Origin of the sequence: Rahnella ecdela (genome assembly GCF_019049625.1) — a bacterium.
GTDB lineage: Bacteria > Pseudomonadota > Gammaproteobacteria > Enterobacterales > Enterobacteriaceae > Rahnella > Rahnella ecdela.
This window is the reverse complement of record NZ_JAFMOY010000118.1, coordinates 57672-105908: the sequence shown is the minus strand read 5'-3', so window position 1 is coordinate 105908 and position 48237 is coordinate 57672. Positions and strand designations below refer to the sequence as shown.

The 48237-nt window shown below is 53.8% G+C and carries 34 protein-coding genes (1 of these 34 cut by a window edge); 21 read left to right on the top strand and 13 right to left on the bottom strand.

Annotated features, from left to right (window positions below; genetic code table 11):
- The coding region (locus J1784_RS07870; RefSeq protein ID WP_217148720.1) for an RNA-guided endonuclease TnpB family protein at positions 1–988 on the top strand (988 nt) is incomplete at its 5' end.
- 82 nt (positions 989–1070) lie between these two features.
- Here the strand turns inward: J1784_RS07870 and J1784_RS07865 are convergent.
- Positions 1071–1775, bottom strand: a complete 705-nt coding sequence (locus J1784_RS07865; protein WP_217148719.1) for an SDR family oxidoreductase — start codon at positions 1773–1775, stop codon at positions 1071–1073.
- 553 nt (positions 1776–2328) lie between these two features.
- Between J1784_RS07865 and J1784_RS07860 the strand changes: the two genes are divergently transcribed.
- The 4 genes from J1784_RS07860 (at position 2329) to J1784_RS07845 (ending at position 7266) form a co-directional block, all read left to right on the top strand.
- Positions 2329–2910, top strand: coding sequence for a fimbrial protein (locus J1784_RS07860; RefSeq protein ID WP_217148718.1), 582 nt, complete (start codon positions 2329–2331; stop codon positions 2908–2910).
- A gap of 192 nt (positions 2911–3102) precedes the next feature.
- Positions 3103–5505, top strand: coding sequence for a fimbria/pilus outer membrane usher protein (locus J1784_RS07855; protein WP_338019901.1), 2403 nt, complete (start codon positions 3103–3105; stop codon positions 5503–5505).
- Between the two features lie 79 nt (positions 5506–5584).
- Positions 5585–6295 (top strand): fimbrial biogenesis chaperone, encoded by a 711-nt coding sequence (locus tag J1784_RS07850; protein ID WP_238485447.1) that lies wholly within the window; start codon positions 5585–5587, stop codon positions 6293–6295.
- Entirely contained in the window at positions 6295–7266 is a 972-nt protein-coding gene (locus J1784_RS07845; protein WP_217148717.1) for a fimbrial protein, read from the top strand. Before J1784_RS07850 ends, J1784_RS07845 begins: the two co-directional genes overlap by 1 nt.
- Here the strand turns inward: J1784_RS07845 and J1784_RS07840 are convergent.
- The gene (locus tag J1784_RS07840) at positions 7260–8168 is read right to left on the bottom strand and encodes an HlyD/EmrA/EmrK family protein (RefSeq protein WP_217148716.1); all 909 of its coding nucleotides are present in this window, start codon (positions 8166–8168) and stop codon (positions 7260–7262) included. The genes J1784_RS07845 and J1784_RS07840 overlap by 7 nt on opposite strands.
- A gap of 460 nt (positions 8169–8628) precedes the next feature.
- On the opposite strand from J1784_RS07840, the gene evgA reads away from it, so the two are divergent.
- The 11 genes from evgA to J1784_RS07785 all read left to right on the top strand — a co-directional run bounded on the left by evgA (position 8629) and on the right by J1784_RS07785 (position 22138).
- A complete protein-coding gene (gene evgA / locus J1784_RS07835) occupies positions 8629–9261 on the top strand; it encodes an acid-sensing system DNA-binding response regulator EvgA (protein WP_113877684.1) in 633 nt (210 codons plus the stop codon).
- A gap of 4 nt (positions 9262–9265) precedes the next feature.
- Positions 9266–12877 carry a response regulator gene (locus J1784_RS07830; protein WP_217148715.1) on the top strand — a complete coding sequence of 1204 codons (3612 nt, stop codon included), beginning with the start codon at positions 9266–9268 and terminating at the stop codon, positions 12875–12877.
- A gap of 283 nt (positions 12878–13160) precedes the next feature.
- Complete coding sequence (locus tag J1784_RS07825) at positions 13161–13673, top strand: fimbrial protein (protein ID WP_217148714.1); 513 nt, start codon at positions 13161–13163, stop codon at positions 13671–13673.
- A 117-nt stretch (positions 13674–13790) separates the two neighbouring features.
- A complete protein-coding gene (locus J1784_RS07820) occupies positions 13791–14507 on the top strand; it encodes a fimbrial biogenesis chaperone (protein WP_217148713.1) in 717 nt (238 codons plus the stop codon).
- Positions 14491–15033, top strand: a complete 543-nt coding sequence (locus J1784_RS26480) for a fimbrial protein (protein WP_238485442.1) — start codon at positions 14491–14493, stop codon at positions 15031–15033. Before J1784_RS07820 ends, J1784_RS26480 begins: the two co-directional genes overlap by 17 nt.
- A gap of 21 nt (positions 15034–15054) precedes the next feature.
- Entirely contained in the window at positions 15055–15621 is a 567-nt protein-coding gene (locus J1784_RS07810) for a fimbrial protein (protein WP_217148712.1), read from the top strand.
- Between the two features lie 10 nt (positions 15622–15631).
- Entirely contained in the window at positions 15632–16378 is a 747-nt protein-coding gene (locus J1784_RS07805; RefSeq protein ID WP_217148711.1) for a fimbrial biogenesis chaperone, read from the top strand.
- Complete coding sequence (locus tag J1784_RS07800; RefSeq protein ID WP_120509478.1) at positions 16375–17130, top strand: fimbrial biogenesis chaperone; 756 nt, start codon at positions 16375–16377, stop codon at positions 17128–17130. The genes J1784_RS07805 and J1784_RS07800 overlap by 4 nt, the downstream gene beginning before the upstream one ends.
- A 91-nt stretch (positions 17131–17221) precedes the next feature.
- Entirely contained in the window at positions 17222–19780 is a 2559-nt protein-coding gene (locus tag J1784_RS07795; RefSeq protein ID WP_217148710.1) for a fimbria/pilus outer membrane usher protein, read from the top strand.
- Positions 19781–19835: 55 nt separating this feature from the next.
- Positions 19836–20966 (top strand): hypothetical protein, encoded by a 1131-nt coding sequence (locus tag J1784_RS07790; protein WP_217148709.1) that lies wholly within the window; start codon positions 19836–19838, stop codon positions 20964–20966.
- A gap of 113 nt (positions 20967–21079) precedes the next feature.
- Positions 21080–22138: a hypothetical protein gene (locus J1784_RS07785; RefSeq protein ID WP_217148708.1), complete on the top strand. Its 1059-nt coding sequence runs from the start codon at positions 21080–21082 to the stop codon at positions 22136–22138.
- A 101-nt stretch (positions 22139–22239) separates the two neighbouring features.
- On the opposite strand, the gene J1784_RS07780 is transcribed toward J1784_RS07785, so the two are convergent.
- Positions 22240–23085, bottom strand: coding sequence for an EAL domain-containing protein (locus J1784_RS07780; protein WP_217148707.1), 846 nt, complete (start codon positions 23083–23085; stop codon positions 22240–22242).
- A gap of 547 nt (positions 23086–23632) precedes the next feature.
- On the opposite strand from J1784_RS07780, the gene J1784_RS07775 reads away from it, so the two are divergent.
- Complete coding sequence (locus J1784_RS07775) at positions 23633–24130, top strand: helix-turn-helix domain-containing protein (RefSeq protein ID WP_217148706.1); 498 nt, start codon at positions 23633–23635, stop codon at positions 24128–24130.
- Between the two features lie 97 nt (positions 24131–24227).
- Entirely contained in the window at positions 24228–25325 is a 1098-nt protein-coding gene (locus J1784_RS07770) for a pectate lyase family protein (protein WP_217148705.1), read from the top strand.
- 58 nt (positions 25326–25383) lie between these two features.
- On the opposite strand, the gene J1784_RS07765 is transcribed toward J1784_RS07770, so the two are convergent.
- Positions 25384–33918: a glycoside hydrolase family 94 protein gene (locus J1784_RS07765; RefSeq protein ID WP_420803959.1), complete on the bottom strand. Its 8535-nt coding sequence runs from the start codon at positions 33916–33918 to the stop codon at positions 25384–25386.
- A 332-nt stretch (positions 33919–34250) separates the two neighbouring features.
- Between J1784_RS07765 and lldD the strand changes: the two genes are divergently transcribed.
- Entirely contained in the window at positions 34251–35399 is a 1149-nt protein-coding gene (gene lldD, locus J1784_RS07760) for an FMN-dependent L-lactate dehydrogenase LldD (RefSeq protein ID WP_120509470.1), read from the top strand.
- A 44-nt stretch (positions 35400–35443) separates the two neighbouring features.
- On the opposite strand, the gene J1784_RS07755 is transcribed toward lldD, so the two are convergent.
- The 9 genes from J1784_RS07755 to fhuE form a co-directional block, all read right to left on the bottom strand.
- Positions 35444–36574 carry a GGDEF domain-containing protein gene (locus tag J1784_RS07755; protein ID WP_217148704.1) on the bottom strand — a complete coding sequence of 377 codons (1131 nt, stop codon included), beginning with the start codon at positions 36572–36574 and terminating at the stop codon, positions 35444–35446.
- A gap of 84 nt (positions 36575–36658) precedes the next feature.
- Positions 36659–38842 carry a pyrroloquinoline quinone biosynthesis protein PqqF gene (pqqF, locus tag J1784_RS07750; RefSeq protein WP_217148703.1) on the bottom strand — a complete coding sequence of 728 codons (2184 nt, stop codon included), beginning with the start codon at positions 38840–38842 and terminating at the stop codon, positions 36659–36661.
- Positions 38843–38849: 7 nt separating this feature from the next.
- Entirely contained in the window at positions 38850–39983 is a 1134-nt protein-coding gene (pqqE, locus tag J1784_RS07745) for a pyrroloquinoline quinone biosynthesis protein PqqE (protein WP_420803958.1), read from the bottom strand.
- On the bottom strand, positions 39970–40227 hold the full coding sequence (gene pqqD / locus J1784_RS07740; protein WP_238485445.1) for a pyrroloquinoline quinone biosynthesis peptide chaperone PqqD: 258 nt from the start codon (positions 40225–40227) through the stop codon (positions 39970–39972). Before pqqD ends, pqqE begins: the two co-directional genes overlap by 14 nt.
- A 26-nt stretch (positions 40228–40253) precedes the next feature.
- On the bottom strand, positions 40254–41021 hold the full coding sequence (gene pqqC, locus J1784_RS07735; protein ID WP_217148700.1) for a pyrroloquinoline-quinone synthase PqqC: 768 nt from the start codon (positions 41019–41021) through the stop codon (positions 40254–40256).
- Between the two features lie 12 nt (positions 41022–41033).
- Positions 41034–41945, bottom strand: a complete 912-nt coding sequence (gene pqqB, locus J1784_RS07730; protein ID WP_120509464.1) for a pyrroloquinoline quinone biosynthesis protein PqqB — start codon at positions 41943–41945, stop codon at positions 41034–41036.
- Between the two features lie 58 nt (positions 41946–42003).
- Positions 42004–42075 (bottom strand): pyrroloquinoline quinone precursor peptide PqqA, encoded by a 72-nt coding sequence (gene pqqA / locus J1784_RS07725; RefSeq protein WP_013578120.1) that lies wholly within the window; start codon positions 42073–42075, stop codon positions 42004–42006.
- Between the two features lie 170 nt (positions 42076–42245).
- On the bottom strand, positions 42246–43283 hold the full coding sequence (locus J1784_RS07720) for a dipeptidase (RefSeq protein ID WP_217148699.1): 1038 nt from the start codon (positions 43281–43283) through the stop codon (positions 42246–42248).
- A 234-nt stretch (positions 43284–43517) separates the two neighbouring features.
- Positions 43518–45740 carry a ferric-rhodotorulic acid/ferric-coprogen receptor FhuE gene (gene fhuE / locus J1784_RS07715; RefSeq protein ID WP_217148698.1) on the bottom strand — a complete coding sequence of 741 codons (2223 nt, stop codon included), beginning with the start codon at positions 45738–45740 and terminating at the stop codon, positions 43518–43520.
- 511 nt (positions 45741–46251) lie between these two features.
- Between fhuE and J1784_RS07710 the strand changes: the two genes are divergently transcribed.
- Positions 46252–47919, top strand: coding sequence for a methyl-accepting chemotaxis protein (locus tag J1784_RS07710; protein ID WP_217148697.1), 1668 nt, complete (start codon positions 46252–46254; stop codon positions 47917–47919).
- Between the two features lie 125 nt (positions 47920–48044).
- A protein-coding gene (gene blaRAHN / locus J1784_RS07705; protein WP_217148696.1) for an RAHN family extended-spectrum class A beta-lactamase crosses the window boundary here: on the top strand, positions 48045–48237 show its 5' portion. Its footprint extends 695 nt past the window's final position; 193 of the gene's 888 nt are visible here — the first part of the coding sequence; its start codon is at positions 48045–48047; its stop codon lies off the right edge, out of view.

The window sequence follows — 48237 nt, the reverse complement described above, 5'->3', positions numbered from 1 at the left end:
GGCTGTGGGCAAAAAGTCGCGCCGCTATAGTTGGCTGAAAGAATATGACTCACTGGCATTGCAGCAGGCCGTAATTAACCTCGATACAGCGTTTGGGAATTTTTTCAAGAAACGTGCTCACTTCCCCTCTTTCAAGAGTAAACAAGGCAAGCAATCGAGCTACCACCCGAACGGTAAGGTGTTAACTGACGCTATCCAACTCCCTAAAATGAAACCCGTCAGGGCAAACATTCACAGGGAGATAGTCGGAAAGGTTTCCAGTATTACGATCAGTCGCAATGCGACGGGCAAATACTTTGCCTCAATTCTGTGCGACGACGGACAGGAAGCGCCAGAAAAGCCGAGCCTTATTACCTGTGTAACCGGCTACGATATGGGGTTATCGCACTACCTGATCCCCTCAAGCGGCGATAAAGTAAATAACCCCCGGCATCTGATAAACGCGAGTCGTAACCTGCGGCGCAAACAGAAGGCACTATCCCGGAAAAAACGGGGTAGCGCTAACCGTAGTAAGGCGCGTTTACTGCTGGCCGCAGTACATGAGCGGGTAGCCAATGCCCGCGCTGATTTTCAGCACAAACTCTCTCGTGCAATTGTTGACGAAAACCAAGCGGTAATTGTAGAGACGCTAAAATCAGCAAATATGATGAAGAACCCCTGTCTCGCTCGTGCTATTGGTGACGCAGCCTGGGAGGGTTTCATTATGAAAGTGGAATATAAAGCCGCAGCCGAAGGTGTTCATCTGGTCAAGCTAAATCAATGGTTTGCCAGTTCGAAAACCTGTCATTGTTGCGGTCACAAAATGGCTGATATGCCGCTACATAAACGCATATGGCAATGCCCAACCTGTAATACTGAACATGACCGAGACATAAACGCGGCGATGAACATACAGAATAAAGGCATAACAGAACTTATGGCGGCGGGACTCGTCGTTACTGCCCATCGAGGCCAGTGTAAGTCCGTCATAAAGGCGGTTGCAGCCTAAGAAGTGGGAAGCCTCGCCGTTTACGGCGGGGAGCAGTCACCCGTCGCTTCCTTTTCACATCTGCAATACTATTTATCCTGATTCAGCGCTTCGCCTTATCCCGCCTCGGTCTGACCGCAATATCTGTAATTTGCGTGTCGTCACTGGCGTCGATCACCAGACGTACTGCCGCAGCCACTGATTTCGGCGTGCTGTATTCGCGCGGGTCGATGGCTTCAAAGTTGCCCTGACTTTCGCGAGTTTTGCGATTCATCGGCGTATCTGTCGGGCCGGGCGCGACGGTGGAAACACGCACGCCGTGTTCGCTTTCTTCCTGCCGCAGCGCGTGGGCGAGGGCGCTGAGGGCAAATTTTGACGCGCAATACACCGTGTTTCCGCCATCGGCTTTGGTACCGGATCCTGAACCGATAAACACCACCTGACCTTCCTGTTTTCTCAGCGCCGGTAATGCCAGTCTCGTGAATTCAGCGGGGGCAAACACGTTAATGGAAAACTGCTGCTGCCAGTCCTCTGGCGTTGCATTTTCAAGACGTAACGGTTTGGAAATGGCCGCCGAATGCACCAGCACATCAATCGCCGGTATTTCACCGACAAACCGCGCAATGGTGTCAAAATCATGCAGGTTAATTTCAACAGCATCGACATTTTCAATCAGCCGCAGCGCAATCAGGCTGTCTTTATTACGCCCGAGCGCATAAACGCGATGGTCGCGCGCCAGATTGTGGACAACCGCCAGTCCGATACCGCTGGTACCGCCGGTGACCACTGCAACAGGGAGTGAACTCATGATGTTTTCCTTAGGTTTTTTCATCAAGTTATCAGCTTTGCGCAGGGCGAACGACTGCGTTTATTGGATTAGCTTTTGCACGGAGTGGAATAGTCATGCTGTTTTTTGGAATAATAAAAAAAGGGATTAATTCTTTATTTATCCCGCCGCTTACATCCTGACTAAATCGGTAAATAAACTGTGGGAAGAGGCCCTAATGCGAGTTGAGAATACTGGCGGAGAATATATGCGCGAAGAAAATTCCTAAAAAATCGGAATAGGCACCCAATTGTTATTAATTTCCCCAATATTTTGTCTTACCAAAAGCTGCATTCTTATCATGCTCAGATTATCTTGTGCTGATTGCTGTCATTTTTATGTGAATTTTCATGATTTTTTTCATGTTTAACGGCTTGCTATAGAGCAAAAATCTTAACAAATGGGTTATTCAACTTAATATAGCGCAGCCTGAGTAGTTGTTAGTATATTGATCTGGCGGGAGCAAGGGTTGCTCTCAGAGTCAGGGCGAAAATATCGCTTAATAACGACGCCATCAATATCTCAAGGACTTACAATGTTTAACACTAAAAATAAAACGCTGGTTATTGCTTTATCTGCCCTTATTTCAGCTTCTGCTTTCGCAGCTGATGATCCGACGCCACCGGCGGGTGCCGATAATGGTTCCGGACGTATTCATTTCACCGGAACCGTGATTAATGCACCTTGCTCTGTCGCGGCAGGGGATGAAGACATTAATGTGAATATGGGACAGGTAGCGAATAAAGTGCTGGAAAGCGGCAGCAAATATTCGCAAAACGTGAACTACACGATTCACCTGCAAGACTGCGACCTGGCGGCCCAAACCGTGGGTACTGTGGGTTATCCTGCAGTTTCTAAAGTCGCGGTGTCTTTTACCGGCACACCTGACAGCAGTGCAACTGAACTGCTGGCGAATACCGGCAGTGCCAAGGGTGCGGGCATCCGCCTGATTGACGCTAACGGCGATTTGCTGAAAGTCGGTGATACCTCTAAAGATATTGATCTGGTGACGGGTAATAATAATCTGGTCTTTGCTGCGCGTGTGGAAGCCAATACTCAGCCTGTTGCCACCGGTACTCTTGTTTCTCAGGCAACTTACGCCCTGAATTATAAATAAACGTCCGCTATCACTTGGGGGGAGTATTTCCCCCTTTTTATCTTTGCCAGTACCGGGGTTTTCGATTTATTACCATAAACAAGTGATTTTATTATGGCAGTTGCGATGGAAAGGATTTTCACAGGGAAACGGGCAGTTACCGGCGTTGTTTTATTTTTATCAGGATGTTGTATTTCAGTCAGAATTTTCGCAGTGGAATTTAACGTTAACTTTATTGATTCCGCCGACCGTAATAATGTCGATTTATCGCGTTTTCAGGTGGCTGATTATATCGCACCCGGCGAATACCTGCTGGATGTGGTACTCAATGGCCGCACGCTCGGCGATCAAAGCCTGATTAAGTATTATGCCTCACAAGATAATAAAAACAGCCGCCTTTGTCTGCCGCCCGCGCTGGTGGATAAATTCGATCTGACGAAGGATGCCCGCCAAAAGCTGACGCTCTGGCATCACGGCGAATGTACCTCATTAGACCGGCAACCAGAAGTCACCGCCCGCTATGACCAGGAAAAACAAACGCTGAACATTAGCATTCCGCAGGCGTGGCTGTTTTTTCACGACCAGAACTGGGTGCCGCCTTCACAGTGGGATAACGGCGTGAACGGCGCGTTGCTCGATTACAACCTGCTTGGCAGCAAATACATGCCGCATTCTGGCGACAGCACCACCAGTTTCAGCAGCTACGGCACCACCGGTTTTAACCTCGGGCCGTGGCGTGCCCGTGCGGATTATCAGTATTCATCGTCGCGTACCTCCGGCACACCGGCCAGCGATCAATTCACCTGGACGCAGAGCTATTTGTATCGCGCTTTACCGTCGATGGGGGCACGACTGACGGGCGGACAAACTTATCTGAGTTCTGACATTTTCGATTCTTTCCGCTTTCTTGGCGCTTCACTGAACAGTGACCAGCGCATGTTACCGCCTTCGTTACGCGGTTATGCGCCACAGGTCACCGGCATCGCCAAAACCAACGCGAAAGTGAGCATCAGCCAGAACGGTCGAGTGATTTATCAGACCAATGTGTCGCCGGGGCCGTTCGTGGTTCAGGATTTAACCGAAGCGGTTCAGGGCGCGCTGGACGTGAAAATAGAGGAAGAAAACGGCAGCGTCACGACCTATCAGGTGACCACCGCGACTATTCCGTTTCTGACCCGCAAAGGCCAGGTGCGCTTCAAAACGGCGATGGGTAAACCGACCACCGGCAGCAGTCATCACGTTTTGCAGCCCGGTTTTTACAGTGGCGAAATGTCGTGGGGCGCGCTGAATGATTTCTCGGTATATGGCGGCCTGATTGCCACAACCGGCAACTATCAGGCGCAGGCGGTCGGTGTCGGACAAAACCTGCAAAAGCTCGGCGCGGTGTCTTTTGATGTCACACGATCTTCGGCGACCGTGCCGGTGGCGGGTGAGCAAACCGGCCTGAGTTACCGCGCCAACTATTCCAAACGTTTCGACTCCACCGGTAGCCAGATAACCTTTGCCGGATACCGTTTCTCGGAAAAAACCTTCATGTCTTTCAGCCAGTATCTCGACAAGATGAACGGCGAGGGTTATTCGCGCGACGATAAACAAACCTACACCGTTACCGCTAACCAGTATCTGCCGTGGCCGGCTATCACCTTGTATCTGTCAGCGACGCACAAAATCTACTGGAACGAGAGTGCCAGTAACAACTACAGCGCGTCGGTGAGCAAGATTTTCGACATCGGGCGCTTTACCGGCATTTCCGCGACGTTCTCCGCCAGCAAACTGAATTACCGCAGAACCGATGAAAACCAGATGTTTTTGTCGCTGAGTCTGCCGCTGTCTTCCGGGCAGCAAATCAGTTACGACGCGCAGCAGGACTCGCAAAACGGTTTCTCGCAAACGGCGTCCTATTACAATAGTCAGGATCCAAATAACAGCTGGCGCGTGGGCGTGGGGGGAAGCAGTCCGGATCTGCAAAAAGGCCAGGGTGTGTTCCGCACGAACTACCAGCACATGTCACCTTACGGGCAGTTCGGGGCTAACGGCAGCGTGAAAAATAACGATTACCGCTCGGTGAATGCTAACTGGTACGGCTCGATGACCGCCACCGCGGCGGGTGCGGCGCTGCATCAGAGCAGCGCGGGCAACGAGCCGCGCATGATGTTATCAACGGGCGTAAAGGGGATCCCGGTCAGCGACGGCGCATCAGTCACCAACGATTACGGGATCGCGGTGGTCAACGGTGTGTCGAGCTACCAGACCTCTGATATTCGCGTGGATGTGAATAATTTGCCGGACGACATAGAAGTTTACGGCTCGGTGGTCAGTAAAACGCTGACCGAAGGGGCGATTGGTTTTCGCAAAATGCGCGCGATCAAAGGCGAACGTCTGATGGCGGTGATCCGTCTGAAAGACGGCAGTCATCCGCCGCTCGGTGCGGCCGTCACCGACAACAGCTCAGGTTTTGAAGCGGGACTTGTCGGCGACGGCGGACTGGCGTATCTGGCCGGAGTGTCCGGCGAAAAATCTCTGACCGTGCACTGGGGCGAAGGGCAGCAATGTCAGATTCAGGTGCCGTCAGACCCCGGCGCCCGCGCCGGACAAATTTTGCTACCGTGCAGCTAATGAAAACTGAAAACCAATCATACAAATTTTACGAGGAAAGGAAGTCCTGATGCACAAACTCATTTCATACTGCGCACTCATGCTGATGGCTGGCGCGGCGTATCCGGTTTATGCCGCCATCAATCTTGACCGGACGCGCGTCATTTTTAACGGCAGCGATAAATCCGTCAGCGTGTTGCTGGAAAACCAGAGCAAACAACTGCCCTATCTGGCGCAGGTCTGGCTGGAAGACACGCAGGGCGAAAAGATCACTTCGCCGCTGGTGGCCTTGCCGCCGATGCAGCGCATCGAAGCCGGACAGAAAAGTCAGATCCGCATCCTGCAATTGCCGCAAGCCGCCACTCTGCCGAAAGACCGTGAATCGCTGTTTTACTTTAACGTGCGCGAAGTGCCTCCAAAGAGTGACATGTCAAACGTCATCCAGGTGGCGATCCAGAGCCGTGTGAAGCTGTTTTACCGCCCTGTGGCATTACAAGATCAGCTAAAGGAAAACTGGCAGGAGCAGCTTGAAGTTTTCGGTCTCAGTGACGGACTAAAACTGACCAATCCCACGCCGTTTTACATCACCGTCGGCTATCTGGGTAAAGATAATAAAGGCAATTTTGCGGGTTTTGATAGCGTAATGCTGGCACCGTTTACCTCTGAAAATCTCACCGGCAGCCGGTATGTGAGTCATCAGTACAGCCTCGGTTATATGGATGATTACGGAGGTTTGCAGGTGAACGAATATTCCTGCCAGACCGCGCATTGTCAGCTTGTGCCAAAAAATCCTCAGGCGAAGAGGTTGTGATGGTTGAACTGATTCGGTTTTTAAGCGGACGAATGACAGTCCTTTTTATCATGCTGTTATTTTCCCGCAGCGCGCTGGCGCTGGACTGCGTGGAGAAGGGTACCGGAATTGTCGACAAACTGCCGATCCCGGTCGGGCAACTCGCTATTCCGGCGAATGTGCCACCGGGCACCAAAGTCTGGGAATCCAACGACATCACCGTGACCGCGTATTGTGACAACGTGCTGGGCAGTAGCATTGACGTGGTGCATTTCTATTTTAATCCCAAATCACAGTCGATTGGTGAAGGGTTGAGGCTGGGCGTCAGTTATAACGGGCAGGAGCTGGAGCAGGATCAGCAGCGCGCAAGTACCAACAGCCCACCGATTCAGCGGGGTGGAAGTGTGACGCTGGACGTCACATTCCGTCTGTATATCAAGGTTACCGGCACTCCGCCTTCCGCCGGATATTATCTGGGCGCGGATCAGTTCACGGTATTTCAGCTCGACGGCAGCGGCAGTGTCAACAACACGCCGGGGGCAAAAAACCTCAAATACAATCTGTCGGGTTTACAAGGGGTGCGTTTTCTGGCCTGCGGTTCAGATCTGAAAGTGTATCCGGAATCGCAGATTTTAAATTTTGGCGAAATTCAGAGCACAATGCTTTCCCGCTCGGCGGGCGTCTCGCTGCCGTTTGCTATCCGGGCTGTGAAGCAAGGCTGTCTGGATAACTTCTCGCTACAGGCGGAATTTTCAACCGCCAGTCCGCTGCTGGATAACACGGCGATTGATCTCGCTAACGGTGCGAAACTGATGTTATTTAACGAGCAGCAACAGGCTATTGCGTTCAACCGCTACGATGACTTTGCTCAGCTGAATAATGTGAATGAAGTGACCAAAAACTTTACGGCAAGAGTGAGCGCCATTCCCGGAAGAGAGCTATCGCTCGGGCAGTTTGAAGCGTCGGTGATCGTAAAAATTAACTATTACTGACGGCTTTCCAGCAACGTCACCTGTGAGGATAAGCCTGGATGCAATGGATACTGGCTCAGTTGCAGGGGATTAATTGAGATACGCACCGGAATTCGCTGCACATCATAAATCCAGTTCGTCGCGCCGTTTTTGGCTGACAGTGCGGCCAGCGCGGTATCTGTGTCCAGATTGATCCCTTCAATCTGGCCGTCTAATACGACTTTTCTGCCATTAAACTCAGTCACGATGGACGCCTTCTTGCCGATAAGCAGGTCAGAAAGTTGCGTCGCTTTAAAACTGGCGGTCACCCACATCTGATCGTCGGGCACGATGGTCATCAGCATTTGTCCGGCGCTGACGCCCACGCCCGCATGCACATTGTGCCGGGCGACATAACCGGTCACCGGACTGCGCACTTCGGTACGCATCAGTGCCAGACTGGCTTGCTGAAATTCTTCGGTGGCCTGCGAAACCATCTGTTGCTGAGCCGTATCAGAAGCGTCAAGTAATTGCTGATCCTTCCGGTAGGCAGCAATCGCTTCATCCAGCGCTCTCTGGCTGCTGCTGACGGCTCTGAGGGTCTGTTGCAAATCCTGTTTTGAAATTGTCACCGCGCCTTTTGACTGGATCCGGCGATGATACCCGCTCAGCGCCTGCTGGTACGCCATCTGGGCTTTCAGGATGCGGGTATTATTCTTTTCATCGGTGGCATAACGGACCTGCGTTTTTTTGACTGATTCTGACAGTGTATTCTCAGCCTGCATATAAAGGTGCCGGGCTTCAGTGTCGTCCAAACGTACCAGCAAATCCCCTTTTTGCACCCGGCCGGTGACGGGCGCGAAAACCTGAGCCACCCGGCCACTGATTTGTGCGGCAAGCGTTATTTCATTGCCGGTGATATAAGCATCGCGGGTGCTGGGCATAGCAGAAAAATTAAAATGCCCCCCGGTGGTGAAAATAAAGCACGAGATAAAAATAAATATTCTGATAAGTAATCGTGTTTTATTTCTTGTCTGAAGGGGCAGCGAAATGCGATGTGTTTTTGCATCGTGCCGTAGTTTCATGAAAAATCTTAATTCGCCTTTCCGTGGGAAATAGAAATCCTCACGCGTTCCGAGCACTTAACAAGCCGTGAGGTCATGTCAGTCAGCAGGGGCGTGTAAATATGATCCGTGTTTAAAATATCGAATAAGACTAATCTCCGCTGTCTGATAAATACAGCGGACACGTCGGAAAATTTTGCAGGTGATATCCTACACGTGAAGTCCTTGGGGAATTTTTAGAATTGATCAGTACTATTTTTCTTAACGCCAATGGCAATGGTATTAGGGAGGCTGTAGACTTAATATGAACTCCGTTTCCGGCAAAGAAGAATGCTATAGCATGAGTAAAACGAATAAATTAAACGCTGTCATTGTGGACGATCATCCCCTGGCGCGTATGGCGATTAAAAATTTGCTGGAAAGCGAAGGCATTACCGTGGTCGCAGAAGCCGGAGATGGCGCGCAGGCGCTGCTGCTGGTGGAAGAACACTATCCGGATCTGGTGATCGTGGACGTGGATATTCCGGTGATGAGCGGTATCGAAGTAGTGGAGAAACTCAGGAAACAAGCCTTTAGCCGTATTATTATTGTGGTTTCTGCCAAGAACGATCTGTTTTATGGCAAGCGTAGTGCCGATGCCGGGGCGAATGCTTTTATCAGTAAGAAAGAGGGCATGACCAATATTATTGCCGCCGTTAATGCTTCACTGAATGGTTACAGTTACTTCCCGTTATCATTACATGCTTTTATGGGCAGTTTGTCCTCCGAGCAGGAAATGTTGCAATCGCTTTCCAGTCAGGAAATCAAAGTGATGCGCTATATTCTCGGTGGTGCGGATAATATGAAAATCGCCTCAGAAATGTTTATCAGTAATAAAACAGTCAGTACCTATAAAAGCCGCTTGATGGAAAAGCTGAATTGTAAATCGCTGATGGATTTGTTCTCTTTTGCGCAGCGCAATAAAATTGGGTAAAAGCATGATAATCAGGGTAATAGCGTTGTGGTTTGCCATTTTGTCGGTGATATATCCGGCTCAGGCCGCAACGCCCGAACCTGCAACGCTGACGCTGTCCAGCGATTATGACGTTTTTACCCCGGCACTTCCGTTAAACCATTACGATTTATTATGGCTTGCTGCCAAGCGTACGCTGAACATTGGCGTTTATGGCACAGAAATCCCGCCGCTGAGCCTGAATTCCTCCACCGGCCGTTACCGGGGAATGAACGCGGATTACCTGCGGTTGCTGGAAAATTCTTTGCAGGTCAGTGTCGTCATTAAACATTATAACGACGAAGCGCAGGCGCTGGCCGCGCTGAAAGACGGCAATATCGACACCATTCTGACTTCACCCTCCGGCAACGTTGATCTGACCGCGCCGTTCGTTGTCTCGCTCCCGCTGGTTCGTGCGTTTCCGACGTTAGTCACCCGGCAGGCCGATGTGATGAACCCGCTGTCCGATGATAAGGACGAAGTGCGGGTAGCTATCCGGCGAGGATATCCTTCCGAACAATTTATCAGAATTGCGTTCCCGAAGGCTCAAATCACCGCGTATGACGATAACTATCTGGCGCTGGCTTCTGTCGCCAATAAACAAAATGACTACTTCTTTGGTAATAACCTGACGTCGAGTTTTATTCTGGCTCGCGATTTTTATCAGTCGCTGCAAATGGTGAAATTCTGGCGTGAGCCGCAAACCGGCAATCACTTTATTGTTCTGGATAATCAGTCGCAACTGCGCGGCATTCTCGACACCTTTATCAGTTCCCTGAGCGAACAGACGCATAAACAGGTGGCGCAGTCGTGGGTGGATACCGGCAACGTGTCGTTTCTGAATAAAGCGATGAAATTCACGCCTCGCGAAGAACGCTGGATTGCCAAACATCCGGTGCTGAATGTGCTGATCAACCCGTATTACGCGCCGCTCAGCATGATGGACGACAATCAGGAAATCCGGGGGCTGCTCGGAGATATTCTCAATCTGATCCAACTCCAGACCGGGTTAACGTTCAAGCCGGTCATCGCCAATTCCAACAGCGACATGGTCAATATCATGCGCAAAGGTGGCTGGGATCTGGTGCCGACCGCCACTTACAGCGTCGAGCGCGAAGAAGATATGTTATTCACCCACCCGTTTATCGCCACGCCTTTTGTGCTTGTGACACGGGCCTCCAGCGATCAGCCGGATATTCTGATGCCCGGCGATAAAGTGGCGATCCCCGCTTATCATCCGCTGAGTGAAAAGCTTAAAAAGAAATATCCCGGCGTGACCTGGGTGATTGCCGAAAACACCAGCACGGCGCTGAGTAAACTGATGCTCGGGGATGTGGACGCGGTGGTTTCCACCCAGCTCGCCTCACGGTTTATCATCGACCATTATTATCCGGAAAAGATGACCTACACCCGCATCCCCGACGAGCCTTCGGCGCAGATTGCCTTTGCTATCCCGCGCGGTTCACTGGAGTTGCAGAGTATTTTGAACAAGGCGTTGGATGATATTCCGCCGAAAGAAATTCTCAATGTTGCAGGCAAATGGGTGAAAGCGCCGGACGTCAAAATCGGCACCTGGAATCTGTACAACCGCCCATTTTATCTGGTGGTCGGGCTGGCGGCGTTACTGGTGATCAGCAGCCTGTTGTGGGGAGTCTATTTGCTGCGCGCCATCAGCCGTGGCAAAGCGTCGCAGGCCGCGCTGAGCTATCAACTGATTTTGCGCCAGACTTTATCCAACGCCATTCCGGTGCCGGTGTATGTCATTACGCCGGAAGGTGAGTTAGAAAGTTATAACAGCGCATTCGGCGAGTTTTTCACGCCACAATTGCGTGAAAATATGCGCCATTCGCTGTACGACCGGCGTAGCCCTCTGGCGGATATTTTCCCTGATGTGCAGCAGGACATTCAGCAAGGGCTGGTGCCGGACACCGTCATCACTCATCAGCTGGTGCTCAATAACGGTCAGGAAGACCGGCTGATCCTGCACTGGCTGACCTCGTGCCAGATGCCGGAAAACATGCCAGCGACGCTGATTTGCGGCTGGCAGGACATCACGGAATCCCGGCAACTGATGAAAGCGTTGCAGGTCGAAAAAGACAAAGCCATTGACGCCAGTCAGGCGAAAAGCCGGTTCCTGGCGGATATGAGTCATGAGATCCGCACGCCTGTCAGTTCGATCATGGGATTTCTTGAGCTGCTGACCACCCGCAAGCAAAGCCCGGAAGAAGCCCGCGAGGCGATTGAACTGGCCTACAGTACGGCGCAGACGCTGATAGGGCTTATCGGTGATGTGCTGGACATGGAAAAAATCGAATCCGGCAACTTTACGCTGGTACCTGAATGGGTAGATCTGGGGGGGCTCGTCCACGCGACGGTGGCGAATTTCGAAGGGCTGGCGCGTCAGAAACATCTCGGGTTGACGGTCGATTGTCGCCTGGAAGAAGGGAAAACGCTATGGCTGGATCCGCAGGCTTTCAAACAGGTACTGTCTAATCTGGTCAGTAATGCCGTCAAATTCACCACGCAGGGCGGGATTGAAGTGATGGCACATACGCAGGCGCTGGGCGAGGAGCGGGTTTACCTGTCAATGAGCGTGCGCGATACCGGCGCCGGGATCAGCGAGCAGGAACAGCAGCAATTATTTAAGCCGTTCAGCCAGACTGCCGTGGGTAAACGCAGCGTTGGATCCGGGCTCGGGCTGGTGATTTGCCGCGAAATGGTCGAGAGAATGTCCGGGCAAATCAGCCTTGTCAGCCAGCCGGATGCGGGCACGACCATGACGGTCACGCTGGTGACGCGTACTTCTGACCATGCGCCAGGCGTTTTGTTGCTGGCTGAACAGGAAGCAGTGCTTCCTGCTGCATTAAGGATTGTGATTGCCGAGGATAACCCGACGAATCGTCTGTTGTTGCGCCGTCAGCTGGATATGCTCGGTTATCATGTGGATGAAGCCGAAGACGGTTTGCAGGCGCTGAATCTGATCCAAAGGCAGGATTACGATTTGCTGATCACTGATCTGAATATGCCGAATATGGACGGCATTACGCTCACGCAAAAGGTGCGGGAAACCAATCAGCAGATCATTATCTGGGGTTTAACCGCTAATGCGCAGACCGATGAGAAAGAAGGTTGTCTGGCGGCGGGCATGAATCTTTGCCTGTTTAAACCTATTGATCTGCAACAGTTAAAAGCGGCGTTAAGCGGTGTGCATATGTTCGCAGATACCCGCCCGCTGGAAGAGTTTGTTGATATGCCGACACTTGGAGCGCACAGCCTGGGCGACAAAAAGCTGATGTGTCAGATGCTGGAACAGTCGCGCATCGAAAATGACAAAGATCTCGCGGGGGCCTTGCAGGCGCTGGAACGCCAGGACCGGGATGTACTGCGACACCATCTGCACCGGATCAACGGCACGATGCAGCTGCTGGGCGCGACAAAGTTGCATTTGCTGGCGGAAAAGTTAGAAGACGTGCTGGCTACCGGGCAACAGGGTTTACAAATAGAAGCCGCAATAGAAGAAGGTACCGCGCAGCTTAAACAGCAAATCATGGCATTCAGCGCTGCCATCGAAACGTATTCAAAATCCACCCGGCATTAATATTGTGTTTTACCCCGCTAAGCCATTCTCCGGAATGGCTTTATTTTTATCCGCCGGTGTGATAAATATTTATTTAAGCGGACTTTCATATTCCCTGCAAACCTCTATTTTACTTCAGGCGTTATTCGTTGCCTACGCGTGTAGGCTGAGACCTTCATTAAAATAATCTCCCTCTGATATTTAATACTCTTTAGGATAAGTATTATCTTCTCCTCAGCCAAGGCAGGCTGAAATGAATTATTTCCATTGTCATAATGACGCATATTTAATGAAGGATCTTGTAATGAAAAAAATTATCGCCCTTGCGCCTGTCGCTCTGATGTTAGGTTTGGCAGGTCAGGTTCAGGCTGCAACTCAGGCTGATGTCCAGTTGCAAGGGTCTATTGTAGACACCACTTGTGAAGTGACTGCAAATAACGGTGCTTCTACTCTGAACGTCGGTTCTTTCTCTAAAATCGCTTTCGACGCAGCGAAAAAACAGATTGGTGAAGAACCACTGCTGGTGTCTTTGAAAAACTGTAGCAAAGACGAAGCGGGTGCTTTACAGGTCAGCGGTATCGTTGCGACCGGTAACGAAACTGTGTTCCTGAGCGACGTTGCTCAGTCCGCAGGATTCATGATGACCCGTGAAGACGGCACCACTCAAGTGACCAACCACACCAGCATCCCGGTTGTTGCTGATGCCAACGGCGCGCTGACCTATACTTTCAACACCGGTATGGCCGTGCTGGATAAGACTAACGTTGAGCCGGGTGCTTACCACGCGCCGATCAAAATCTCTTACGTGAGCAACTAAGCGTAAAGAACCTGAAGTACGGGACCCGTCGTAAGGCGCGAGCAGTACGGCAATAAGCGTCCGGAAAAGAGAGGTTCTATGAAACCTCTCTTTTTCATTTAACTGGCAGAGAACATTATGAAGTTTATTCACAAGTTAGGCGTTATTTTAAGCCTGGGGATATTATTGACCCCGCCAGCAATCGCAAGTATTGCGGTGGGTGCCTCCCGCATTATTTTTACGGCATCTGACAGCAGTCAGAGTATTGACATTAATAACCGATCTCATAATCAACCTTATCTTATTAATGTCGGTATTTCAGAAAGTCTCTCAGCGAAATCATCGAACAGCGTGTTCTTGCCAACCCCGGCGTTATTTCGCATCGAGCCTGATTCCGCTAATAAAATCCGGATCATGAAAAAATCCAATTCTCTGCCGGGTGACCGGGAGTCGGTCTTTTATTTAAATATTCTGGCGATCCCGACCGGTAAAACAGGTCAGGAAAATAATGACAATAAAGTCGGTGGCACCTTACAGGTGGCGACCGGTAATACCCTGAAGCTGTTCCATCGTCCGGATAACCTGCCGATGACGCAAAAAGAAGCAATGGGCAAATTGCAGCTTTCCAGAGCAGGCCAGAGCGTGAAGGTGTCGAATCCGACGCCGTATTTTATCTCACTCAACAAACTGACGATTGACGGCAAAAAGATCCCGCTCGATGTGATTAAAGGCACCAGCATGATTGCGCCTTTCGCATCAAATAATTATCCGGTGACAGCCGGGCAGGGCAAAGCCGAGTGGGCAGCGATTAACGATTTTGGCGGTGTGGAGACGTTCCGTGGCACGGTTAATTAAACAGGTTTCATCAGCACTTTTGCTGATTTTATCCGGCGTTTCTGCCGGTCAGGTACTGGCTGCCACCACTGACATTAAAGCCACGGTAATGGATGGCAATTGTCAGGTGGCGATCGACACGCCGACGCTCAAATTCGACACAAAAGATGTTACGCAATTTGCGACCGGTACCGCCGCCATTCTGCCACTGGCGGTCACTGTGAACTGCGAAGGAATGCAGGGCAAAACGCCGTCGCTGACTGTGTCCGGGGAATCCGCTCAGCTCAGCGACACGCAGCTGTTTCGCTCGGCCAGTTCAACGGCGAAGTACGTCGGTTTTATGCTGAAAAAAGGCACGCTGAATAACCTCAGTGATTTTTATAACGCGGCCGGTACGGTTGCGCCCGGTGATTCGGTGGCGATCACTCAGGACGACGGCACATCTGTGCAACCTTTCTCGGTGGGACTGGTGCGTAGCGCCGGTGATCCGCTGCTGACGGCGGGTGCGGTCAGCGCAAAAATCACCTTCGCCTTTATTTTCCCTTAACGCTTTCAACAGACAGACACCATGAAAAATCACATTTCTTTATCAGGACACCACGTTGCCCTGAGGGCTTCGCTTTGCCTGTGCCTGCTGGCGATGGCGGGTCACGCGGTGGCGGCAACAGAGGTGCAGTTTACGGCCACATTCCAGGCGCCGACCTGCCAGGTTTCCGCGCCGCCGGTGCTGGATTTCGGCGCGGTGCAGTCTTCCGGTATCCGCAGCGGCGACAGCCTGGCTAATCCGTTACCGCTGACGGTGACCCTGTCGCAATGCGCCGGTTTTGTCGGTGCGGTGCAAAAACCTGTGGTGAAAGTGTCGGGAACCGGCAACACAAGTTCCGGCGATTTTCTTTTCCTGCAACCGGCGTCCTCACAGGTGGTGAATTACGGCGTACGCATCGTGAACGCGACGGGTGATGTGGTGAACAACACCACGTTGCTGCCGGTGCCGCTGAACGCCACCAATTTTGACGGCGGCAACGTCAGCATTCCTCTGAAAGCAGCGCTGTCCTGTGGCACCAAATGCAGCGATGCCGCCACCAAAGGCGGCACGCTGAACGCCAGCGTCACCTTTGATTTCGCCTATCAGTAAGGGGTTTTCTGTGCAGTTTATTTCTCTTTTAGTACGCCGTGCCGCACTCATTTTAATGGGCATTGTGACGCTGATTCAGGGCGCTTTTGCCGCTGATGGGGGGATCAGCCTCAGCCGTACGCGGGTGATTTTTCAGTCAACCGACAGCGCCCAGACGCTGACCGTGCAAAACCACGGTTCCCGGCCTTATCTGGTGCAGTCGGCGGTCATCGGGTCACCGCAAGGCCGTGAAGTTGCGCCTTTTCTGACCACGCCGCCGCTGTTCCGGCTGGAAGAAAATAGCAAAAACACCCTGCGCATTTTGCGTAAGGACGATGCGGCGCTGCCTGCTGACCGTGAGTCGGTGTTTTATTTCACCGCGATCGCCGTACCGGCGATGACGGAACCGAAAGAAGCGGAAGACGCCTCGCTGGCGGCGCGGATTTCGGTGGGTATTCAGAACACCATCAAGCTGTTTTACCGCCCTGCAGGGCTGCCGATGACGGCGGAGGAAGCGCAGGGGCGTCTGACGTTTCATCTTCAGGACGGCAGCATCGAGGTAAAAAATCCGACGCCTTACTTCCTGACGTTTTCACGTCTGGCGTTTGATGGCCACGACGTGGCGGTGCGCGACGTTGTGCCGATGATCCCGCCATTCTCGCAGGCCAGTTATCCGGTGAGTGGTCAGGTTAAGCAGGCGCAGTGGACGGTGATTAATGATTACGGCGGCAACAGCCCGCTATTTTCAGCCGCTGTGCAGAACGGAGGGAAATCATGACGTTTTCGCTGAAAGTGCCGCTGCTGATTGCCGCGCTGGCATTGGCATTGCCGTGTGTTGCCGCGCCGGAACAGCCTTCCGGCCTGTCGATCAATCAGTTCCGCCTTGTGTATCCGGCATCGGAAACCAAAGGCATCACCTGGTCAATGACCAATAACACCCACCGTGCGTATCTGATGCAGTCATGGGTGCGGCCGCTGGATTTGGCCACCGGTTTACCGGCGACAGAACAAGACGATAAAGCGCCCGCCACGGCCATTCCGCTGCTGGTGACGCCGCCGTTAAAACGTGTTGACCCGGGTGAACAGCTCCAGCTGCGCATCCGTCTTACCGACATGACGCTGCCGCAGGACAGGGAATCAGTGTTTTACCTGTCGGTAAAAGGCATCCCGTCGGTGCCGGATAAAGACAACCAGACCGGCGGTCAGCTGGTGGTCGCGGTGGTCAACAACATGAAGTTGTTCTACCGACCGGAAGGTTTACCGCCAGGCGGCGTCACTAAGGCGTCTGAGCAGCTGCGTTTCAGCCTGCAAGGGGATGCGCTGGTGGTGGATAACCCGACGCCGTTTTACCTCAACTTCAGCCAGCTGAAAGTGGGCGGAAAAACCTTACCGGCAGCCGATCTGCGCAAGCTGGTACCGCCGAAAGGGCAGCAGCGCTATCCCGTCCCGGAAGGGGCGCGGGGCGAGGTGGAGTGGCAGGTGATCGGCGAAGACAGCCGGGTGACGTCCGTCCAGCGTAAGACATTGTAAGTCCGGGGAAATCCGGAACCGCTAATCATATATTACAGAGCAGGGAACGACCTTGAGTAAGAAATTGACATCCTGTTTAAGGACTAACGGAATGGCAGCCAGCACCCGCGCCTTCCCGCGCAAAACGCTTGCGCTGTTTGTATTAATGAGCTGCCAGAACGCGTGGGCAGCGGATTACTTCGATCCTGAATTGCTGTCGCTGGGAAGCGGCGCATCGGATGTCGATCTCTCCGCGTTTTCCCTGGCGGGCGGCGTGGCAGAAGGGAAGTATCCGGTCACTATCTTCGTCAACCAGCGTGAAGCGGTCTCCCGCGAACTGGTGTTCGGCAAAAACGCCCACGGCAATATTGCGCCTGAACTGACGCCGGAATTGCTCGGCGCGCTAGGTGTGAATGTGGATCAGTTGCCTGCATTTAAAGGCTTAGCGAAAGACAAACCGGTGGATGATCTGACGGTGCTTATCCCGCAATCCGCGGTGAAATTCGATTTATCCCGCCTGCGGCTGGACGTCAGTATCCCGCAGGTGGCGATGCAGCCGGGCAGTGACAGCCAGACGGATCCGTCACAGTGGGACGACGGCATTCCGGCGATGTTGTTTAACTACAACGTCAGTGCCGGTCGCAATGAGCAGACGCTCAACAGCGATACCCGCGTGAATAACAACCTGTTTGCCAACGTGCAGACCGGCGCAAACGCCGGTGCCTGGCGGCTGCGCAGTACGCTGACGCACAGCCACACTGATACTAGTGGTAGCAGCAGTAATAACGACAGTACGCATTTTTCCAATACCTATTTGTCGCGCGATATCCGTGACTGGCGTTCTCGCGTGACCATGGGCGAATCCAATACCGGCAGTGACGTGCTGGACGGCGTGCCGTTCCGCGGCGTGCAGCTGAATTCGTCCGAACAGATGATGCCTTCGCGTCTGCGCGGTTTTGCGCCGCTGATCACCGGCGTAGCCAGCAGTAACGCCCGCGTGACCGTGCGTCAGAACGGCTACGTGGTATATGAAACCTACGTCGCACCGGGCCCGTTTGAAATTAAGGATCTGTATCAGGCGGGATCCTCCGGTGACCTGGACGTGGCAGTGACCGAAGCCGATGGCAGCGTGCACAGCTTCGTGGTGCCGTATTCTTCCCTGCCGGTGATGCTGCGACCGGGCGCCATGAAATATGAAGTGACCGCCGGACGTTATGACGGCGGTACGACGCAGGGCTCACGCGAATCAGAATTCGTGCTGGCGACGCTGATTTATGGCTTACCAAAAAACCTGACGCTGTACGGCGGTCTGCTGGGCTCGCAAAACTACAGTGCGCTGAGCATGGGTTCAGGTATTTCGCTGGGCGATCTTGGCGCAATGTCTGTGGACGGCACTTTCTCCAGCACGAAGCTGGAAGAAGAAGATCGTCAGGCGGGCGGTTCATGGCGGGTGCGTTACTCCAAAAGCATGCTCACCACCGGCACGTCGTTTGACCTGACCGCGCTGCGTTATTCCACCCGAAATTATTACAGTTTCGCAGAATACAACAGCATGGGTTATGCGCAGAAGGATGATGTGTCGCCGTGGACGATGAGCCGCCGGCGCAGCAGTTTCCAGACGCAGGTAACACAGCAACTTGGGGATTATGGCTCTGTGAGCCTGCGCGGCAACCGTGATGATTACTGGGGGTCGACCAAAACGCTGACCAGCCTGTCATCCGGTTACAACGGCAGTTATCACGGCGTCAGCTACGGCGTGTATTACACCGTGGATCGCATGAAAGGAAACGGCGACTGGCCGGAAAACCGTCAGGTTTCCTTCAACATGAGCGTGCCGTTCAGCATCTTCAGCTATTCGTCTGCGTTGCAAAACACCTACGCCACCAGCCAGATATCTCATGACAACCACGGACGCACGCAGAATCAGGCGGGGATTTCCGGCAGCAACCCGAACGGCGCGTTGTCGTACAGCGTTATGCAGGGCTGGGGCAATCAGGATCAGGCCAGTAACAGCAACCTGAATCTAGGATATCAGGGCAGCAAGGGCAACGTTTCTGCGGGTTACGGTTACTCAAACGACATGCGCTCGATGAACGTCAACATGAGTGGCGGCGCGGTGGCCCATGCGCAAGGTGTGACGCTGTCACGTCCGCTGGGCAGCTCGGTGGCGCTGGTCAGCGCGCCGGGTGCGGAAGGCGTCAGCCTGTCTAATGGCGGTGGCAAAACCGATTCGCGCGGGTTCGCCGTGGTGCCGTATCTGTCGGATTACAGCCGCAACAACGTCGGTCTCGATCCGAGCACGTTACCGGACAACGTCGATTTGCCGCAAAACCAGAAAGTGGTGTACCCGACCAACGGCGCGGTGGTGAAAACTGACTTTGCCACGCGTATCGGTTATCAGGTGCTGATGTCCCTGACGCGGGCTGGCGGAGCAGGCGTGGTGCCGTTTGGTGCCACCGCATCACTGCTGGAAAACGCAGGTCGTGAGGAAATCACCGGCATCGTCGGCGATAACGGCCAGGTGTATCTGACCGGCCTGCCGGAAAAAGGCCAGCTGGCGGTGTCGTGGGGCAAAGGCAACGATAAACAGTGCCGCGTCAGTTATGACCTGAAGGGGCTGAAACCGACGGCACAAATGCCGGTTATTCAGCTGAACGGCGAATGCCGCTGATAAACGGCCGCGCACCGTTGCGCGGACTTAATGCACACCAATTTAAGGAGTAGTCATGACTGCAAGGATGTTATTGGGGTCTGTGGCTCTGATGTGGGGAATGAACTGCGCTGCACTCGAGCTGAAATCGGGTTATCAGGTGGTCAGTGACGTGGTCAACACCCGGCTGACGTGGACCGACGGCGATACCATTCCGGGCAATAAACCCGGCTGGTATTACTCACAAAACGTGGTGCCTTTTATGGCATCAGGTGTCGCGGGAACCGTGGTGGTTTCCCCCGTGCCGGTGCCCAGCGGCGAATGTGCGTCGATGTATCCGATGAAATCCTATGACGGCTATCGCGGTTATGAAATTTCTCCCGGCATTCTGATGATCCCGTTCGGTTCTATATCCGGCCAGATTGTCATTAATTCCGGGACCATGAACCCGAACGCCACCGGTGGCACGTTTATCCCTAACGGTGCGCCGGATCTGAACACCGTGTCGTCCGCGTCATGGGACAAATCCGGCAACGGCAGCGGCGACGTCAGTATTCGCACCGACTGTCTGGGGGTGATCACCACCTTTAATCAGTCGTTTGGCGCGGTGGAAATGAACAGCGGAGGCGGCTCGCAGTCGGCGATGGGTTACGGCGTCTATGTACAGCCGGGAGCCGCCAAAATGGCAGCAAAAACCGTCTATGCACAGGCCGCGCGGGGCTACCGCTGGAACGTCACGCCGGCGACCTTTGACCGGCGTATCCTGTCGCTGGCGTGGAGTGGCATGGACTGTACGGTGAATTCAACGCCTGCGATTGCCTTCGGTGATGTCACGCCGGATGACCGCAAGGTCGCGGTGAACGCCTCAGTGGATGTGACGTGCAGTAATCCTTCCGGCACCGCGTTGCCGGTGTCCTATTCGGTGCTGCCCAAAACTCAGGCCGGTGACCATTTCAGTATCCCGATGATGTCGGACAAAGGCGTGGCGGGCGGCGATGTACGTGGTTTTATTGGTGCATCCGCGACCACAGAAGCCGGTTGTGCAGACCGCAATTCCTCACTGCCGATGGACGGCACCAAAGTCAGCCTGCACACGGTCACTACCAGCACGAACTGGTCTGATCCACTGGTCTGGGTGTTATGCCCGCGGACGACCGCAGAACCCGGTCCGGCCACGGCGGCGGTGACGCTTGACATGAGCTGGTAATCAACCACATCGAGCCAGATTTTAGTCTTTACAAAATTGTTGATATAGGGAAAAAGATGTCTGTTTTTAAGCGTTTTTTGGCGCAAGCCTTTCGTCGATGCGGGATCACCTGCATGGCCGCTACTGCACTGTTATCTTGCCAGGCGGCATTCGCGGTGAATCTTCCGCAGGGTTATACCCGTCTCGGCACCTGGACGCCGACCATCAATGGTACGGCTTTCGGACCTTACGGTGCCTCCACCGCTCTGACCTATGGATGGGGCTGGAAACTGTCGGCCTGGCAAACCACGCCAAATGACAGCAATGGTGCAACCTGCTCAATAGCGGGCCTGCCATACACCACGGTTGACGGTTGGTCGGGATACGAGATCCAAAAGGGCGTGCTAATTGTCCTGACCGGCAGCCTCAACGCGACGACCATTACGGCGACGCCGACCGGCAACGCCAACGTGGTCACCGACACCTATTCCGCCACCTGGGACAGTAAAGGGGCCATCATCACTGACTGGCAGACGCCCGGCACCGCGTCGCATTGTGCGGCGATAAAGCGTCCGATCAGCGGCAACTTCTTCATTCTTGACGGGTCTAGCACTTCGATGAATGTTTCGTACGGGGTGTATGTTTCACCAGGCGTCGCGGCAGGCCCGTTGCCCACAACCTATCTGCAACTGCATAAAACCAGTGGAAACAACAGACAGTCGCTGCTGAGCTTCAGTAATCTCGTCGTGGCCAGCACGCAATGTTCGATGAACACAGCGGCGGTCGTGCCATTCGGTGACGTGACGCCGGGTCAGGCAACGGACGGCAAGGGGATTGCGGTGCAGTCTTCGCTGAATGTGAACTGTACTAACGACGCCGGTACCAGTGCGGATATCACCTATTCTGTGACGCCGAAAACCCAGGCAGGCGACGATTACACGCTGCCGATGATCTCGACCACAGGCGGCGGTATTGCGGGGGATATCCGCGGCTTTATTGGCGCAAACGCCAGCGCAGAGGCCGGATGTACCACCAAAGGCTCGTCGATGCGTATGGATAGCAGCAAAGCGGCGCTGCGCACGGTGTCTTCCACACAGTCGTGGTCTGATAATCTGGTATGGGTATTGTGCCCGAAAACCACCGCAGAGCCCGGCACTGCCACGGCAGCCGCCACACTTGATGTGAACTGGTAAGCACAAAGGCACAATGGATCGAAAAAAGGCGGACTGCATCACAGCAGGCCGCCTTTTTCGTTATCGGGAAGCGTTTGCGGGAAGAGTAAAACGGGACCAGATCAGCGCAGGGGAAGGGCGTGCATAAGCTGATGGAAGAAAACCGAAGCCTCGACCGGCTTTGAGAAGAAATATCCCTGAAAGTGACTGACGCCCAGGGTGGTGAGCTTTTGTCGCTGTGCGTCTGTTTCCACGCCTTCGGCGATGGTCAGGCAGTGCAGTTCCGTTGCGACGGCAATAATGTTGCGCACAATCGCTTCTTTTACCGGGTCGGCTTCAACACCGGCCGTGAACATTTTATCGATCTTGATATAGCGCGGGCGAAACTGCATCAGATAATGGTAGTTAGCATTACCCGTTCCAAAATCATCGACAGAAAGATCAACGCCCAACAGTGCGAGGCTTTTGCACAGATCTTTCACCAACGTCGTATCTTCAACCGCTTCTCTTTCGGTGATTTCCAGCCCGATACGTAAATCCCGCTGCGCCGTATCCCTTTTGAACGCTTTGCAGAGATTCACAATGGCGTGATTTTTAAAATCTGCCGCAGAGACGTTAAAGAATAACGTGGTCTCAGGGCGACAGATAAATGCCATCGACATCACAGTGCGGGCGACGGACTGAATGCCTGACTCTGTGATGCGGGAAATAAGCCCGTTTTTCTCGGCAAGCGGAATAAAATAGTCAGGAGATATATTTCCAAGCGCGGGATGGTGCCAGCGCATCAATACTTCGCCCGCCACCGTTTCACCGGTTCGGGCATCCACAATGGGCTGAATAAAAGGCATCAGCTGGTGTTTATTGATGGCCCTGCGCAACATAAAAAGCAATGCGTGCGGCTGCGCCAGAGTTTTATCCGATAATGCAGATAACAGGGCGGATTTAAATGTCCGTTTAAAAATACGCATGGCGCACCGTAAGGTAATAACAGGACATGAGGTTTTAAATCATACCGTTTAAACATTCTATAAACGATCGCCCGTGAACGTGATATTTCAGACGGGAACTACAGGCGTAGTCATTGACGCACATAAAAATAATCTGAGGCCGATGTTGATCTTTTGTTAAGCGTGTAAAATCTGCCGGACGTGAACGAAATATTGTGGTGAATTCTGCAAGGTATTTTCACTAAGAAAAATCCATTTTTGAAATTATCCTAAGTTTTGGCTATCAAACCACTGCGGATTTTAACGTAAGGCTGACTCTGCGGCGTGGTGATAAGTGCCGCGCAAAGATTATATATTGGTGGTTTGCACTATTTAATGCGGTAAAGTGCAGTCTGATGTCCTTTCGTCATGAAAAATTAAGATGAATTGAACGTTTTTAAATTGAAAGAAAATTCCTATTACTTTAGTAGTGTCAAAAATTTGTGGTTTCTGTAAATTTTATAAAAGGAAATGAAGCGAATTACTGACAGTTAAATAGGGTAAAAGGAACTACGGAAAGGGAATTTATATGGACTTATCAGACTCCGTGATTTCTGATGATTATTTTTTTATCTTCGGCTTCAGCGCGTTATTATCGCGGGAACTGATTGATGAGAATTATTATATCGTCGATGTGGAGACCACCAGTTATGCGCAGGTGACCGATTCTGTCTGCCAGGGACGAAAGATTTTCGCTTTTATCTCCAATGATGTGGATTATTACGCATTGCAACATCTGGAGAATGTGACACTGATTGACCGGCGCAGTCCGGTAAAAGAAGTGCTGTCATGTTTACTGGTGAATAATTCACGTTTTAATTATCACGTGAAATATAAACTTTCTGCGCGGGAAAATGAAGTATTGACCTGTATGCAGCAGGGGCTGGATACGCAACAAATTGGTGAGCGATTGGGGATGAACATGAAAACGTTTTATGCCCATCGCACCCGCATGATTAACAAATTACAAATCAGCAATCGTATTACGTTATACAAAAATATTGCCAGACACAGAGCAATAAGCTGACGGCGTAAGGCGCGGTACTACGCCGGGATCCCCATTCTAAGGACGGAAAAGCAGGTGGCATCACTCATTTTTATTTCAATAAAATGGAGCTGTCTCAATGAAATCAATTCATCATATTCCCCCGCATGAATTCTGGTACCAAACCCCGGCAGGCTGGGCCTCTGAAGCAGGGGGCACGGCCGGCGGCGGCGAAAAACCTGAGCTTTCCTATTACGTCACGAATATCGGCGAACTCCGGCAGGCCATTGAGGAGTCCGGCGACCGTCCGAAACGCATCTGGATTGGCGGGCTGATTGACGCCAGCGGCGGCGTGCCTTATCTCAACCGTCAAGATCAGTCCCGGCGCGGCAGGATATTTATCGGCAGTAATACGACGCTGATGGGTATCGATGAAAATGCCCGGTTCGTTGAAAGCGCGTTGATTATTCAGGATGTCAGCAACGTTATTATTCATAATATTTACATCGAAAATCCTGTCGACGTTGATCCTCAGTTTGAAGAGGGCGATGGCTGGAACGCGGAATGGGACGGGCTGAGTATCATTCGCGCCCAGCATGTCTGGGTCAGCAATGTGACATTCAGCGACGGGCGTTTTACGATGGACATGTATAAAACCGTCGATGGCTGGAAATACGTCCAGCACGACGGTTCTCTGGATATCAAACGTGCCTCGGATTACGTCACCGTTTCGCACTGCGTTTTCACCCTGCACGATAAAACGATTCTCATCGGCCACAGCGACAGCAATGACGCAGAAGACGCCGGAAAACTACGCGTGACCTTTCACGACAATCTGTTTATTCGTGTGGTACAGCGCACACCGCGCGTGCGTTTCGGCAATGTTCATCTGTTTAACAACGTGTTTGATAATGATGTCGCCGATCCGATATACAAATATCAGTACAGTTTTGGCGTCGGAAAAGATTCCAGAACGTTGTCCGAACTGAACGTATTCAACGTGAAAGGGCAGACGGTTGCTTGCAGATTGTTCAAGGGGTTTGGCGGCGAATATTTATCCGATTCGGGCTCGGTATTTAACGACACAACAGCGGATTTAAGCGCCTGCGGTTTTAACACTACATCCGTCGTCAGGCCGCCGTATGACTATTTCCCGCAATGGGATCTGACGCCGGAGTTTGTCGATGCGGTAAAACGTTCTGCGGGAAACTTGCTGGATTACCGCGTTTTGGTGTAAAAAAAATTGCCCTGCGATCCACATGCAGGGCATTTCTTCCTGGCGACGTGCTAATGCATCACTCTCCCAATTCAACCTCCACCCGATGTTCAACGCCATCATCGTTGAGTGGGATCTTGTCACCGGCAAGTGGAGTGCCGTCCAGCGTGACGCCATATTCTCCGGTACTGCGGCGGACGGTGATCAGATAACGGCTGCTGCCCTGCTGGTAGGTGACGGTGATTTCCGGCCAGTCCTGCGGAAGTTTGCTGTGGATCGAAATGGCGTCGCCGTGGCGGGTGATGCCGAGCAAAGATTCGGTGATCAGGCGATACGTCCAGCCTGCGGAGCCGGTGTACCAGCTCCAGCCGCCGCGCCCGCTGTGCGGATCCACCGAGTAAATGTCGGCAGAAATCACGTAAGGTTCGGCTTTGTAACGGCTGACGGCCTCCGGCGTCAGACTGTGATTGACCGGGTTAATCATCGACATCAATTGCCACGCGCGTTCGGTGTTGCCCTGTCTGGCGAACGCCATCACCGCCCAGATGGCCCCGTGCGTGTATTGCCCACCGTTTTCGCGTACGCCCGGCAGATAACCGCGAATGTATCCCGGATTCGGCCCGTTGCCGTCGAAAGGCGGCGTCAGCAGTTTGATGAGGCCCGCGTCACTGTCCACCAGATATTTGTCCACCGACTGCATGGCGCTGGCAGTACGTTCCGGCGTGCCTGCGCCGGAAAGCACTGACCAGCTCTGGGCGATGGCGTCTATCTGGCACTCCGCATTGACATGTGAACCCAAGGTTTCACCGCTGTCGAAATAACCGCGCAGATACCATTCGCCGTCCCAGGCATGATCATTGAGGTTTTGTTTCAGCTGCGCCGACTGTTCGCGGCACAACGCGGCGGTGGCGGCATCCTGACGGATGTCCGCCAGTTCACCGTAACGTTGCAGCACATCATAGAGGAAGAAGCCCAGCCAGACGCTTTCCCCGCGTCCGCCCAGACCGACCAGATTCATGCCATCGTTCCAGTCGCCCGCGCCCATCAGCGGCAGACCGTGTTCGCCCATTTTCAGGCCATGTTTCAGCGCGCGTATCCCGTGCTGCCACAAGCTTTCGCGGGTTCCGCTGACCACCGGTTGTTCGTAAAACGACTCTTCGCCCGGTGCCAGTAAACGCGCCTCAAGATACGGCACCTGTTCTTCTGCAATTGCGTGATCGCCGGTCACCGCGATGTAATGGCTGATGGCTAGCGGCAGCCACAAATAGTCATCGGAGCAGCGGGTGCGCACGCCGTTACCGGTTGGCGGGTGCCACCAGTGCTGGACATCGCCTTCGATAAATTGCCGTGAAGCACACAGCAGGATTTGCTCACGCATCCGTTCCGGTGCCGCGTGAGTCAGCGCCAGCGTATCCTGCAACTGGTCGCGGAAACCAAACGCGCCGCCAGACTGGTAATAACCGCTGCGCGCGAGGATCCGGCTGGCGAGGGTCTGGTAAATCAGCCAGCCGTTGGTCAGCAGATCGACAGATTTATCCGGCGTCGTTATCTGAATTTTATCCAGCACCTGATGCCAGTGGTGATGAATTCTGTCCAGTTCAGCCTGCGCGGCACCTTCCTGGAAGAATTGATGGATCAGGGCTTCAGCATCACCGGCGTTTTGTCCGAGACCGAGGGCAAAGATAAAGGTGCGCTGGTCGCCGTCGATAAGCGTGGTGGCCGATTGTACCGCACCGCACGGGTCGAGCATCGCGCCGGTTTTATCCGACAGGCGCTGGTTTTTCATGGCAGCGGGCGCGGCCGTTGAACCGGTGCGGCCGAGGAATTCACGACGGTCGCCGCTCACCGAGCAGTGCGCGCCAGTCACGGCGAAAAAGGCGGTGCGCGGTGAGCCGTTGCTGGTGTAATGGTTGGTCGCCAGCACGCCGCAGCCTTGTGCCACATGTGCCGCCGAGGTGACGATATGCATGGCTGATTTGGCGCGTAAATCCGCCATCACCCATTCGGCATAACCGGTCACAGACAGCCTGCGTGGCCGCCCCGAGACGTTGGTCAGCGTCAGCATAATCAGTTTCACCGGCGCATGTTCAGCCACTAAAACCGTCATTTCGCTGCTGATACCGTGCCCGGTGTGTTCGAAAACGCTGTAACCAAAGCCGTGACGCGTGACATAGCCGCCGTTGCCGCGTACCGGTAACGGTGCCGGTGACCAGACGCTGCCGGTTTCCTCATCGCGCAGATAGAACGCTTCGCCGGAGCTGTCGCTGACCGGATCGTTCTCCCACGGCGTCAGGCGGTATTCGTGAGCATTTTCAAACCAGGTGTAAGCCTGTCCGCTTTCTGAAATTACCGAACCGAAACCGGCATTCGCCAGCACGTTTGACCACGGCGCAGGCGTATTCTGGCCTTCGTTGAGCACGATCTGATATTCACGTCCGTCCGGTGAGAAACCACCCAGTCCGTTGAAATAGGTGAGGTCACGCGGTGGCGCGGCGACCGGCGTATTGTCTGTGACGGTGCGCACCGGCAGCAGCGCTGGCAGGGCGACATGCGGCAACTGCATGCGCAGATTGAGCTGATCGGTAAGCGATCCGCGCCGGTCGTCGATCACCACCCGCGCCACGCTCATCAGCAGCGTGCGGTCTTCCTGCGTCAGCTGTTCGCCATTGCGGACAAAGATTCCGCCCGGAATGTCGGTCTGACTGGAACCCGCGCCGGAAGCGACCAGACTGAGGATCTGATTTTGCAGCGCCTGCTGATAGCCGCCGGAGTCATTGCATAACAACACCAGATCGACCTTCAGCCCTTTGAGACGCCAGTAGTTGTGCGCACGAATGAGTTGCGTCACCAGCCCGATATTTTCATCGCTGGTCAGGGTTAGCAGCACGATTGGCAGGTCGCCGGAAAGCGATTGTCCCCACAGCCCTGACTGTCCACGCCGGTTTGCGGCTACGGCCTGCGCGTCGCCGCGTAGTTCCTGACTGGCGAAAACCAGCGCACCGGCCAGGCGGTTATACAATCCCGCGTCGTCTTCGGTGGCATTCAGCTGGCGCAGCACCACCTGACTGTGCGACCAGGCGATTTCGAATACCCTGTCTGCGATATGATGGTCACGGTATTTTTCCAGCAACATCAGGCTTTGCAAACGGGTTTCGGAAATACCGTACACCATATCGATAATCACCGGCACGCCCGGTTTAAGGGTGATGCGCTGGCGGATAGACATCACCGGATCCAACACTGCACCGGCGCTGTTGGTCAGCGGTCCGGCCTGACGCAAGGCCTGCGGACTGGCGGGCGTATTGCCGCGTCCTATAAAGGCCGCGCGGTCCGTTTCAAACGAGGTTTCCCGTTCCACAGAACCGTGAATAGCCATCATATGGAACATCCACGGGCACTGTTCTTCCGGTTCGCGCGGACGGCGGTGGCACAAAATCCCTTCCTGTGCGGGCACCAGTTCGGTCTGGACAAACAGATTACTGAAGGCCGGATGCGCGGTGTCATTGGCGGCTGGCGCCAGCACCACTTCGGCGTAAGTGGTAATTTCCAGCTCGCGCGGACGGCGGCCATGATGCGTGACAGTCATACGACGGATTTCTACGTCATCCTCCGGCGAGACCACGATGTGGGTTTGCATGGTCAGCGAACCCTGCGTGCGTTTAAATTCTGCGCCGAAATCGTTCAGCACCGCATGATACGTGCCTTTTTGTTTGCCGAGCGGCTGCCAGGTATTGCTGTACACCGCGCCGGACTGCGGATCGCTGAGATAGCAGAAAATTCCGCGGTTATCGCGCGTCGCATCTTCCCGCCAGCGGGTCAGCGTCAGGTCTTTCCAGCGGCTGACGCTCCCCCCGGCCTGCGTCACCATCAGGTGATAATGGGTGTTTGACAGCAACTGAATTTCAGGTGAGGCACTGCTGGTGTCGGTGAATTCACGCAGCTCAATGTTCACTTTTTGCAGCGTGTTGTCATGAGATTCAAAGTGGCGACGCGGACTGTAAAGCTCGACGGCATCCGGTACCCGTTCCTGCAACAGCAGGCGGGCAGACTGGAACGCGGCATTGGCGGCAAAGCGGGCGGTCATCGGCGCGCCGAGCAGCACGTTGGCCAGCGCCAGGAATCCCATTCCCTGATGGTGAGCCATGTAAGAGCGCACCACGATGTAAATCTGGCCACGGATCAGGCGTGACGGGCTGTAATCCAGCGCGTCGTAAAAACCGTATTCCCCGCGCGCGCCGCAATGTTCCAGCACAGTGAGATTCTGACAAGCTTGCTGAGGGCGGATCATCAGCGCCATCATGGTGGCATAAGGCGCGACCACCATGTCTTCGCCGAGACCGCGTTTCAGCCCCAGACCGGGTACGCCGAACGCGTGATACTGGTAATTCTGGTTGAGGTCAAATGCTGCATAGGCGGATTCAGAAATCCCCCACGGCACGTTATTTTCCTTGCCCCAGGCGATTTGCCGGTCAACGGCGGTCTGACACATCTGCACCAGCAACGTATCCGGATAGGCCGGCATCACCAGCTGTGGCATCAGGTATTCAAACATCGACCCGCTCCACGACATCAGCGACGGCTGTTTTTCTATCACGGTAAACAGGCGTCCGAGTGCAAACCAGCTTTTTTGCGGCAGCTGATTGGTGGCGATAGTGACGTAGTTGGTCAGACGGATTTCAGACGGCAGCAGATCGTATTTTCCGCTGTCCATTTTGTGCGCGTCGCAGTTATATCCGACGGTCAGCAGATGGGTGTTTTTGTCGTACAGGAAACGGAAATCCATGTGCGCATGGTCGTTAAGGCGCTGTTCCAGCTCGCCGATAATGTCCAGACGCTGCCGCGCCAGCCCGATAGCGCGGGAAAGCGACGCAGCGGAGCGGGCATCCTGCTGCGCCAGCCATTGCAGCGAAGGCAGCAGCCCGTTTTGCACTTCCGGCGACAGTTCAGCGTAAAAATCTGACCATGCCTGCAAACCGGCATCCAGTTGCTGCGCCAGCCGTTGCAGCCAGCCTTCTGCAGTGGCGGGGATCAGCGTACGCATTTCGCGCAGATGCAAAATACTTTGCTCCGTTTTTTCGCCAGCTGCCTGTTTCAGGCTTTCGCGAAGTTTTACCACCAGCGGCGCATCGGCCGGAGTTTCCGCCATATTCAGCGTGTCTTCCAGACCTTTCAGCCACGCCGGTATATTGACCGCAGGCTGCGTTCTCCACAGGCGCAAACCGGTGCTCAGCGTCAGTAAATGTCCGGCCAGATTGCCGCTGTCCACGCTGGAAATATAGCGCGGATTGAGCGGTTCGAGCGTGCGTGTGTCGTACCAGTTATATAAATGGCCGCGATAATGCTCGAGTTTATCCAGCGTATCCAGCGTCAGGCTGGTGCGTTCCAGTACTTCGCCCTGCGTAAGATAGCCGAAATCCCACGCGGAGATATTGGCCAGCAGCGACAGCCCGATATTGGTCGGCGAGGTGCGGTGAGCAATCACCGGCTGGGGAATTTCCTGGAAGTTATCCGGTGGCAGCCAGTTTTCGGTTTCATTAACGAAAACTTCAAAAAAAGACCAGGTCTGGCGCGCGGTCTGGCGCAGATACAGCTGTTGCTGGATATCCAGATCCGGCACTGCGCGGCGCGCAGGCTGACTCAGCCAGCAAAGAACACGCGGTGCGATAAACCACAGCAGACCGAGCGGGACGGCAAATCCCAGCAGCGGCATATGTGACTGTGCAGCCAGCAGAATGACCGCCACGCCCGCCAGCGGATTGGCCCACATCCGGCGGTAGAAATATTCCGGCGCATGCGCGCGGGATTTGGCGCTGATATTAACGCTCGCCCATTCATGTAACTTGCGGTGACTGACAGTGAGCCGCCAGAGTGTAAGCAAAATCGCCTGCACTGAATACACGGCTTCATGGGGCAGCGTCATCAGATTCAGCAGCACGCGGGAAATCCGGCTGACGGTGGCCGAGGCGACGCTTTTCAAATGCGGGACCAACGCCCGGCGCGGCCCTTTGTTAAACAGATCCAGCACCAGCGCCACCAGTACCGGGAACAGCAGCATCACGGCGATAAAACCAAGCCAGTAGAGTTTGTCCGGCACCAGCAGCAATGCGCTGAAAATCAGAACCAGCAGGGCAGGCGCCACCAGACTGCGGCGCAGGTTGTCGAACAGTTTCCAGCGCGAAAGCATGGTCAGCGGATTGCGGCAGCGTTTACCATCTTCCTGCGTGACATAAAATCCCAGCCAGTTGAGCAACTGCCAGTCGCCGCGTATCCAGCGGGTTTTACGCGCCACATCGGCCAGATAATGATCCGGATATTGTTCGTAGAGCACCACATCGCTGAGCATGCCCGAGCGTGCGTAACAGCCCTCCAGCAGGTCGTGACTGAGTACCAGATTTTCCGGGCAGGTGTTGTCCGTTGCGCGGATGAACATATCGACGTCATAAATCCCTTTTCCGACAAAAGAGCCTTCACCGAATAAATCCTGATAAATATCGGATGACATCGACGAATAAGGATCATTGCCCGGTACGCTGCTGCACAAGGCGGCATAGCGTCCCTGACCGTTTTCCGGAATTTCTTCCGCCAGCCGTGGCTGGAGAATCGCATAACCGGACACCACGCGCTGACGCTGTTCGTCATACACCGGATGATTGAGCGGATGCGCCATCGCCGCGACCAGCTGATGCGCGGTTGCGCGAGGCAATACGGTATCGCTGTCGAGCGTAATGACATATTTCACCTGACGCAGATGCGCCTGCGTGCTGCCTTCAATCCGCGAGAACGGCTCGCCTTCATCGCGCAGCCAGCGGTTAAGCGCATTGAGCTTGCCGCGTTTACGCTCATACCCCATCCACACGCCCTGTGCGGAATTGAGTTCGCTGTCGCGATGCAGCAGCGTAAACAGTGCGCCCTGCGCCGAAGGATAACGGCGGTTCAGCACCTGAATATGCTGCGCGGCATACGCCAGCAGTGCATTATTATCCGCATTCTGCGGGTTCGGGCTGTCGTGAAAATCACTGAGCAGCGCGAAATTCAGGTTCGGTAACGCGTTGCCGAGATAGCAGACTTCAAGGCTGCTGATCAGCGCCTCGATATTTTTACGACTGCCGAGCAGACAGGGGATCACCACCAGTGTGCTGGCGGTTACAGGAATACCCCCGGCATATTCCAGACGCGGCAGCGGTTGCGGCGTGCGGCTGCGGGTAGTGATTTCACTGAGCAGATTGAGCGCAAACTGGCTGGCGACCAGCACTACCGGTATCAGCAAACTCCACCACAGCCAGTGCATAGCCGGATGCGCCGAGCGGTAAAGCGCATCGGCGGTAACGGCGGTGGTCAGCAACAGCAGGCTGCCGAGCCATGAGAGCAGCGGCGTCTGACTCAGGCGGCCACGCATGCGCGTCACCCAAGAAAATCTGACGCTGAGGTCTTTCTCAAGCGTCTTGCGACCGGCATCAATCAGGTAATAACCCACATGGTGTTGCGGAACCGCCCCCTCCGCCTGTTGCGCTAAGGCAACTGCGCGGCTGGCGACAAAGGCTTCGTCGTGGCGGGAATTGCGTGAAAGACGTTCGATCTGATGGCGGTAATTATCGCGGGTATCGAAGTGCATGGAGGCGTAAATACCGGCGGGATCTTCATGGAGGATTTTCTCCACCACGCTGAGATTTTCGGCGAAATCTGCCCAGTCCATTTCGGTCAGTTGGCGTAGTCCCATAATGCTGTTACTGACTGAAAGCTGGTTGGCCGCCAGTTGCTGATTAAATTTGTCGATCACTTCCCGCTGGGTTAGCCCGACTTCGCTCAGACGCTGTTCCACCCAGGTCAGCGGCAGCGCCAGAATTGAACCGTGGCCCTGCAAACGGCGGACCAGTTCGGCAACAAACGCGCTGGTACGCGGCGGATTACTGCGCGCCATATCGGCAATCACAATAATCTGACTTGCGGGATCGTTCTCGGCGCTGTCCTGCAATTTGTTGACCCAAAAATCAGCCAGATTGCGCTCCTGCTGAGCATTTGCCACTTCGATACTGACGCGGCGCAGGTTCTCTATCAGCGCAAGACGCAGCATCCCTGGAAACGCCCACAATTCGCCGAGTGTCAGCTGTCGTACACTCTGATACGTGGAGAGAAAACGGGTCAGCGTGGTGATGTCCCACAGGCCGTCGCTGTGACTGACCACTTCTGTAGCAATATCGTAAATGCGCGGACAAAAGTGCGGTGCGCCCAGAGAGGGCAGGCCTTTACCGAAGTTTTTCGGCAATAACTGGCGGACGACGCGGATCTGTTCTTCGATCAGGTAAAAGTTATCGAGCAGCCATTCTCCGGCGGGCGTAATACTGGCTTTCTCGCCACTGCTGAGGATAAGGCAACTGCGGGTCAGAACTTTTTCGTTATCGTCGAGGCGTTTAAGCAGGTAATAGGGCAGTTTTTTACCGGAAAGCTTATGCGAGAGAGCCAGCTTACCGCCAAAACGTTCCATCTGATCGGCCGAGAAAAGTTCGGCACGAATAGGCGCGGGATTTTCCAGCGCACTGGCCCGATGACGTCGGGTAATGACCGGAGCTGGAGGTGCTCTTTTACTTTTAAACCAGTTAATCACAGCATTTTTCACGTCGTCATACCTTACGCGGACCCGAAAAGGCAGTTGCCTGGGCTGCGATAAGAGTTCACATGAAAAGAAAATGGGTAGAGGGCAGGGAGGCAGATCGGATTTGTCGCCGGGCGGGCGTCTCCCCTGAGCTTAGTCTTTTTTGAGGCGGCGCGTGGGTTTAGTTTCCAGATTGCTTACGTTTCAGCGCAAATCGCCGCTAAATTAATGAGGATCGTGAAACAGTTCTGAATTTCGTTGTCATTGTTTTCTCAAGGGTTGTGTTTATCAGCTACACTTCGGGGACCCCTACAGCGCCATGTAAAAGAGCGCGTTATAAATAACGAGAAAACATCATGATCATTTCTGCATCAACGGACTATCGCGCTGCGGCAAAAAGTAAACTGCCGCCATTCCTGTTTCACTACATTGACGGCGGGGCCTACAACGAGCACACGTTGCGTCGTAACACCGCTGATCTGGCCGATATCGCTCTGCGCCAGCGCATCCTGAAAAACATGTCCGATCTTAGCCTCGAAACTGAGCTGTTCGGCGAAAAACTGGCGATGCCAGTCGTGCTGGCGCCGGTCGGGCTGACCGGTATGTACGCACGACGTGGAGAAGTTCAGGCCGCCCGAGCCGCCGCCAAAAAAGGCATTCCCTTCACATTATCCACCGTTTCTGTTTGCCCGATTGAAGAAGTCGCACCAGCCATCGACCGCCCGATGTGGTTCCAGCTTTACGTGCTTAAAGATCGGGGATTCATGCGCAATGCGCTGGAGCGCGCGCAGGCCGCGGGCGTAAAAACGTTGGTCTTTACCGTGGATATGCCGGTGCCCGGTGCACGTTATCGCGACGCGCATTCCGGCATGAGCGGACCGAACGCGGCGGCGCGCCGTATGCTACAGGCAGTGATGCATCCGCAATGGGCGTGGGATGTTGGTCTGAAGGGTAAACCGCATGATCTCGGGAACGTATCTGCCTATCGCGGCAAACCGACCACGCTGGAAGATTATATCGGCTGGCTGGGAACGAACTTCGATCCGTCGATTTCATGGAAAGATTTAGAGTGGATCCGTGAATTCTGGAAAGGCCCGATGATTATCAAAGGTATTCTGGATCCTGAAGACGCAAAAGACGCGGTGAAATTCGGGGCAGATGGGATTGTGGTTTCTAACCACGGCGGCCGCCAGCTCGACGGCGTGCTCTCGACCGCCCACGCGCTGCCCGCAATCGCAGACGCAGTGAAAGGCGATATCACGATCCTCGCCGATTCCGGTATCCGCACTGGTCTTGACGTGGTGCGCATGATCGCGCTCGGCGCAGACAGCGTATTACTCGGCAGGGCGTTTGTTTATGCACTGGCGGCGGGCGGTGAGGCGGGTGTGATCAACTTGCTAAACCTGATCGAAAAAGAAATGCGCGTGGCGATGACATTAACCGGCGCGAAAACCATTGCTGAAATAAGCGGGGAATCGCTGGTGTACGGGCGGAGTTTACGCTGATACGTTAATTCACGGGACAGTCTGCTAATACTGCCCCGGTCTTCCTATTCCCCCACGCAATACCCGTTTCGTCCTGCATGTTTAGCCTGATACAGGGCGCTGTCTGCGCGTTTGAGTAACTCGAGGGACGTCATTCCCGGCGCCCATTGCATGATGCCCTGACTGACCGTGACGGTTTGTGAAACTTGTGATAATGCGTGGGGAATGGCTGCTTTTTCCACGCTCTGTTTGATACGTGATGCCACCACTTCGGCGTCCTGCGTGCCTGCATTGGGGAGCAGAACAACAAACTCTTCGCCGCCGTAACGTGCGACCAGATCGGTTGGCTGGCGGACAACATGTTTGAAACAGTCTGCGATACTGATAAGGCAGCTGTCACCGGCCTGGTGGCCATAATGGTCGTTGTATTTCTTAAAGAAATCGACGTCGATCATTATGAGTGAAAGGGTTCCACCCTGAAGTTCAGTCTGCGCGATCAGTTGCTCGAGCTGGGAATCCAGCTGTCGACGGTTGGCGACACCGGTTAGCGGATCATTATGAGCCAGGTCATCGAGCTTACTCACCAGCAGGGCGTTGTCACACTCCCTGCGAACCGACAACACGAACCAGCGGTTAAGCATTATTCGTCCACTTTCAAACAGGCCGCTGGCAATGATCATCGCCGCCACCTCAAGTATCGGAATAGTGGTTCGCAGAAAAACCAGATGAACAAACAGCGACAGCCACAGAGGTGCGGTGAAGCTGTAGAGGATTGGCGTTGAGGGATAAAGTGCAATCAGCGCAGTAAAAATCAACATGCAAAACAGCGGGAAAACCAGTTGCTGTTGAGTGTCATTGCTTACCATGACATGGAACACCACCGCCCAGTATAAACCTGTCACGAAAGCCAGTGCCATCGCAGGTAACATTCCGCGGATGTAGCGTACTAAGGACAGGGCGATGATGAAAAAGACGATAATTATCAGGGATAATTTATCGAAAATTGTCGCCGGGATCGCCACTTTCGATACCGGGTCGAGCAGTAACTGGAAATGATGGCGACCAAAAAGAAAAAGGGTAAAGCAGAGATTGGCAAACAGCAGCCATAACCCGCTGGTACGCAGGGACGCGGTTTTATAATGGATTAGCAAGGCGTTGAAAGCCGTGTCTTGCAATGTATGTGTGGTTTTTTGCATGGTTTTCCTTAACTTCATCTTCGTGGATAGTGTAGACGAAGAGAGCACTCAAATCTCCCCTTCACCGGGGAGTTTACTGTCCGGTTAGAGCGTTTTAAGGATGAAATGACAGCCAGCCTGGGACCCTGAGCCACTCATGGCCTCGGCAAAATCCATCAGCGACTTCCCTGTAACCGTGCCAATCGCTGCCTCATCAATTGGCGGTGTAAATGCATACTCATCCAGCCATCTTTGCCTCGCCGCTTCCAGCTTGTCCGCAGGCTTCACGTTCAGCGACTCCCGCAGTGCGCACCGTTTTTCTTCCAGTGCCTGCGCAGTGATGCCATCGATGAATGCCGGAATTTGTGCGATAAACTCATCAACAAACGTCAGCAAATCTTCTGCGTTATACAACGGCGACTGCAATGCAAACAAAATGCCTGAATGGCGTGCGGTCTGAAGGAAACGACAGCTCACCACGTAGCCTATGTTCATTTCGACGCGAAATTGCTGGAAGAATTTTGGCTCGAGGAAAGACGCCAGAATTTGCGTTGCAGGCAGACATTCCGCCGTGTTTTCCGCCAGCGGGCAGAACACCAGAACGGCGGCGTCTACACCGGCAGTGGCGAATTCACGCCTGTTCCCGGACGCTTCGTTGATCACTTCGGGCAGTTTTGCCAGCAACGTGCGGACAGCAATATCTGATGCCAGCTGGCGTTGTTCTTGTGCAAAAAGCCGTTCACCCTGAGCCAGTGCGGTTTGCGACGGGGCACGTAATAACTCAGTCGCAGCAGCCAGCGTGTGCCTTACCCATTCCGGTGGCCCGCTGAGCTGCAATAATCCGATTCCCTGCACATAGGTAAACACCAGCGAATTGCCTTCGTGTGCAGATTGCGAACAAAGGGCGCGCAGTGTGGCGCGGGCGATACAGGCCTGATGCGCAGTCATCGATGCTCCTGTTGTCTGGATGCTTTCATCCGTTTTTAGCAAGGTGTTAGCGGACGGAAGGTAAAAATTAAATGATGGTTCAGTGACATTGTCACTTGTTGTCTGCCACGTAGCGTAACTGACCGGCAGGCTGAAACCCTTTGCGGATACATTTTCCCCCTGAACATCCGGCGCACTCCACTTCCGTGTCATGTTATGTGGTTGTAACTCAGTGAGTAAAGCTGGCCAGCCGTTTTGCGAGGCAGGGGGAAAATCCAGCGTTCGAGTGCGGAGCTGATCCAGCGGCGTTAACCGGCAGAAATCCCGCTGTGCGAGTCGGGCATAATGCTGCAAATGTCCCGCGGTTAAATCCCGGATCTGTTGCAGCCAGTGGCTAAAAAGTGTTTCGATGCGGCCGCGAACTGCATCCGTCGCATCACAGGCGAGAAATTCAATGCTGAGAATAACGTCACTGGCGGATATATACGGCAGCGAAACCTGCACGCTGTCGGCCAGCGCCTGCGTCCGCAGTTGATCCAGTAAACTGCCCGGCGCTTCGTCCGTCAGTAACTGGCGCAATAACGACATGGCGGGGGAAGGCGTAACGGGGAACGAAAAACGCAGCCGTGCCGAACCTTCCAGACGCAGTTGCAGATGGCGTTGGGGCAGGAGGCTGAGTGGCTGAGCAGGCGCAGGCTGAAAACCACGGTCGTCTGCAAACGCATTACCATAACACTCCGCCAGCGCGGTCAGTTCGGCGGGTGATTGCGGCCCCTGCAGCCACAGCGTGAGATGGCCGGCGGTGAAAAGTTGCTGATGATAATGCGTCAGCGCCTGTAGCAGCGCAGGAATATCTTCGCCGAAAGAGGTGCGGTTACCGACGTGAAAATCGTGCAGCCGCGAGGGTGCACTGAACGCCAGACTTAGCGCCGCATCACAAAGCGAATCTGCGTGGCCGGTCAGCATGTTGTATTCGGCGTCAATCACCGCCACTTCCTGCCTAACCGAATCCTCGGTCAGCAAAGGTTGCGCCAGCATATCCACCAGACGTGCCAGACCGGCTTCGAATTTTGCCGGTGTCATGTCGAAAAACCAGGCGGTCGATGTGGCGTGCGTGGTGGCGTTGAGTTTTGCCCCTTCCGACTGCGCCCACATCATCAAACGTTCCTCGCCCTCAAACTGACGGCTTCCGGCAAACACAACGTGTTCGAACAGATGCGCCAGACCGGGGAATTCCGGCGGTTGGTGATGACTTCCGGCACGAAGATGAATAAGCGCCGCCGCACGGGAAGCCTGCGGGTCATGCAAGATGTTAACCCGCAGGCCGTTCGCCAGCGTCAGTGACTGCACGTCAGGCAGCATCAGTGTTTCAGCCTTTGAAAATCAGCTGAGAGTTCGCGCGGTTGCGGAACTGGAGCTGATTGATCTGAATGTTGGTGCAGTTCGCCTGCTCGCGTGCGGCCAGGATCATGCCGTGATGTTCAGATTTGGAACACACCGGATCGGCGTTATCGGCATTGCCGGTCAGCATAAAGGCCTGGCAGCGGCAGCCGCCGAAGTCTTTCTCTTTTTCAGAGCAGGAACGGCAAGGTTCCGGCATCCAGTCAAAGCCCCGGTATTTATTAAAGCCGAAGGAGTCGTACCAGATTTCCTGCAAGGTATTTTCCAGTACCGACGGGAATTCTACCGGCAGCTGGCGCGCGCTGTGGCATGGCAGCGCCATACCTTCCGGCGTGACGCTTAAGAAAATCGCGCCCCAGCCACCCATGCAGCCTTTCGGACGCTCTTCGTAATAATCCGGCGTCACAAACAGCAGATTGGCGAGATTACCGGTTCCGGCCATTTTTTCGCGGTACTGATGTACTACGTCTTCGGCGCGCGCGATCTGCTCACGGGTCGGCAGCAAACCTTCGCGATTGAGCTGTGCCCAGCCGTAAAACTGACAGGTCGCCAGTTCGACGTCATCGGCTTCAAGCTCAATGCTCAGGTCGATAATTTTGTCGATCTGATCGATGTTATGGCGATGCAGCACAAAGTTCAGCACCATCGGATAACCGTGTGCTTTCACCGCTTTGGCCATTGCCAGTTTTTGCTGGAACGCTTTGGCATTGCCCGCCAGCGCGGCATTCAGTTCTTCATCGCTGGCCTGAAAACTGATCTGAATATGATCCAGACCGGCTTGTGCAAACGCATCGATTTTCTTCTCAGTCAGCCCGATCCCGGACGTGATCAGGTTGGTGTAAAAACCCAGATCACGGGCCGCGCGGATAAGCTCCGGCAAATCTTTACGCACCAGCGGTTCGCCGCCGGAGAAACCAATCTGCACCGCACCCATTTCCCGCGCTTCTTCGAACACTTTGATCCACTGCGCGGTGGTCAGCTCTTTTTCCTGTTTTGCGAAATCAAGCGGGTTCGAACAATACGGGCATTGCAGCGGGCAGCGATAGGTCAGTTCGGCCAGCAGCCATAACGGCGGCTTAACCGCAGGTTTAAGCAGGTTCACGAAAGGTAATCCACTTTTGTGCATGGGCCTGAGCGAAGAAATCTTTGACGTCGTCGTTTACGCCACCGGCTTCAGGAAAGCGTGTATTCAGCTCATCAATGATATTGGCAATCGTCCGCTCACCGTCGACCAGCTGCAAAATAAACGTCGCGCTGTCGTTAAGTTTCGCCATCCCTTCCGGATACAGAATCACGTGGCATTCCTGCGTTTTTTCAAACTGCATGCGGTAGCCACGGCGGAACATCGGCGTGTAGTGCTCGGTAATGGTGATCACAGAAGTCGTCCTTTGTGCCAGACCGCCTGTTGCGTCACGCTGTGATAGGGCGGGCGGTTCAGTTCGTAAGCCATGGTCATGGAGTCGAGCATGCTCCACAGAATGTCGAGTTTGAATTGCAGGATTTCCAGCATGCGCTGTTGTTTTTCGACGGTATCGCAGTATTCCAGCGCCAGCTGTAAACCGTGCTCAACATCGCGGTTCGCCTGACTCAGACGTCCGCGGAAATAGCCGTAACCTTCTTCCTCAATCCATTTGTAATGCTGTGGCCAGGTATCAAGACGTGCCTGATGGATTTGCGGAGCGAACAGTTCAGTCAGCGAGCTGCAAGCGGCTTCCTGCCAGACTGCGCGGCGGGCAAAGTTGACGTAGGCATCGACGGCGAAACGCACACCCGGCAAAACCATTTCTTCTGAAAGCAGCACGTCGCGGTCTAAACCGACCGCTTCACCCAGACGCAGCCACGCTTCGATACCGCCGTCACTGCCGTCATACCCGTCGTGATCGAGAATACGCTGCACCCATTTGCGGCGGGTCTGCGAGTCCGGACAGTTGGCCATGATCGCCGCGTCTTTCAACGGAATGCTGGTCTGATAATAGAAGCGGTTCGCCACCCAGCCCTGAATTTGCTCGCGTGTCGCCTGACCATTATGCATCGCAATATGGTAGGGATGATGGATGTGATAAAACGCGCCTTTTGCACGCAGCGCCTGTTCAAATTCCTGCGGCGTCATCGGTGACGCTGGTTGTGAAGAAGTTGTCATAATCGTGTTTACCTACAGTTTGATGCGCATCCCGTCCCGGCTGACTTCAATGTTTTGCTGCGTCAGCGCCTGCCGTTCGGCAGAGGATTCATTAAGGATCGGGTTGGTATTATTAATATGGATGAGAATTTTGCGTTCTGCCGGAAGTGACGAGAGCAGGGCAATCAGCCCCTGTTCTTCGGCAAGGGCCAGATGCCCCATGTCTTTACCGGTATTACGGCCGACGCCGGTGGTCGCCAGCTCATTGTCCTGCCACAGCGTGCCGTCAATCAGCAGGCAGTCGGCCTTGTTGAGCCACTTCAGCAGTTCGTCATCCGGCTCGCCCAGACCCGGCGCGTACAGCAGCGAGGTGCCGGTTTTCGTGTCTTCGATAAACAGCGCAATATTGTGGCCGGGCAGCGGCTTGCCGCGATATTTCGAATACGGCGGGGCATTGCTCAGCAGCGGAATAGCGGTGAATTTCAGATCCGGGCATACGGCGACGGAGAAGCTGTTCTCCGGCTCGATAGCGTGGTGTTGCAGGCCGCCATTCCAGTGTGAAAGCATGGTGAAAATCGGGAAACCAGTGGTGAGGTCTTCATGCACTTCCGGCGTACACCAAACCTGATGCGGGCAGCCTTCGCGTAAATTCAGCAGGCCGGTGCAGTGGTCAATCTGGCTGTCGGTCAGGATGATGGAGCCAATCGCAGTGCCGCGTAAAACGTCGTGTTTAATCAGTTCCGGCGTGACGGCAATCTGGTGGCAAATGTCCGGCGAGGCGTTACACAGCACCCAGTCGGTGCCGTTGTCGCTGACAGCAATGGAAGATTGCGTGCGCGCGGAGGTTTTCATGGAGCCATTGCGCACGCCCTGACAGTTGGGACAATTGCAGTTCCACTGCGGAAAGCCGCCGCCTGCCGCGGAACCAAGTACGATAATCTGCATGTGAGAACCAGGGGAAAGGGAAGGAAAGATGCCCACAGCGAACCGTGGGCATAAGGGCTTAGCGGTTAGAAATGTACAGAGTCACTTCTAAGCCTAAACGTAGGTCTTCGAAAGAAGGTTTAGTCCACATAATAACGTCCTCTTGGTGATTACAGTTTTAAGTTCACTGCCGCTTTAATTGCGGCAGGTGATCGGCTTATTGTCAAATATCGCTGGTTTGGCTAAGAAAATGTTGCGATGAGCACAAACCGATATTGCCCTGTAAGCCACAGGGATTAGTGCAAAATGCCGGATGAAAAGCTATTCACCCCACGTTTGCTTTAATACTTTCAGCCAGTTGCGATAGGCGATTTTTTCGATCAGCGTCTTGCCGTATCCAGCATCAGACATGGCCTGCAACAGAACGGGCAGTCCGGCGACATCGCCGAGGGCATCCGGCACATTGATGCCGTCGAAATCCGAACCAAAACCGACATTTTCTTCGCCCAGTTTACCAAGAAGGTTATCAAGATGTTTAACAATTTCGGTGACTGGCGTATCGCCGTTTCGTTTTCCATTAGTACGTAAAAAAGCTGTGCCGAAATTCACGCCGACAAAGCCATCGCTCTCGGCGATCGCCGCCAGCTGCTTATCGGTCAGGTTGCGCGGCTGCGGGCATAACGCATGGACATTGGAATGCGTGGCGACCAGCGGCGCATCGCTGAATTTCGCCGTCTGCCAGAAAGCTTTTTCGTTCATGTGCGAGACATCGAACAGAATCTTTCTGCGGTTGCATTCACGCAGTAACCCAAGCCCGGCGGGCGTCAGGCCGTCACCGGTATCAGGTGAGCCCGGAAAATCGCCTTTCACGCCGGTACCAAACTGATTCGGTAAATTCCACAGCGGTCCGATGCTGCGCAGCCCTTTTTCATACCAGAGCTCCAGCCGCGAAAAGTCATCGCCCAGCGCTTCAGCCCCCTCAATATGCATCACCATCGCCAGCACACCGTGAGCAATACAATGCTCAATTTCGGCGACCGTACGGCATATTTTGGTCCGTCCGGCGGACTGCATTTCAATGCGTTCAAGCAGTGAAATCTGCGCCTGTGTGATAGCTAAAGCGTCATGCGGTTCAGCCGGTGAGTTTGGCCTGAGTTGCGGCATATACGAAGCGGGTGGTACGAAAACCGCAAATAAGCCGCCAGCGAAGCCGCCCAGCCGACAACGCCGGAGATCAAGATGTCCGTCCAGCGCGCCATCAAGGAACAGAGCAGCAGGATCTGCTGCGTCGTGCAGCCACAGGCGAAGTAACAGGTCGTTATGACCGTCAAAGACAGGGGGATTGGGGATGGTGTTCATGATGTTAATGGTACTTTATAAAAGCACGAAAATGTATGCGGAATATGTAATGGTTTGTTTGGTGGATGTTATCTAATTTGACTGACTTGTTTTCATGTGGAAGTGCAAGAAAAATACGGCTTTGATCTTTTGTCTGCTGGTCAGGCAAATCTCAGTCAGGTCCCTCCCCCTTCGCAGGGGGAGGAGCAAAGAAACAACATTCTGCTTTTGAATTTTTGCTGCGGCCTCAGCAAATCAGAAACTATAGCTCGCCGTCACCGACACATTTCTCGGTTCGCCGTAAACCACATATTGATTCACGCTGGTGTCGTATTCCTTGTCGAACAGGTTGTTGACGTTGGCCTGCACGGCCAGCTGTTTCGTCACCTGATAACGGCTGAACAGATTGACCAGCGCGTAGCTGCCTTGTTCCGCGTAACGGGTGCCGTTGCCGCTCGGGCCAGGGACGTCCTGCCACACGTGGGTTTGCCAGTTCACGCCACCTCCGACGGTCAGGTCCTGCAACGTCGACAGACGGTAACTGGAGAACAGTTTCAGCTGCGTGCGCGGCAGCTGCGGGTTCACCGCATCACCGTTTTCATCTTCTGCAATGTAGCGGGTGCCGCCGAACGTCATCTGCCAGTTATCGGTCAGGGCACCGTTCACTTCAAATTCTACACCGCGGCTGACGGTGCCGTTTTTCCCTTCATAGGCGGTATCGGTCGATCCCGGGATCGTACGGCCAGTACTCTGCGCGACGTTGTCCAGTTCCGCGCGGAAGATTGAAACGGAAGCGGTCAGGCGACTGTTAAACCAGTCAGATTTGACCCCGGCTTCGTAGTTTTTACCGATGACCGGGGAAAGATATCCGCCGTTGATATCACGGTAAGTTTGCGGCTGGAACACCGAGGTGTAGCTCGCGTAGGTCGACCAGGTGTCGTTGATGTCAAACACCAGACCGGCATACGGTGTGATGTTGTTCTTCTCGATCTGATCAGTCAGCGTGTGCGAGTTCCAGTTGGTGTAACGCGCGCCAACGATCAGATGCAGCGGATCTGCCAGTGAAAGACGTGTCGCCACATAGGCAGATTTTTGACGGATAGTGTCTTCTTCGGCCAGAGAACGCGGGTTCCAGTCGGTTTCAGGGAACTGTCCGTTGAAATCATTGAAGTTACCCAGCTCTTCGGTGGAGATATTGGCGAACGAACTGTAATAGGTGTTCTGCTGTCTGGAATAGCTCACGCCGGTCATCAGCTCATGCTGACGGCCAAAAAGCTGATACGGGCCGCTGGCAAAGGCATCGACGCCATCGACTTTACGCTTGCCGGTGTTATAGCCGGTCCCTGCGACGACCGGATATCCGGCATAGGCGGATTCACCGACGCCGGTGGTTTTATCGAAAGTCCCGTCGATATACATCATCTTAGAATCGATGTGGGATTCGGTATGGGTGCCGTTCAGGGTTGCCTGCCAGCCGTTATCGAAGGACTGTTTGAGGGTGGTGAACAGCTTGGTGGTTTCTTTATCACTGTACGCCCAGTCCGGTGCAGAGTTAAAGCCACGTCGATAGTCTGTTTTGCTGCCGTCCAGATACCAGCGCGGCATGCCGCCCCAGGTCGGGCTGTCGGTATTGGTTTGCTGGAATTCGTATCCGGCAGAAAGCAGGGTGGAGTCGGTCAGGTCTGCATCGACAGTGGCGTAGACGAATTTCTTGGTCGCGCCGTAGCGTTCGACGTAGCTGTTTTTATCCTGATAACCGGTTACCAGACGCCCACGGACGCTGCCGGATTCATTCAGCGGGGTGGATAAATCTGCCACATAGCGTTGTTTGTTCCAGCTGCCGTAACTGGCAGAAACGTTGCCGGTAAACTCTTTGCTGTCGGCGTGTTTACGCACCTGATTGACGGAAGCCGACGGATTACCCGGACCGGTCATCAGGCCGGTCGCGCCGCGGACGACTTCAATACGATCATAAATGGCGGTGTCGGACTGGGAATCGCCGATGTCCCAGCGTGGATCAAAAGTCGTCGGGATGCCATCAACCATATAGTTGTCGATCAGGAAACCGCGCGCGTAGTAGGTACGGCGGTCAAGGTCAGAGACACTTTCCTGGATACCGGTGGTATTTCGCAGCACATCACCCAGCGATTGCAGCTGCTGATCCTGCATGCGTTGTTTGCTGATAATACTGACGGACTGCGGGATATCGCGCGTAGTCAGCGCCATTTTGGTGCCGGCGGTGGTCACCGGCACACTGTAATCAGTGGCTGCGGTATCAGCCGCGCTGGTGTCGTTCTGCCCGGTCACGACCACGGTGTCTTCCGCGGTGTTTTTTGCGCTGGCTTCTGCTGCATACGCATTATGCAGTGAAGAGGAAACCAGCAGGGCGATGACGGAAAGTGAAAGTTTCTTTCCTGAATTATTTTTATGGTTTCCCTTAACGCATCTGACGACGTAATTCCCTGTAAAAGATGACATAAATACTCTCCGCACGGTTGTTTTATTATTTTTTAGCCACTGCATTTTTGTATGAATACGGCTTTATCAGCATGAGCAAATCCCGCCAGGATCCCCCGGAACAAGGGCTGGAAAGGACGAAATAGCCATAGTTAATAAAACGAATGAGAATAATACGCATTGGGTTTATCGATGTAAATAAATATTACAGCCATCCGGATCTACTGCCGTTCTTCTCCCTGTGAAGGGTGAGGCGGGGAGGGAGCAAAACAGTCATTCCTCTTTACACTTTCCAAATACTCCCGTTACTAAAGATCTCCTTATTTTTACCGATATACCCTCTGAACAATAAATATCCTGTGATGCTTTTTGCTCATTTCAGTATTTAATTTGAGATAAATAATTTCACTTTATTTTAAGAGGGTGGTGTTTCTTCACCCGAAATAAGAAAGTAATTCCGCTATGCAATTACCAATATTTGGAATTGTTCCGTGTTGTATTTATTTATTGGCCAGGAAATAAGGGAGAAAGAATGTTTAGAGCGATTAACAATATGCGTGTCGGCGCCCGTCTGGGTGCGGCATTTAGTCTGATAATACTGCTGCTGGTTATCGTCAGTGTCACTGCTGTGACAAAAATAAGCAGTATTAACAGCAGTATCGAACAAATAGTCAGCGATCGTTATGTCAAAGTACGATTGGCGTTTGACGTCCGCGATGGGGTGAACGATCAGATTAAATATCTTCGCGGTATTGTCATCGATACCAAAAATCCTGAGCAAAATAAAAAACGTTATTTACAGCTGGATGACACTGTTAAACAGACTAATTTAGCGATGGATAAAATCGCCGCTATCCAGACGACGGTAACAGGCAAGCAAAAGATTAAATCTTTGCAGGACGCGGGGGATACGTTTGATGTTGCAAAAAATGAGCTGATTGCGCTGACCCGCGCCGGTGATATGGACGGCGCGACGGAATATGTGTTGCGTAAACTGACGACCTCGCAAAATGCGTTTCTGGATCTGGCGACAGCGTTTGCTAACTCGCAGGATCAGCAATTGCAGGCTGAAGGGAAGAAAGCCGTCGCAGATGGATATACCGCGATCCAGCTGACGCTGATTTTCTCCGCGCTGGCGGTTCTGGTGGCGGCGGCGCTGGGTTATTTCCTCACACGCTCCATTACGCGTCCGCTGCATATTGCCGTAAAAGTGGCGGAAAACGTCGCGGCAGGGGATCTGACCACGCAAATTCAGGTGACATCAAACGATGAGACCGGTCAGCTCATGCAGGGGTTGAAAAACATGAACGAAAACCTGCTGAAAATTGTGACCGAAGTCCGCGCTGGCACCAACGCAATTAACAGCGCGTCGGGTGAAATCGCGGCTGGAAATCTGGATTTGTCTTCCCGTACTGAACAGCAGGCCAGTTCTCTGGAAGAAACCGCGTCTGCGATGGAGCAGATGACGGCGACGGTTAAGCAGAATGCCGATAACGCGCGTCAGGCCAATCAGCTGGCGGCGCAGGCCTCCCGCGTGGCAGTGCAGGGCGGCGAAGTGGTGGGTGAAGTGGTCAACACGATGGAAGGTATCAATGCCTCTTCCCGCAAAATTGTCGACATCATTGCCGTGATTGACGGCATCGCGTTCCAGACCAACATTCTGGCGCTGAACGCTGCGGTAGAAGCCGCGCGTGCCGGTGAGCAGGGGCGCGGGTTTGCGGTGGTGGCTTCTGAAGTGCGTAACCTGGCGCAACGATCAGCGAGTGCGGCGAAAGAGATTAAGGTGTTGATCGACGATTCGGTGGCAAAAGTAGACAACGGCACGCAACTGGTCGCGAAAGCCGGTTCGACGATGGCGGAAGTGGTGTCCAGCGTGAAGAATGTGACCGACATTGTGGGCGAAATCGCTATCGCCAGTAACGAGCAGAGCACCGGCATTGAAGAAATTAATAAGGCCATCACGCAGATGGACGAAGTGACGCAGCAGAACGCCGCGTTAGTGCAGGAAGCCTCGTCGGCGGCGTATTCGCTTAATGAGCAGGCGGAGCGTTTGTCGCAGGCCATCAGCATCTTTAAAGTCAGCGCCGGTTCTGCTACGGCGGCAGTTCGTCAGGCGGCACAGGCTAAGGCTCCGGCATTGCCGAACCGCCAGATATCGCTGCCAGGCAAAATTGACGAAGGCTCATGGGAAACGTTCTGAACCTCTGATGATCGCTGACATTGTCTGATTCATTTCTCAAAACCCGGCATCTTTTGTCGGGTTTTTTTATGTTTTTCATCATTTTTTGCGATAATCCCTGCGCCAATAAAAAGGAGAAGGCTTTGATGATGAAAAATACCCTGCGTAAAACGCTGCTGATGGCGGCGGCTGTGGTGCCAATGCTTGCATTCAGCGCGGCGTCATGGGCGCAAACTGCCACGAAAATGACTTCCATTCAGCAACAACTGACGGCGTTGGAAAAAGAGAGCGGCGGACGTCTCGGCGTGATGCTGATTGATACGGCGGACAACTCGCAAA

Bases quoted from the DNA above. Each gene is read 5' to 3' on its own strand.
- J1784_RS07830 (WP_217148715.1), top strand. From the start codon at position 9,266: ATGATAATCAGGGTAATAGCGTTGTGGTTTGCCATTTTGTCGGTGATA.
- J1784_RS07785 (WP_217148708.1), top strand. From the start codon at position 21,080: ATGGCCGCTACTGCACTGTTATCTTGCCAGGCGGCATTCGCGGTGAAT.
- J1784_RS07825 (WP_217148714.1), top strand. From the start codon at position 13,161: ATGAAAAAAATTATCGCCCTTGCGCCTGTCGCTCTGATGTTAGGTTTG.
- J1784_RS07720 (WP_217148699.1), bottom strand. From the start codon at position 43,283: ATGAACACCATCCCCAATCCCCCTGTCTTTGACGGTCATAACGACCTG.
- J1784_RS07755 (WP_217148704.1), bottom strand. From the start codon at position 36,574: ATGCAAAAAACCACACATACATTGCAAGACACGGCTTTCAACGCCTTG.
- fhuE (WP_217148698.1), bottom strand. From the start codon at position 45,740: ATGTCATCTTTTACAGGGAATTACGTCGTCAGATGCGTTAAGGGAAAC.
- J1784_RS07800 (WP_120509478.1), top strand. From the start codon at position 16,375: ATGACGTTTTCGCTGAAAGTGCCGCTGCTGATTGCCGCGCTGGCATTG.
- J1784_RS07810 (WP_217148712.1), top strand. From the start codon at position 15,055: ATGAAAAATCACATTTCTTTATCAGGACACCACGTTGCCCTGAGGGCT.
- J1784_RS07840 (WP_217148716.1), bottom strand. From the start codon at position 8,168: ATGCCCAGCACCCGCGATGCTTATATCACCGGCAATGAAATAACGCTT.
- J1784_RS07845 (WP_217148717.1), top strand. From the start codon at position 6,295: ATGGTTGAACTGATTCGGTTTTTAAGCGGACGAATGACAGTCCTTTTT.
- J1784_RS07860 (WP_217148718.1), top strand. From the start codon at position 2,329: ATGTTTAACACTAAAAATAAAACGCTGGTTATTGCTTTATCTGCCCTT.
- J1784_RS07790 (WP_217148709.1), top strand. From the start codon at position 19,836: ATGACTGCAAGGATGTTATTGGGGTCTGTGGCTCTGATGTGGGGAATG.
- J1784_RS07850 (WP_238485447.1), top strand. From the start codon at position 5,585: ATGCTGATGGCTGGCGCGGCGTATCCGGTTTATGCCGCCATCAATCTT.
- J1784_RS07710 (WP_217148697.1), top strand. From the start codon at position 46,252: ATGTTTAGAGCGATTAACAATATGCGTGTCGGCGCCCGTCTGGGTGCG.
- J1784_RS07795 (WP_217148710.1), top strand. From the start codon at position 17,222: ATGGCAGCCAGCACCCGCGCCTTCCCGCGCAAAACGCTTGCGCTGTTT.
- pqqB (WP_120509464.1), bottom strand. From the start codon at position 41,945: ATGCAGATTATCGTACTTGGTTCCGCGGCAGGCGGCGGCTTTCCGCAG.
- J1784_RS07865 (WP_217148719.1), bottom strand. From the start codon at position 1,775: ATGAGTTCACTCCCTGTTGCAGTGGTCACCGGCGGTACCAGCGGTATC.
- lldD (WP_120509470.1), top strand. From the start codon at position 34,251: ATGATCATTTCTGCATCAACGGACTATCGCGCTGCGGCAAAAAGTAAA.
- pqqF (WP_217148703.1), bottom strand. From the start codon at position 38,842: ATGCTGCCTGACGTGCAGTCACTGACGCTGGCGAACGGCCTGCGGGTT.
- J1784_RS07775 (WP_217148706.1), top strand. From the start codon at position 23,633: ATGGACTTATCAGACTCCGTGATTTCTGATGATTATTTTTTTATCTTC.
- J1784_RS07770 (WP_217148705.1), top strand. From the start codon at position 24,228: ATGAAATCAATTCATCATATTCCCCCGCATGAATTCTGGTACCAAACC.
- pqqD (WP_238485445.1), bottom strand. From the start codon at position 40,227: ATGTTCCGCCGTGGCTACCGCATGCAGTTTGAAAAAACGCAGGAATGC.
- pqqC (WP_217148700.1), bottom strand. From the start codon at position 41,021: ATGACAACTTCTTCACAACCAGCGTCACCGATGACGCCGCAGGAATTT.
- evgA (WP_113877684.1), top strand. From the start codon at position 8,629: ATGAGTAAAACGAATAAATTAAACGCTGTCATTGTGGACGATCATCCC.
- J1784_RS07820 (WP_217148713.1), top strand. From the start codon at position 13,791: ATGAAGTTTATTCACAAGTTAGGCGTTATTTTAAGCCTGGGGATATTA.
- J1784_RS07780 (WP_217148707.1), bottom strand. From the start codon at position 23,085: ATGCGTATTTTTAAACGGACATTTAAATCCGCCCTGTTATCTGCATTA.